General features: G+C 62.0%; 45 protein-coding genes, 1 tRNA gene and 5 pseudogenes (1 of these 51 cut by a window edge). 30 read left to right on the top strand and 21 right to left on the bottom strand.

All coding sequences use genetic code 11. From position 1 onward, the window contains the following. The 4 genes from AruCF_RS22160 to AruCF_RS22145 form a co-directional block, all read left to right on the top strand. A protein-coding gene (locus AruCF_RS22160; RefSeq protein WP_049076194.1) for an FAD-binding oxidoreductase crosses the window boundary here: on the top strand, window positions 1–1300 show its 3' portion. Its footprint begins 116 nt before the window's first position; the window shows 1300 of its 1416 coding nt (coding positions 117–1416); its start codon lies off the left edge, out of view; its stop codon occupies window positions 1298–1300. Between the two features lie 42 nt (window positions 1301–1342). Then, window positions 1343–2056: a response regulator transcription factor gene (locus AruCF_RS22155; protein WP_049076193.1), complete on the top strand. Its 714-nt coding sequence runs from the start codon at window positions 1343–1345 to the stop codon at window positions 2054–2056. Further along, complete coding sequence (locus tag AruCF_RS22150; RefSeq protein WP_083036878.1) at window positions 2053–3381, top strand: sensor histidine kinase; 1329 nt, start codon at window positions 2053–2055, stop codon at window positions 3379–3381. Before AruCF_RS22155 ends, AruCF_RS22150 begins: the two co-directional genes overlap by 4 nt. Before the next feature lie 170 nt (window positions 3382–3551). Next, window positions 3552–4346 (top strand): phosphatase PAP2 family protein, encoded by a 795-nt coding sequence (locus AruCF_RS22145; RefSeq protein WP_049076188.1) that lies wholly within the window; start codon window positions 3552–3554, stop codon window positions 4344–4346. Here the strand turns inward: AruCF_RS22145 and AruCF_RS22140 are convergent. From AruCF_RS22140 to AruCF_RS22120, 5 genes are all read right to left on the bottom strand, one after another. Continuing rightward, complete coding sequence (locus AruCF_RS22140) at window positions 4298–5581, bottom strand: TRAP transporter large permease (RefSeq protein WP_049076186.1); 1284 nt, start codon at window positions 5579–5581, stop codon at window positions 4298–4300. The two genes, AruCF_RS22145 and AruCF_RS22140, sit on opposite strands and share 49 nt — an antisense overlap. Continuing rightward, complete coding sequence (locus tag AruCF_RS22135; RefSeq protein WP_080977491.1) at window positions 5572–6135, bottom strand: TRAP transporter small permease; 564 nt, start codon at window positions 6133–6135, stop codon at window positions 5572–5574. Before AruCF_RS22135 ends, AruCF_RS22140 begins: the two co-directional genes overlap by 10 nt. 9 nt (window positions 6136–6144) lie before the next feature. Further along, the gene (locus AruCF_RS22130) at window positions 6145–7122 is read right to left on the bottom strand and encodes a TRAP transporter substrate-binding protein (RefSeq protein WP_049076185.1); all 978 of its coding nucleotides are present in this window, start codon (window positions 7120–7122) and stop codon (window positions 6145–6147) included. 120 nt (window positions 7123–7242) lie between these two features. After that, the gene (locus AruCF_RS22125) at window positions 7243–8124 is read right to left on the bottom strand and encodes an SMP-30/gluconolactonase/LRE family protein (RefSeq protein ID WP_049076184.1); all 882 of its coding nucleotides are present in this window, start codon (window positions 8122–8124) and stop codon (window positions 7243–7245) included. Between the two features lie 18 nt (window positions 8125–8142). After that, on the bottom strand, window positions 8143–8961 hold the full coding sequence (locus tag AruCF_RS22120) for an NAD-dependent epimerase/dehydratase family protein (protein WP_063582081.1): 819 nt from the start codon (window positions 8959–8961) through the stop codon (window positions 8143–8145). Between the two features lie 138 nt (window positions 8962–9099). On the opposite strand from AruCF_RS22120, the gene AruCF_RS22115 reads away from it, so the two are divergent. The 3 genes from AruCF_RS22115 (at window position 9100) to yihG (ending at window position 13098) form a co-directional block, all read left to right on the top strand. Beyond that, window positions 9100–9828, top strand: coding sequence for a FadR/GntR family transcriptional regulator (locus AruCF_RS22115; protein ID WP_049076182.1), 729 nt, complete (start codon window positions 9100–9102; stop codon window positions 9826–9828). A 280-nt stretch (window positions 9829–10108) separates the two neighbouring features. Further along, window positions 10109–12004 (top strand): LTA synthase family protein, encoded by a 1896-nt coding sequence (locus AruCF_RS22110; protein WP_049076181.1) that lies wholly within the window; start codon window positions 10109–10111, stop codon window positions 12002–12004. Between the two features lie 179 nt (window positions 12005–12183). Then, window positions 12184–13098, top strand: coding sequence for a 1-acylglycerol-3-phosphate O-acyltransferase, YihG family (gene yihG, locus AruCF_RS22105; protein ID WP_049078106.1), 915 nt, complete (start codon window positions 12184–12186; stop codon window positions 13096–13098). Window positions 13099–13108: 10 nt separating this feature from the next. Here yihG and fahA read toward each other — a convergent pair whose 3' ends face one another. Together fahA and hmgA are read right to left on the bottom strand one after the other, a co-directional pair. Continuing rightward, entirely contained in the window at window positions 13109–14428 is a 1320-nt protein-coding gene (gene fahA, locus AruCF_RS22100) for a fumarylacetoacetase (RefSeq protein WP_049076180.1), read from the bottom strand. 118 nt (window positions 14429–14546) lie between these two features. Beyond that, window positions 14547–15845, bottom strand: a complete 1299-nt coding sequence (gene hmgA, locus AruCF_RS22095) for a homogentisate 1,2-dioxygenase (RefSeq protein ID WP_049076179.1) — start codon at window positions 15843–15845, stop codon at window positions 14547–14549. 166 nt (window positions 15846–16011) lie between these two features. Between hmgA and AruCF_RS22090 the strand changes: the two genes are divergently transcribed. Beyond that, window positions 16012–16929, top strand: a complete 918-nt coding sequence (locus AruCF_RS22090) for a LysR family transcriptional regulator (protein WP_049076177.1) — start codon at window positions 16012–16014, stop codon at window positions 16927–16929. Here AruCF_RS22090 and AruCF_RS22085 read toward each other — a convergent pair. From AruCF_RS22085 to mutM, 4 genes are all read right to left on the bottom strand, one after another. After that, a complete protein-coding gene (locus AruCF_RS22085; protein ID WP_049076175.1) occupies window positions 16895–17113 on the bottom strand; it encodes a DUF2783 domain-containing protein in 219 nt (72 codons plus the stop codon). The two genes, AruCF_RS22090 and AruCF_RS22085, sit on opposite strands and share 35 nt — an antisense overlap. A gap of 17 nt (window positions 17114–17130) precedes the next feature. After that, entirely contained in the window at window positions 17131–18810 is a 1680-nt protein-coding gene (locus tag AruCF_RS22080) for an FAD-dependent oxidoreductase (protein ID WP_049076173.1), read from the bottom strand. A gap of 129 nt (window positions 18811–18939) precedes the next feature. Next, window positions 18940–19893, bottom strand: a complete 954-nt coding sequence (locus AruCF_RS22075; protein ID WP_049076171.1) for an MBL fold metallo-hydrolase — start codon at window positions 19891–19893, stop codon at window positions 18940–18942. A 222-nt stretch (window positions 19894–20115) separates the two neighbouring features. Then, window positions 20116–20943 (bottom strand): bifunctional DNA-formamidopyrimidine glycosylase/DNA-(apurinic or apyrimidinic site) lyase, encoded by an 828-nt coding sequence (mutM, locus tag AruCF_RS22070; RefSeq protein WP_049076170.1) that lies wholly within the window; start codon window positions 20941–20943, stop codon window positions 20116–20118. Between mutM and AruCF_RS22065 the strand changes: the two genes are divergently transcribed. From AruCF_RS22065 to AruCF_RS22015, 11 genes are all read left to right on the top strand, one after another. Then, a complete protein-coding gene (locus AruCF_RS22065) occupies window positions 20942–22828 on the top strand; it encodes a tetratricopeptide repeat protein (protein ID WP_049076167.1) in 1887 nt (628 codons plus the stop codon). The two genes, mutM and AruCF_RS22065, sit on opposite strands and share 2 nt — an antisense overlap. Before the next feature lie 29 nt (window positions 22829–22857). Then, window positions 22858–23418, top strand: coding sequence for a lipoprotein insertase outer membrane protein LolB (gene lolB / locus AruCF_RS22060; protein WP_144419240.1), 561 nt, complete (start codon window positions 22858–22860; stop codon window positions 23416–23418). Window positions 23419–23653: 235 nt separating this feature from the next. Next, window positions 23654–25252: a methyl-accepting chemotaxis protein gene (locus AruCF_RS22055; protein ID WP_049076164.1), complete on the top strand. Its 1599-nt coding sequence runs from the start codon at window positions 23654–23656 to the stop codon at window positions 25250–25252. Between the two features lie 193 nt (window positions 25253–25445). Further along, window positions 25446–26387 (top strand): 4-(cytidine 5'-diphospho)-2-C-methyl-D-erythritol kinase, encoded by a 942-nt coding sequence (gene ispE / locus AruCF_RS22050; protein ID WP_049076162.1) that lies wholly within the window; start codon window positions 25446–25448, stop codon window positions 26385–26387. 1 nt (window position 26388) lies between these two features. Further along, window positions 26389–26465 (top strand) — tRNA-Gln (locus AruCF_RS22045). A gap of 135 nt (window positions 26466–26600) precedes the next feature. Beyond that, window positions 26601–27551, top strand: a complete 951-nt coding sequence (locus AruCF_RS22040) for a ribose-phosphate pyrophosphokinase (RefSeq protein ID WP_006227587.1) — start codon at window positions 26601–26603, stop codon at window positions 27549–27551. 129 nt (window positions 27552–27680) lie between these two features. Next, a complete protein-coding gene (locus AruCF_RS22035) occupies window positions 27681–28295 on the top strand; it encodes a 50S ribosomal protein L25/general stress protein Ctc (RefSeq protein ID WP_006385925.1) in 615 nt (204 codons plus the stop codon). A 97-nt stretch (window positions 28296–28392) separates the two neighbouring features. Beyond that, the gene (gene pth / locus AruCF_RS22030) at window positions 28393–28989 is read left to right on the top strand and encodes an aminoacyl-tRNA hydrolase (protein WP_026384832.1); all 597 of its coding nucleotides are present in this window, start codon (window positions 28393–28395) and stop codon (window positions 28987–28989) included. Further along, window positions 28989–29768 (top strand): CPBP family glutamic-type intramembrane protease, encoded by a 780-nt coding sequence (locus tag AruCF_RS22025; protein ID WP_049076160.1) that lies wholly within the window; start codon window positions 28989–28991, stop codon window positions 29766–29768. Before pth ends, AruCF_RS22025 begins: the two co-directional genes overlap by 1 nt. Window positions 29769–29863: 95 nt before the next feature. Further along, the gene (ychF, locus tag AruCF_RS22020) at window positions 29864–30955 is read left to right on the top strand and encodes a redox-regulated ATPase YchF (RefSeq protein WP_047991865.1); all 1092 of its coding nucleotides are present in this window, start codon (window positions 29864–29866) and stop codon (window positions 30953–30955) included. A gap of 199 nt (window positions 30956–31154) precedes the next feature. Then, window positions 31155–32384 carry a tyrosine-type recombinase/integrase gene (locus AruCF_RS22015; protein ID WP_083036877.1) on the top strand — a complete coding sequence of 410 codons (1230 nt, stop codon included), beginning with the start codon at window positions 31155–31157 and terminating at the stop codon, window positions 32382–32384. Window positions 32385–32469: 85 nt separating this feature from the next. Here the strand turns inward: AruCF_RS22015 and AruCF_RS22010 are convergent. Then, window positions 32470–32750, bottom strand: a pseudogene (locus AruCF_RS22010) (transposase domain-containing protein); the annotation flags it as partial. A 45-nt stretch (window positions 32751–32795) separates the two neighbouring features. Further along, the gene (locus AruCF_RS22005; protein ID WP_083036876.1) at window positions 32796–33671 is read right to left on the bottom strand and encodes an alpha/beta hydrolase; all 876 of its coding nucleotides are present in this window, start codon (window positions 33669–33671) and stop codon (window positions 32796–32798) included. A 123-nt stretch (window positions 33672–33794) separates the two neighbouring features. On the opposite strand from AruCF_RS22005, the pseudogene AruCF_RS22000 reads away from it, so the two are divergent. From AruCF_RS22000 to clpK, 3 genes and pseudogenes are all read left to right on the top strand, one after another. Further along, window positions 33795–34058: pseudogene (locus AruCF_RS22000) on the top strand (transposase); the annotation flags it as partial. 432 nt (window positions 34059–34490) lie between these two features. Beyond that, window positions 34491–35063: an Hsp20/alpha crystallin family protein gene (locus AruCF_RS21995; protein ID WP_083036874.1), complete on the top strand. Its 573-nt coding sequence runs from the start codon at window positions 34491–34493 to the stop codon at window positions 35061–35063. 100 nt (window positions 35064–35163) lie between these two features. Beyond that, on the top strand, window positions 35164–38019 hold the full coding sequence (gene clpK / locus AruCF_RS21990) for a heat shock survival AAA family ATPase ClpK (RefSeq protein WP_083036873.1): 2856 nt from the start codon (window positions 35164–35166) through the stop codon (window positions 38017–38019). A gap of 59 nt (window positions 38020–38078) precedes the next feature. Here clpK and AruCF_RS21985 read toward each other — a convergent pair. Continuing rightward, window positions 38079–38407, bottom strand: a pseudogene (locus AruCF_RS21985) (integrase core domain-containing protein); the annotation flags it as partial. Between the two features lie 22 nt (window positions 38408–38429). Here AruCF_RS21985 and AruCF_RS21980 point away from each other — a divergent pair. The 4 genes and pseudogenes from AruCF_RS21980 to AruCF_RS21965 all read left to right on the top strand — a co-directional run bounded on the left by AruCF_RS21980 (window position 38430) and on the right by AruCF_RS21965 (window position 43664). Further along, window positions 38430–41237 carry a sensor domain-containing protein gene (locus AruCF_RS21980; protein ID WP_083036871.1) on the top strand — a complete coding sequence of 936 codons (2808 nt, stop codon included), beginning with the start codon at window positions 38430–38432 and terminating at the stop codon, window positions 41235–41237. Between the two features lie 183 nt (window positions 41238–41420). Continuing rightward, on the top strand, window positions 41421–41891 hold the full coding sequence (locus AruCF_RS21975) for a phosphate-starvation-inducible PsiE family protein (RefSeq protein WP_083036870.1): 471 nt from the start codon (window positions 41421–41423) through the stop codon (window positions 41889–41891). A 7-nt stretch (window positions 41892–41898) separates the two neighbouring features. Further along, window positions 41899–42297 (top strand): annotated as a pseudogene (locus AruCF_RS21970) (Zn-dependent protease); the annotation flags it as partial. Between the two features lie 212 nt (window positions 42298–42509). After that, window positions 42510–43664, top strand: a complete 1155-nt coding sequence (locus AruCF_RS21965; RefSeq protein ID WP_083036868.1) for a S1C family serine protease — start codon at window positions 42510–42512, stop codon at window positions 43662–43664. A gap of 626 nt (window positions 43665–44290) precedes the next feature. On the opposite strand, the gene AruCF_RS21960 is transcribed toward AruCF_RS21965, so the two are convergent. Continuing rightward, complete coding sequence (locus tag AruCF_RS21960; protein WP_061959001.1) at window positions 44291–45355, bottom strand: alkene reductase; 1065 nt, start codon at window positions 45353–45355, stop codon at window positions 44291–44293. 210 nt (window positions 45356–45565) lie between these two features. After that, window positions 45566–46579 (bottom strand): GlxA family transcriptional regulator, encoded by a 1014-nt coding sequence (locus AruCF_RS21955; protein WP_083036866.1) that lies wholly within the window; start codon window positions 46577–46579, stop codon window positions 45566–45568. A 66-nt stretch (window positions 46580–46645) separates the two neighbouring features. Between AruCF_RS21955 and AruCF_RS21950 the strand changes: the two genes are divergently transcribed. Next, on the top strand, window positions 46646–46948 hold the full coding sequence (locus tag AruCF_RS21950; protein WP_007182542.1) for a putative quinol monooxygenase: 303 nt from the start codon (window positions 46646–46648) through the stop codon (window positions 46946–46948). Between the two features lie 124 nt (window positions 46949–47072). Here the strand turns inward: AruCF_RS21950 and AruCF_RS21945 are convergent, their stop codons facing one another. From AruCF_RS21945 to AruCF_RS21925, 5 genes and pseudogenes are all read right to left on the bottom strand, one after another. Next, window positions 47073–49391 (bottom strand): type I restriction endonuclease subunit R, encoded by a 2319-nt coding sequence (locus tag AruCF_RS21945; RefSeq protein ID WP_254431145.1) that lies wholly within the window; start codon window positions 49389–49391, stop codon window positions 47073–47075. 23 nt (window positions 49392–49414) lie between these two features. Next, the gene (locus tag AruCF_RS21940) at window positions 49415–51418 is read right to left on the bottom strand and encodes an SAM-dependent methyltransferase (protein WP_083036865.1); all 2004 of its coding nucleotides are present in this window, start codon (window positions 51416–51418) and stop codon (window positions 49415–49417) included. A 399-nt stretch (window positions 51419–51817) separates the two neighbouring features. Continuing rightward, a pseudogene (locus tag AruCF_RS30005) lies at window positions 51818–52651 on the bottom strand (lambda-exonuclease family protein); the annotation flags it as partial. A gap of 151 nt (window positions 52652–52802) precedes the next feature. Further along, window positions 52803–53786, bottom strand: coding sequence for a DUF932 domain-containing protein (locus tag AruCF_RS21930; protein WP_083036862.1), 984 nt, complete (start codon window positions 53784–53786; stop codon window positions 52803–52805). Between the two features lie 30 nt (window positions 53787–53816). Then, window positions 53817–54155: a hypothetical protein gene (locus AruCF_RS21925; RefSeq protein ID WP_083036860.1), complete on the bottom strand. Its 339-nt coding sequence runs from the start codon at window positions 54153–54155 to the stop codon at window positions 53817–53819. A gap of 483 nt (window positions 54156–54638) precedes the next feature. Here AruCF_RS21925 and AruCF_RS21920 point away from each other — a divergent pair, with 483 nt between their 5' ends. The 3 genes from AruCF_RS21920 to AruCF_RS21910 all read left to right on the top strand — a co-directional run. After that, window positions 54639–54911: a helix-turn-helix transcriptional regulator gene (locus AruCF_RS21920; RefSeq protein ID WP_019042283.1), complete on the top strand. Its 273-nt coding sequence runs from the start codon at window positions 54639–54641 to the stop codon at window positions 54909–54911. Between the two features lie 153 nt (window positions 54912–55064). Beyond that, window positions 55065–56228, top strand: a complete 1164-nt coding sequence (locus tag AruCF_RS21915; protein ID WP_083036859.1) for a YagK/YfjJ domain-containing protein — start codon at window positions 55065–55067, stop codon at window positions 56226–56228. Between the two features lie 3 nt (window positions 56229–56231). Next, a partial coding sequence (locus tag AruCF_RS21910) for a DUF3987 domain-containing protein (protein ID WP_083036852.1) occupies window positions 56232–57406 on the top strand: 1175 nt, incomplete at its 3' end.

Here is a 57406-nt window from a genome sequence, read left to right as displayed (position 1 = left end):
GGTGATCCGGCCCGGCTCGACGCAGGAAGTGGCCGACGCCATCAAACTGTGCGTGCGCCATGGCGTGCCGGTGGTGCCGCAGGGCGGCAATACCGGCTTGTGCGGCGGCGCCACGCCCGACAGTTCGGGCAGCGCCGTGGTGTTGTCGACCGCGCGCCTGAACCGCGTGCGGGCGCTGGACACCGACAACGACACCATCACGGTCGAGGCCGGCTGCATCCTGCAGGCGGTGCAACAGGCCGCCGCCGATGCCGGCCGGCTGTTTCCGCTGAGCCTGGCGGCCGAGGGCAGTTGCACCATCGGCGGCAACCTCGCCACCAACGCCGGCGGTACCCAGGTGCTGCGCTACGGCAACACGCGCGACCTGGCCCTTGGGTTGGAGGTGGTCACCGCCGAGGGCGAGATCTGGAACGGCCTGCGCGGCCTGCGCAAGGACAACACCGGCTATGACCTGCGCGATCTCTACATCGGCAGCGAAGGCACGCTGGGCATCATCACCGCCGCCACGCTCAAGCTGTTTCCGCGGCCGGTGGCCTCCTGCACGGCGCTGTTGACGCTGGACAGCATCGACAACGCGGTCGAGCTGCTGTCGCGCGCCCGCGCCGGTTTCGGCGCCGCGCTGACCGGCTTCGAACTGATGAGCGGCGATTGCCTGCAGGCGGTGGTGCGGTTGTTCCCGCAGCAACGCCTGCCGTTCGAGGGGGCCTCGGCGGCGTCGCCGTGGTTCGCGCTGCTGGAGCTGTCCGACAGCGAAAGCGAGGCGCATGCGCGCGAACGGTTCGAAACCGTGCTGGGCGAGGCCATCGAGGCGGGCCTGGTGAACGATGCGGCCATCGCGGCCAGCGTGGCGCAGAGCAAGGCGCTGTGGCATCTGCGCGAGAGCATTCCGCTGGCCGAGGCCGAGCTGGGCAAGTCGGTCAAGCACGACGTCTCGATCCCGATCTCCGCCATCGCCGGTTTCGTCCACCAGACCAACGCGTTGCTGCAGGCGCGCTTTCCCGGCGTGCGCCATGTGATCTTCGGCCACCTGGGCGACGGCAACCTGCACTACAACGTGGCCAATGCGCCTGGCCAGAGCGAAGCCGAACTGCTGGCCCTGCAAAGCGATATCTACGGCGTGGTCCATGACAGCGTGCACGCGCATGCCGGTTCCATCAGCGCCGAGCACGGCGTCGGCCAGCTCAAGCGTGACGAGCTGCCGCGCTACAAGAGTCCGGTCGAGCTGGCCCTGATGCGGCGCATCAAGCGCGCACTCGACCCGCAAGGCCTGATGAACCCGGGCAAGGTGCTGCAGGCCTGAGCGGGGTCCCCCGAAACCTTTCTTTCCATGAGGAACGATGCAATGGCGGCCAGTCCCGCGGCGGGTGCGAATCACCGGATCCTGATCGTCGAGGACGATCACATCATTGCCGGCAACCTGTATACCTTCCTGGAAACGCGGGGCTTCCTGCCGGACGTGGCGTACAGCGGTCCCGCGGCGCTCCAGCGGCTCGGGGAACAGCGTTTCGATGCCATGATCCTGGATATCGGCCTGCCCGGCATGGATGGCAACGCCGTGCTGCACGCGCTGCGCAACGAGCGGCGCCTGCCGCTGCCGGTGCTGGTCCTGACCGCCCGTGACAGCCTGGACGACAAGCTGGCCGGCTTCTCGCACGGCGCCGACGACTACCTGACCAAGCCGTTCGCCCTGCTCGAGGTCGAGGCCCGCCTGCTGGCGCTGATCCAGCGCGCCAAGGGAGCGATCGTGGACACCGTGCGGGTCTTCGGCGACCTGAGCTACGACACCCGCAGCCGCGGCGTCTCGATCGGCGGCAAGCCGGTGCACTTGACGCGCAAGGCCACGCTCATCCTGGAAGCGCTGCTGCGCGATCCGGGGCGGGTGGTATCGCGCGAGGAACTGGAAGCGCTGCTGTGGGGGAGTGAACCGCCGTCGTCCGACGCCTTGCGCAGCCAGGTCCACCTGCTGCGCCGCGCCCTGGCGGACGCTGGCTTTGACGGAATCGAGACCATGCACGGAACGGGCTGGCGCCTGGTGCAGACCGGAGGCGCCGCATGAGCCGCATCGCCGGAGCCGGCACCCTGACCCAGCGAGTGGTGTGGGCGCTGACCGGCACCGTGGCGCTGTTCGTGACGGCGCTGGCGCTGCTTGCCTACCTGACGTTCGACCAGATGGAAGACGATCTGGTCAACGACATCCTCAATACCGAAATGGATCGCCTGGTGCAGCACGCGCGCACCAGCGACCAGTTCCTGCCGCGCCGCGGCGCGCGCGAACTGGGCGGCTCCATGCGCGCCTGGCTCAGCGTCGACGGCCAGGCGCCGATCGGCATGCCGGAAGAGATCCGCGGGTTGGACAACGGCCTGCACCTGGTCGAGCCGGGCGCCTATACCTGGCACGTGATGGTGGCCGACACCGGCAACGGCAAGGTCTATCTGCTCTACGACGCCACCGACAACGAAGAGCGGGTACATGACTTCGGCCTGATCGTGCTGGGCGTGGGCGCAATCTGCGTGGTGGGCGCGTACGCCCTGTCGCGGCGGGTGGCGGCGGTGGCGGTGGGGCCGCTGCTGGAACTGACCGACCGCCTGTCGACCTGGGCGCCGGGGGCGCCCGACCTGGCGGTGACCCGGGACGACGAGGCCGGCCGCCTGATCGAAGCCTTCAACCGGGTACAGAACCAGGTCGATCGCTCCATTGCGCGCGAACGCGAATTCGCCGGCAACCTCAGCCACGAGGTGCGCACGCCGCTGGCCGCGATCCGCTCCGACAGCGAATTGATGCTGCTGACGCAAGACCTTACGGCCGACCAGCGCCAACGGCTGACGCGGGTGATGGATAACGTCGACGACGTCATCGTCTGCCTCGAAAGCGCCCGCGCCATGGCCCGCGACCAGATGCGTCCGCCCGAGCCGGTCGACCTGGCCGAGTGCATGCTGGATGCCTGGCGCGGCTACGAGACGCAGGCCGGCCTGGCCGAACTGCGTTTCGACAACCACATCCCGCCCGATCACATCCGCGTTCTGGATCGCTACGCCTTGCTGACCGTACTGCGCAACCTGGTGCGCAACGCCGTCGAGCATGCCGCGCCGGCCACCCTCACGGCTTCGCTGGGGACGGATGGCGCGCTGCAGTTGAGTGACGACGGCAAGGGAATCGCGGCCGACGACCTGCCATTCCTGTTCCGCCGCTATTACAGCGGCCGCCTGCGGGACGCGGGGACGGCGGGCCGCGACGAGACCGCCCGTGGCCTGGGACTGGCCATCGCCAAGCTGGTCTGCGACATGCAGGGCTGGACGCTGACGGTCGATTCTTCCCGCGAGGGGCCGCGGCGCGGCACCCGCTTCACCCTGCGCCTGGAGTCCAGCGCAACGACGGCCTGATGGCAGGGCGCCGGGGCGGCACACCGCGCCGCGTGTGGGCTGGCCGCCACGCCAGCCTGCCGGCCATCCTGGGGGTAACCGCCCCGGCCGCCGGATTTGACGAATTTTCGACTATCGGCCACCTAAGCTTTCCGCTTCGGCCGGTCGCCATCGTCCCTTCCGCTCCCCCCATGTCGTCGCCCCTACCGTCCGCGCTCGCGCGCCCGACGCCCGTCTCGTACCTGTGTACCCATGTGCTGGGGGTGACCCTGATCCTGGCCTGCCTGGCCTGGTGGGCCAATGCGTCCGGGCTGGACCTCGCCATCGCGCGGGCCCTGTTCAACCCGGCGCTGGACGATTTCCCGCTGCACACCAACCGCTGGCTGGAGCTGGTCGGCCATCGCATGGTGCTGGCGCTGCCCATCGGCATCGGCCTGGGCGCCGTCGCCGTGGCGGCCGCCAGCTACCGCATCCCCGCCTGGCGCCCCTTGCGCGCGGCGGCGCTGGCGGTGGCGCTGACCTGTATCGTGGGACAACTGGCCATCACCCAGCTCAAGCATCACACCACGCTGCCGCGGCCCTACGACCTGGACACGCTGGGCGGATATACCCCGTATCCGCTGAGCTGGTGGACCTGGGACCGCGGCAAGGCGGGTGGCGCGCTGCCCAGCGGCCATGCCGGCGCCGGCTATTCGATGTTGACCCTGTATTTCGCCGGCTGGGCGGCCGGGCGAGCCGACTGGCGTTGGCCGGGATTGGCGCTCGGCATCGCCGCGGGCGTCGGGTTTTCCGTGGTGCGCATCCTGCAGGGCGCGCACTTCCTGAGCCAGACGCTGTGGTCCGCCGCGCTCATGTGGCTGCTGGCCGCGCTGTTCTTCTGGCCGGTGTTGGCGCGGGGGCGGACGCAACGACCGAGCGCCTCGCCCGCCGCGTCCTTTCAATTCAGCAGCACCCCCGGCAGCCACAGCGAGAACGCCGGCACATAGGTGACCAGGGCCAGCGCCGCCAGCAGCGCGCCGTAGAACGGCCAGATGGTCCGCATCACCGTGCCGACCGACACCCCGCCGATGGCGCAGCCCACGAACTGCGTGGTGCCCACCGGCGGCGTGTTCAGCCCCAGCGCGCAATTCAGCAGCATCACCATGCCGAACTGCACCGGCCCCATGCCGTACTGCATGCAGATCGGCAGGAAGATCGGGGTGCAGATCAGGATGGTCGCGGCCATGTCCAGGAACGTGCCCAGCACGAACAGGATCACGTTGACCATCAGGAAGATCGCCCACGGACTGGTGGACACCGACGCCATCAGCTCGCCGGTCTTCTCCGCCACGCCGTAGAAGCTGATCAGGTAGCCGAAGGTGGCCGAGATGCCGATCAGCAGCAGCACCACGCCGGTCGTCTTGACCGCCTTGCTGGCGGCGCGCACGAACTGGTCCCAGGTCAGCGAGCGATACACGAAGATCGTCAGCGCCAGCGCGTACAGCACGGCCACCGCGGCCGATTCCGTGGCGGTAAAGACCCCGCTCAGGATGCCCACGATGATCAGCACCACCACGAACAGCCCCGGCGTCGCGGCCACCAGCGAGCGGGCCACGATGCGCCAGCCGGGGAAGGTGCCGGCGGGATAGCCGCGGCTGCGCGCCACGAAGTAGGCCGCCGCCAGGTTGCACAGCGTCAGGATCAGCGCCGGCACCACCCCGGCCGCGATCAGCGCCGCGATCGACACCTTGCCGCCCGCCGCCAGCGTGTAGATGATGATGTTGTGGCTGGTCGGCATCAGCGCGCCCACCAGCGCCGCGTGGGTGGTGACGTTGACCGCGTAATCGGCGTGATAGCCCTCGCGCTTCATCATCGGGATCATCACCGAGCCCATCGCCGACACGTCCGCCACCGGCGAACCCGACACGCCGCCGAACAGCGTGCAGGCCACCACGTTGGACATGCCCAGGCCGCCGCGCACGTGGCCCACCAGCGACTTGGCGAAGGCCACGATGCGGTCGGCGATGCCGCCGTACAGCATCAGCTCTCCGGTGAAGATGAAGAACGGGATGGCCAGGAACGAAAACGCATTCATGCCCGAGGTCATCTGCTGGAAGGCCACCGCCAGCGGCAGGTCCTCGTACATGATCGCGGTGATGGACGACAGCCCGATGGCGAACGCCACCGGCACGCCGATCACCAGGAAGCCCATGAAGGTGAAGGAGAGTAGGGTCAGCGCCATGCCGGTACCACCTTTTGGTTGCGCATCAGGGCGATGACATGCTCGACCGAGAACAGCGCGATCAGGACGCCGGACAGGGCCGCGGGCACGTACTTCCAGCCATTGGAGATGCCCAGGTTGGGAATCTTGTAGGCCCACACGGATTCGGCCAGCAGGGCGCAGTTCCACGCCATCAGCGCGCCGAACAGCAGCACCAGCAGGTGAATGAAGACCTTCAGGCGCCGCTGGCCGGCCGGCGGCAATGCGTCGACCAGCGACTCGAAGCCGATGTGGCCGGCGTCGCGCACGCCGACGGCCGCGCCCAGCATGGTGACGTACAGCACCAGCAGCAGCGCCAGGCTTTCGGCCCAGGTGGGGGTGCTGTTCAGCACGTGGCGGCCGACGATCTGCAGGGTGACCGCGACGATCAGGCAGACCAGCCCGAACACGCTGGTCCACATGCACAGGCGCGCCAGCCGGGCGCAGCCGCGGGAAAAGGCGTCCAGCGGGGCGGCCGGGGCATGCGCCCGGCCCCCCGCCGCGACATCCGGGTCATGGGTAGAGGTAGCCAACATGCGGATTCCTTACTGGACGGCCTGGATCTTGGCGACCAGGTCTTTCATGTCGGGCGTGGTGACGAAGCGGTCGTAGACCGGCTTCATCGCCGCCTGGAACGAGGCCTTGTCGACCTCGACGATCTGCGAACCGGCCTTCTCGACCACCGCGCGCGACTTCTGCTCGCGCTCGTCCCACAGCTTGCGCATGTAGGGCACCGACTCGCGCGCGGCTTCGCGCAGGATCTTCTGGTCGTCGGCCGACAGCTTGTCCCATTGGCGCTTGGAGAAGATCAGCATTTCCGGCGTCATGGTGTGCTCGGTCAGCGCGTAGTATTTGGCGACCTCGTAGTGGTGCGCGCTTTCGTAGCTTGGGTAGTTGTTCTCGGCTGCGTCCACCAGCCCGGTCTTGAGCGAGGTATAGACCTCGCCCATCGGCATCGGCGTGGCGTTGCCGCCCATGGCTTCCACCATCGCCACCGACAGATCCGACTGCTGCACGCGGATCTTCAGGCCCTTGGCGTCGGCCAGCGTCTTGATCGGCTTGTTGCGCGTGTACATCGAGCGCGAGCCGCTGTCGTACCAGGCCAGGCCGACAAAGCCCGCCGCTTCGCAGGACTTCAGGATCTGTTCGCCGATCTCGCTGTCGAGCACCTTGTGCAGATGCTCCTTGGAACGGAACAGGAACGGCAGCGACGGCACGCGCGTGGTCTGGCAGATGTTGTGCATGGCCGCGCTGGACACGCGCGCCATGGCCAGCGCGCCCATCTTCACCTGCTCGATCGAGTCGTCTTCATTGCCGAGCGCGCCGCCGGCGTACACCTTGACGGTGATGCGGCCGTTGGTGCGCTGCTTGACCAGTTCGCCGAACTGGCGCACGGCCTGCACGGTGGGGTAATCGTCGGGATGGATGTCCGCGGAGCGCAGCTCGGCGGCATGGGTGGCGGGAACCAGCGTCAGCAAAGCGGCCGCGGCCAGGATGGCGCGGGTCAGGGTCGGGCGCAACATGTCTACCTCCGGTTGGGAGTACGGCGTTTCGTTGAGGGCCATTGCGGCCCCGAAGCTCTTCGATGTGTACGGACCTGCTCACTACTCGTGCGTGGGCGCTTGGGGCGCCGCGGTCGGGTGCTAACCGGCGCTTGCGGTTTCCTCCAGGCCCCGCGCGCCGGGGCGCAGGATGAAGACGGCGCCGGCGATGGAATCGGGCGCGGCATCGGCGGGGCGGATCGACGTGACCAGCAACTGGTCCAGCCCGGGGCCGCCGAACGCGCACATGGCGACACGGGCGGCCGGCACCTCCAGGCTGCGGTCGAGGCGGCCGTCCGGGGTGTAGCGGTAGACGCGGCCGGCCTCGTTGCCGCAGATCCAGTAGCCGCCATCGGCGTCGACCGCGGCGCCGTCGGGCCGGCCGGCCGGCAGTTTCGGGATGAAGACGCGGCGGTTGCGCGGCAGACCGTCGTCGATGTCGTAGTCGAAGGCCCAGACCACCTGCCGCGACGGGTGCGAGTCGGACAGGTACATGGTGCGGCCATCGGGGCTGAAGGCCAGGCCATTGGGCACGATCAGGTCGTCGACGATCGCTTCCAGCGGTTGGCCGGGGGCGTAGCGGTACAGTTTGCCGGCGTTGCGGGCCAGGCCCATGTCCATGACCATGGTGCCAGCCAGGAAGCGGCCCTGGCGGTCGCAGCGGCCGTCATTGAAGCGCATGCCGGGCGCGCCGTGGCGCACCGGCGCCAGCGTCCGCGGCTGGCAGGGTTGGCCAGCCACGAGCGGCCCACAGGCGTACAGGCCGTCCTCCATCGCCAGCAGCCAGCCGTCGCCGCGCGGGGCGAGGCAGCCGGCCATCCGCGGCAGCGTCCAGTGATCGAGCCGGTCGCTGGCGGGCGTCCAGCGCCACAGCGCGCGGCCGGGAATGTCAGTCCAGTGGAAGGCCTGGTCGGCGGCGCGCCACACGGGGCTCTCGCCCACGCCGCAGAGCACGGTCCCGATGCGTTCGGCAGAGGTCGCCATGGTGGGAAGGGGCTGGTGTCAGCGCGGCGGAAAGGGGAAGGGTCCGGCCTTGACGAACGCGCCGCCCTGGTAACGCGCGGCGGGGTCGTCGGCCGGCAGCGGCGGCTGCGCCTCGACCTGCGCGCGGAATATCTCGGAGGAGTCCTTGGGCGCGAAGCCGAGCGCGGCGGCGCCATGGTTGTCCCACCAGCTGTCGCGGTTGGCCGAGGCGCCGTAGGCGATCAGGTGGCCGACATCCGGCGTGAACAGCGAACGCACCACCAGGTCGGTCAGGTCGTCGTAGCTGAGCCAGGTCACCATCATGCGGCGGTCCTTCGGCTCGGGGAACGACGACCCGATGCGCAGGCAGACCGTCTCGATGCCGTAGCGATCGTAGTAGAAGCGCGACAGGTTTTCGCCATAGGCCTTGCTCAGGCCGTAGTAGCCGTCGGGCCGCAGCGGCACATCGGCGTCCAGGCGCGCGCCCTGCTCGTAGAAGCCAATGACGTGGTTGGAGCTGGCGAATACCACCCGCCGCACGCCGTGGACGCGCGCGGCTTCATACACGTGGTAGACCCCCTGGATGTTGGCCGGCAGGATCTCCTCGAAGGAACGTTCCACGGAAACGCCGCCCAGGTGCACAATGGCGTCGACGCCGCGCACCAGTTCGGAAACGGCGGCGGGGTCGGCCAGGTTGCAGGGCACGACTTCCTCGCCGTCGGCGGCGGGCGCCATGGCCGCGACGTCCGACACCCGCAGGACGTTGGCAAAGGCTTTCAGGCGCGGCCGCAGTACCTGGCCCAGGTTGCCGGCGGCGCCGGTCAATAACAAACGATGGCAGCGGGGGGAGACAGGCATGCGGTCGACAGCTGGGCTCATGGCGCAACGCTCGGTGGGGTGGACTCGCCTGGTACGTTATCGTACAACTAGTCCAAAGTATAATAAGCACGAATTTTTGCAGTCAAGCGCCACGCAACCGCTTTGGGACAATCCCTGATGAACGCTCCTGTCGATACCCCCGTCCTGCCGCAGCGTCGTCCACGGAACCTGGCCCAGGGCCTGGTGGAGAACATCTCCGAACGCATCCGTAGCGGCGAGATCCGCCCCGGCGACAAGCTGCCCACCGAATCCGAGATCATGCGGCAGTTCGGCGTCAGCCGCACCGTGGTGCGCGAAGCGCTGTCGCGGCTGCAGGCCTCGGGCCTGGTCGAAACCCATCACGGCGTCGGCACCTACGCGCTCGAACCCAGCGGCGGCGGCGATTTCCGCGTCGACCCCGCCGACATCGCCACGGTGCGCGACGTGCTGGTGCTGCTGGAACTGCGCATCTGCCTGGAAAGCGAGGCCGCCGGCCTGGCCGCCGTGCGCCGCAGCGAGACGCAATTGGCCGAGATGCGCCGGGCGCTGGATGCCTTCAAGAGCGCGCTCGACAGCGGCGGCGACACCATCACGCCCGATTTCCAGTTTCACCTGCTGGTGTCGCAGTCCACCGACAACCGGTATTTCGCCGACCTGATGTCGCACCTGGGCTCGGCCATCATTCCCCGCACCCGCATCAATTCCGCCAAGTTCGCCCACGAAGACCGCGCCGCCTACCTGGCCCGCGTCAACCTGGAGCACGAGGACATCTACAGCGCGATCATGCGCCAGGATGCCGAAGGCGCGCGCGCCGCGATGCGCACCCACCTGAGCAACAGCCGCGAACGCCTGCGCCGCGCGCAATGACGCCGATTCGCGAGCCCGCGCGGCGGTAGCCGGGCGCCTCGCGTTGCGCTTTGGCGTCGAAATCGGATGTCATACAACATGACAAGGTTGTCATCTGTCTGATAGGGGCCTCGCGCCGCGCCGCCGCCGGCGCGGCGGCGCGTCAATCCGCGTTAACCTTGGCCGTTTTCAATCACCGGACGGCAGGCATGGTTTGGCTGGGTAATCTCGGGCTGGGTAAGCGCGGGCAGGGTAAGCGCGGCGCATCAACGGATTTCATTCGTCCGGGGAGGGCTGCCGCATGCGCCGCCTGACGCTCCGTTTCATCGTGTCCGTGCTGGTTCTGCTGACGCTGAGCCGGCTGGGCCTGTCGTTGTGGATGTGGGACCGGGTCGAGGCGGCCGGCGGGCTGTGGCCGGTGCTGTTCGGCGGCCTGCGCATCGACGTCTGCCTGCTGTCCATGGTGATCGCGCTGCCGGCCGTGTTTTCGCCGTGGCTGGGACATCGGCCGTGGGCCGCGCGCGTCACCGCCTGGTGGTTCCGCGTCTGGTGGATGCTGTACGTGCTGCTGGAAGTCTCCACGCCGCAGTTCATCGCCGAATACGACACGCGCCCGAACCGCCTGTATTTCATCTACCTGCTCAACCCGAAGGAAGTCGGTTCGATGCTGTGGCAGGGCTACAAGGGCGTGCTGCTGGCCGCCCTGGTGGTGCTGCTGGTGGCCGCGTGGCTGGCGGTCAAGTTGTTCCCGACGCGGGTGCGCGATCCGTTCCTGGCGTGGTGGAAGCGGCCGCTAGCGTCGCTGGCGATTTTGGCGCTGGTGGTGCTGGGGGCGCGCGGCACGCTGGAGCATCGCCCCATCAACCCGGCCAAGGTCGCGTTCAGCTCGGATGCCATGGTCAATTCGCTGGCGCTCAATTCGCTCTACAGCGTGTTCGATGCCGCCTACCGCATGCGCGACGAACGCTCCTCGGCCGCGATGTATCCGAAGATGCCGGTGGACGAAATGAACGCCGTCGTGCGCGACAAGGCGGGCCTGACGGGCGCGCCGCTGGATCCGCGCTACCCCAGCCTGCACGAGCAGAAGGCCACGGTGCGGCGCGACAAGCCGCTCAATCTGGTGATCATCCTGCAGGAAAGCCTGGGCGCGCAGTACGTCGGCAGTCTGGGCGGCAAGGACCTCACACCGAATATCGACCGCCTTGGCAAGGAAGGCTGGATGTTCCACCGCGCCTACGCCACCGGCACGCGCTCGGTGCGCGGCATCGAGGCGGTCACCGCGGGCTTCCTGCCCAGCGTGGCCGATGCGGTGGTGAAGCTGCCGCGCTCGCAGACCGGCTTCTTCACGCTGGCGCAGGTGCTGGGCAAGCATGGCTATCACTCGCGTTTCGTCTATGGCGGCGAGTCGCATTTCGACAACATGCGTGCCTTCTTCCTGGGCAACGGTTTCAACGAGGTGGTCGATCGCCCGAAGTTCGAGAACCCGGTGTTCGAAGGCTCGTGGGGCGCGTCCGACGAAGACATGTTCACCCAGGTCGACCGCCTGCTGCGCGCCGACGGCGACAAGCCGGTGTTCACGCTGGCGTTTTCGGTCAGCAACCATTCGCCGTGGGAGTATCCGGCGGGCCGCATCCAGCCGGTGGGCGATCCGGCCAGCGTCGACAACACGGTACGCTACGCCGACTGGGCGCTGGGCCAGTTCTTCGACAAGGCGCGCAAGGCGCCGTATTGGAACAACACGGTGTTCCTGGTGATCGCCGATCATGATTCCCGCGTCTACGGCTCGATCCCGGTGCCGGTGCGGCACTTCCAGATCCCGGCCCTGATCCTGGGCGCGGGCATCGCGCCGCGCCAGGACGAACGCATCGTCAGCCAGATCGACATGGCGCCCACGCTGCTGTCGCTGATCGGGCTGGATAACGTCAACCCGATGCTGGGCGCGGACCTGACGCAGCGCGATCCCAACCGCGCGCTGATGCAGTACGCCGACAACTTCGGCTATCTGCAGGGCGACAAGCTGCTGGTGCTGGAACCGTCCAAGGCGCCACGCGAATTCCGTTATCGCGCCGCGCCGGTCGGGCAGGACGAAACCTACGAGCCGGTCGAACCGGCGGACGAGGCTTTGAGCAAGGAAGCGCTGGCGCATGCCTTGTGGGCCAGTTGGGTCTACCGCGAAGAAAAATACCGCCTGCCTTGACTTCGCCCCGTCTGGCCCGGGGGCCGGTTTGATCCCGCTCAAACCGGCTCGAGGCCAGTCCTCGCACACTCGCGCTCATGACTTTTCCCGATCCGCTCGCCGGCCCGAGCCGGCCCCCCGCCGCCAATGAAGGCGACGCGCCCGTATCCGTGCCGGCCACGCGCTGGCGCGGCTGGCCGGTGCCGCGCGGCCGACTGGCCTGGCTGACCGGCGTGTTCAGCATAGTGATGATCGGCGTCAGCACGCTGTTCTGGTGCCTGCTGCTGTTCCCCCTGGCGCTGCTGAAACTGGCGCTTCCGTTTGCCGCGGCGCGCCGCCGCATCGATCCGGTCCTCAATGGCATCGCCACGGCCTGGATCAGCGTCAATACCGCCTGGTTTTCGCGCATCCAGCGCGCGCCCTGGGATGTGCGCGGCCATGCCGGCCTGCGCTACGCCGATTGGTACCTGGTCAACTGCAATCACCAGTCCTGGGTCGATATCTTCGTGCTGCAAGGCGCGCTGAACCGCCGCATCCCGTTGCTGAAGTTCTTCCTGAAGCAGCAGCTCATCTACGTGCCGGTGATCGGGCTGGCCTGGTGGGCGCTGGATTTTCCGTTCATGAAGCGCCATGGCAAGGCCGACCTGCGCCGCAATCCCGCCCTGGGGCGCCAGGACCAGGAAACCGCGCGGCGCGCCTGCCAGAAGTTCTCGCTGGTGCCGACCAGCGTGATGGTGTTCGCCGAGGGCACGCGCTTCACCCCGGCCAAGCGCGATGCGCAGGGCTCGCCGTACCGCCACTTGCTCAAGCCCAAGGCGGGCGGACTGGCGGTGTCGTTGAACGCGATGGGCACGCGCTTTCGCTCGATGATCGATGTCACCATCGCCTATCCGGCGGGCGTGCCCAGCTTCTGGGACATGGCCTGCGGCCGCATGGGCACGGTGCGGGTGCGCATGCACCAGGTGCCGGTGCCGCCGGCCTTCTGCGAAGCCGACTACAGCCGCGACAAGGCCTTCCGCACCGAATTCCACCACTGGCTGGGCCAGCAGTGGCAGGCCAAGGACGCCGAGATCGAGGCGTTGATGGCCGATGCGGCCGCCACGCCCCGATCGTGACAGGAGGCGCTCAGACCCGCGCCGGCAGCACCGTGCCCGAGCATTCGCCAAAGCCGATGCGCGGGTAGCCGGCCTTGACGCACTCGGCGCGCATGATGACCTGGTCGCCATCCTGCAGGAAGGTGCGCTTTTCGCCCCAGGGCAGTTCGATCGGCTGCTTGCCGCCGTGGTTCAGTTCCAGCATCGAACCGGCCTCCGAGGGCTGCGGGCCCGACAGCGTGCCGGTGCCGAGCATGTCGCCCGGCTGCAGGTTGCAGCCGTTCACCGTGTGGTGCGTGATCAGCTGCGCCACGTTCCAGTACGCATCGCGGAAGTTGCTGCGCGACAGCCGCGCCGGCGCCTGCTTGGCGGCGCGCGACTGTTCGGTCGTGAGCAACACTTCCATTTGCACGTCGTAGGCGCCCTTGGCGCGGTTGGCATCGGAGGCCAGGTACGGCAGCGGTTGCGGCTCGGACGGGCCGCGGTTCCATTGCGTGCGGAACGGCTCCAGCGCTTCCAGCGTGACGATCCACGGCGAGATGGTCGAGGCGAAGTTCTTCGACAGGAACGGGCCCAGCGGCTGGTATTCCCAGCCCTGGATGTCGCGCGCCGACCAGTCGTTCAGGATGCACAGGCCAAAGACGTGCGCATCGGCGTCCGCCAGCTTGATGCGGTCGCCCTGGGCGTTGCCGGTGCCGACGAAGATGCCCAGTTCCAGTTCGTAGTCCAGCCGTGCGCACGGGCCGAATTGCGGCGCCTCGCCTTCGTTGGCGGGGCGGGTCTGGCCGACCGGGCGGGGGAACTTCTGGTCCACGCCGATGCTGGAGGCGCGGCCGTGGTAGCCGATCGGCACCCACTTGTAGTTCGGCAGCAGCGGATTGTCGGGGCGGAACTGCTTGCCGATGGCGGTGGCGTGGTGCACCGAGATGTAGAAGTCGGTGTAGTCGCCGATGCGGGCGGGCGTGGTGTATTCGGCGTCGGCCTGGGCCACCAGCAGCGGCTCGACCGCGCCGCGCAGCGCGGCGCCTTCGCGCAGCGCGCGCGACAGCGCCAGGCGCAGCGCGCTCCAGTGGGCCTGGCCCAGGGCCATCAGCGCGTTCAGGCTGTCGCCCTGGCAGGCGGCCAGCGCCTCGGCGGCGGCGCCCTCGAACGGCTTGGCGGCGGCCAGCGCCGCCAGGTCGACGATCTGGTCGCCGATGGCCACGCCGGGGCGGAACGACTCCTGCGAGCCCTTGCGGCGGAACGCGGCGTAGGGCAGGTTCTGCACCGGGAAGTCCGACGCGCCGGTGTTGGCGCTGGCGACCCAGCTCTTGAGCGACGGGTCGTGGGTTTCGTTGATGGTGGTGGTCATGAGGAATGTCTCGTTCAATGTGTTTATAAGGGCGCGGCGGGCGCCGGAAAAATCCAAAGCCAAACGGCGATGCGCTTGCGCGCATCGCCGTGGGCGGGCGTGACGGGAGAGAAAACGGTCACGCCTTGGCGGGATCGAAATGCTTCTGCAGGCCCTGCCAGCACCGGTAATAGTCGCCCTGCAATTCTACCGAGGCCAAGGCTTGCGCCGTCGGGCGGATCACGCGCCGCGTCTCGAACATGAAAGCCATGGTGTCGCGGATGTAGTGCGCGGTGCTGGTGTCGGCGCGCGAGGCCTTCTCGAAGGTCTCGGCGTCGGGGCCGTGGCCGCTCATGCAGTTGTGCAGGCTCGCGCCGCCCGGGGCGAAGCCGTCGGCCTTGGCGTCGTACACGCCTTGGATCAGGCCCATGAATTCGCTGGCGACGTTGCGGTGGAACCAGGGCGGACGGAAGGTGTTTTCCATCGCCAGGATGCGCGGCGGGAAGATGGCGAAGTCCATGTTGGCCGTGCCCGGGGTGTCGGACGGCGCGGTCAGTACCGTGAAGATCGACGGGTCCGGATGGTCGTAGCTGATCGAGCCGATGGTGTTGAAGTGGCGCAGGTCGTATTTGTACGGCGCGTGCGTGCCGTGCCAGGCCACCACGTCCAGCGGCGAATGGCCGATCGCGGCGCGCCAGAAGCCGCCGGTGAACTTGGCGATCAGTTCGAAGTCGCCTTCCAGGTCTTCGTACCAGGCCACCGGCGTCTTGAAGTCGCGGGCGTTGGCCAGGCAGTTCGAGCCGATCGGGCCCAGTTCCGGCAGGCGCAGCGCGGCGCCGAAGTTCTCCAGCATATAGCCGCGCGCGCTGTCGTCCAGCAGTTGCACGCTAAAGCGCACGCCGCGCGGGATCACGGCGATCTCCAGCGGCTCCAGGTCGATCAGGCCCAGCTCGGTGGCCAGGCGCAGGCGGCCCTGCTGCGGCACCAGCAGCAGCTCGCCGTCGGCGTTGTAGAAATAGCGGCCCTGCATCGAGCGGTTGGCGGCATACAGGTGGATGCCGACGCCGCTTTGCTCATCGGGGCCGCCGTTGCCGCCCCAGGTCTTCACGCCTTCGATGAAATCGGTGGGCGCGGTGGGAATGGGCAAGGGGCTCCAGCGCAGTTGGTTGGGCGTGACCGGGCCGTGACCGAACGCGCTTTCCCAGCCCTTGACGCCGCCAAACGGCTCGAACGGCTTGTGCTGCGCGCCCGGGCGGATGCGGTAGAGCCAGGAGCGGCGGTTCTCGCTGCGCGGCGCGGTGAAGGCGGTGCCGGACAACTGCTCGGCGTACAGGCCATAGGGACATTGCTGGGGCGAATTGCGGCCCAGCGGCAGCGCGCCGGGCAGGGCTTCGGTGGCACAGTCGTTGCCGAAGCCGGTCTGGTAGTGCAGTTCCATGGAATCCTCCTGGGGTGGCGCGCGATGCGTGGCCGCGCGGTCTTGGTCGTGGCGCGCCGGATGAAATGGTCCGGCGCCGATACGCCATTGTCGGAAAAATCCCCCACCATGGCTACGGGAATGCAAAAATACCAACTATAAATTTCGTGAATAGTAGGGGTGCCTGATGGCGGACTTGCGCGACGTCGACCTGAACCTGCTGATCCTGTTCCAGCACTTGCTGGAGGACCGCAACCTGTCCGCCGTGGCGCGGCGGCTGGACCTGTCGCAGCCAGCGGTGAGCAACGCCCTGCGCCGGCTGCGGCTGGCGTTCGGCGACGAGCTGTTCGTGCGCACCGCGCAGGGTATGTTGCCGACGCCGCGCGCGCAGCGGCTGGCCGGCCCGGTCAGCGAGGCGTTGGCCCTGCTGTCGCAGGCCTTGCAGGACCAGGCGGCGTTCGATGCCGCCACCAGCACGCGGCGTTTCCGCGTGGCCATGACCGATGTTGGCGAGATCCATTTCATGCCGCGCCTGATGGAAGTCTGCGTACAGGTCGCGCCGCAGGTGCGCATCGATTCGGTGCGGGTGCAGGGGCCGGACCTGCCGCGCGAGATGGAGGCGGGCCGGGTCGACCTGGCCATCGGCGCCTTCGACGAAATGGGGGCGGGCACCTTGCAACGCATGTTGTTCCGGCAGGGGTACGCCACGCTCTTTCGCCAGGCGCATCCCACGGCCCACCCCGGCATGGGGCTGAAGGCGTTTCGCGCCGAGCGTCATCTCATCGTGTCGCGGGCGGCGCCCTATGGGCAGGTCAACCAGTCGATGGAGCGGGCCGGCGTCGCGCTGGCCGAGCACTTCAGCGTGCCGCATTTCTCGGCCGTGCCGTACATCGTCAGCGCCACCGACCTGTTGGCGACCGTGCCCGAAAAACTGGCGGCGAGCGCCGCGCAGCCATTCGGCCTGCGCTACATGACGCCGCCGGTGAAGGTGCCGGCGCTGCAGACCAATATGTATTGGCAGCGCCGCTACGATCGCGATGGCGGCAACCAGTGGTTGCGCGCCCTGATCGTCAATGCGTTTGCGGTGGGTTCGCCGCCGGCGTGACCGACGCGCGGGCCTGCGCCAGCGCCTCGCGCAGCACCGCCATGTCGCCCAGGTGGTTGGCCAGCAGCAGGATCAGCGCCGCGTTCATTTCCTGACTCTGCTCGTTGCTCAGGTCGCGATGGGCGTCGATCAGCGCTTCGTAGAAGTCGTCCGGCGCGGCCAGGTTGGTTTCGGTAATCAGCATGGAAAGGGCCTCCGTATTCAGGCGCGGCCAATGGCGCGGTTGACGGCTGACGCGACCGCGTCGGGCTGGAAGGCGCGCCAGCGCGCGGCGATGTGCTGGTCGGGGCGGATCAGGTAGGCGGTGCCGGACAGCGCGTCATAGCGCTGGGCCAGCAGCCCTTCGACGTCGATGACCCGCGCCAGGTCATCCGGCCAGCCGGCGGCCTCGCAACCCGGGCTGGCCACCAGCACGGGTGAGACCGGCACGGCCGCCAGGCGCAGCGCGCGCAGGGCCTGCAGGGTCTGCGCGTCGGGCGGGGCGTCGCCGCAGAACAGCGCCAGCGTGAAGCCCGTTCCCAGCTGCGACAGCCACCAGGGCGAGTCGCCGGACCCGCGCACCGGCGCGTCCAGCGCCACCGCGCCGGGCCGCATGCGGCCGGCGAAGGTGTCGCTGTCGGGGCTGTTCAGCGGCGAATCGATGTACGTGGCGGGCAGCGACAGCCGGCCGCTGTTGACCAGCGAACGCGCGAATGCATGGGTGCGGGCCAGGTTCAGCACCGCATTGCGGAAACTGCGGCTGATGTCGCTCTTGGGCGTGATGAAGTCGGTGGCGCGCGACGAATTCAGGATGTTCTCGTCGGCGGCATGCTCGCGTTCGGCGGCGTAGCTGTCGATCAGCGATTCGGGTGCGTGGCCGGCCAGCACCAGGCGCAGTTTCCAGGCCAGGTTCTCGGCGTCCTGCACGCCGCTGTTGGCGCCGCGCGCGCCGAACGGCGAGACGCGGTGCGCCGAGTCGCCGGCGAACACCACGCGGCCGTGGCGGAACTTGTCCATGCGCTCGCAGGCGAAGGTGTAGACGCTGACCCATTCCAGGTCGAACTGCGCGTCCGGGCCGAGCAGGGCGCGGATGCGCGGCAGCACGTTCTCGGGCTTGACGGCCTCGACCGGGTCGGCGTTCCAGCCCAGCTGGAAGTCGATGCGCCAGACGTTGTCGGGCTGCATGTGCAGCAGCACCGATTGATTGGGGTGGAAGGGCGGGTCGAACCAGAACCAGCGCTCGGCCGGGAAGTCGGCCTTCATCTTGACGTCGGCGATCAGGAAGCGGTCGCGGAAGATGCGGCCATGGCTTTCCTGGCCGATCAGCTTGCGCACCGGCGAGCGGGCGCCGTCACAGGCCACCAGCCAATCGGCGCGCAGCGCGTAGCCGCCCTCGGGGGTGTCGATCGACAGCACCACGCCGTCGCCGGCCTGCTCCAGCCCCACCACCTTGTTTTTCCAGCGCAGGTCGATGTTCGGTTCCTGGCGCGCCTGCTCGTACAGATAGCCTTCGGCGTAGTACTGCTGCAGGTTGATGAAGGCGGGGCGGCGGTGGCCGGGCTCGGGCAGCAGGTCGAAGCGCCACACTTCCTGGTCGCGGAAGAACACCTTGCCCACGTTCCACGACACGCCCTTGTCGACCATGCGCTGGCCGACGCCGAGGCGGTCCCAGATTTCCAGGGTGCGCTTGGAAAAGCAGATGGCGCGCGAGCCGGTGGACAGGCGGTAGTCGTCATCCAGCACCACCACCCGCACGCCCTGGCGCGCCAGGTCCAGCGCCGTGGTCAGGCCGACCGGGCCGGCGCCCACCACCACCACTGGATGGCGCGCCTGCGTCGCGGCGGCCTGGTCGGCATGTTTTTCATAGGCGAACTCCATCGCCTGAAAGTCGATGTCTCCCACGGTTGTCTCCTGTGTGGGTCATTTTGTTTTTATGCGCGGCGCCGCGCGCTGCCCGCGGCCGCTGGCCGGCGGGTCGCGCGGCGCCGTTTCAATCGGTGGAACCGCGGCCGGCGAACCGGCCGCGCGGGATCAGCCCTCCAGCTGGGCCCACATTTCCAGGTCGCGCTTGTCGGTCCAGATGCGCGGATGGACGTGGCCGGTGGCCTCGTCGTAGGCGCGCGATACGTCGAACGGCATGCAGTGGTCGAAGATGACCCAGTCGCTGTAGCGCGGCTTCATGAAGTCGTAGACCTCACGGTAGATCGTCTTCAGGTCCTTGCCCTCGGCCACGCCGCGGTTGACCGCGCCGTACAGGTCGGTCAGGAAGGCGCGCGTGCCGGCCAGGCCCTGGCGCACTTCGGTGGCGTTCTTGAGCGCGGGGCCGCGGCCGGGCACCATCTTTTCGGCCTCGAAGCCCGACAGCGCATCCAGCGTGCTGGGCCAGTCGCGGAAGTAGGCGTCGCCGCAGTAGGGGGTGGACTGGTATTCGACCAGGTCGCCGGCGAACAGGATCTTCTGCTCGGGCAGCCAGGCGATGGTGTCGCCCTTGGTGTGGCCGCGGCCGACCTGCAGCAGCTTGACTTCCAGGTTGCCCAGGTTGACGGTCATCTCGCCCTTGAAGGTCATGGTGGGCCAGACCAGGCCGGGGGGAATCGATTCGGCGTTGCGGAACAGGCGCGGGAAGCGGCCAATCTCGCTGGCCTTGTCCTGCTCGCCGCGCTCGGCGATCAGGTCGTAGGTGTCGCGGCTGGCCAGGATCTCCTGGGCGTTGTAGGCCGAGGCGCCGAACACGCGCACCGCGTGGTAGTGCGACAGCAGGATGTACTTGATCGGCTTGTCGGTGACTTCGCGGATGCGGCGGATGACGTCCTGCGCCATCACCGGCGTGGCCTGGGTATCGACCACCATGACGGCCTCGTCGCCGATGATCACGCCCGTGTTGGGGTCGCCTTCGGCGGTATAGGCATAGGCGTTGTCGGACAGCTTTTCGAACGACACGACCTTGTCGGCCAGGTCGGCGTGCGAAGCGAATTGCTTGCTCATGGAGGCTCCTTCCACTTTTATAGGAATAGGGTGTGTGGAGGGACTATAGCGTGGCGTTAGTGGTTGTGCAATACGTTTGCTATAAACGAATAGACCCTTTTTGGCAGGGATTTCCCTTGGGTTTCCGGGGTGTCCAAATGCCTCCGGGCCGCGCAGGGCGGCCCGGAGGGGAACCTTTCAGGCCGCGGGCGGCCCCAGGGGGGGGTGTGCTGGCGCGCGCGCTCAGGTCTTCTGGCACTTCGGGCAGTAGTAGGTGGCCCGCTGGCCCTGGACGATGCGCTTGATGGGCGTGCCGCAGACCCGGCAGGGCTGGCCGGCGCGCTCGTAGACCGCCGCGTGGATCTCGAAATACGCGCCCGGTTCGCCGGTGGCGCCGACGTAGTCGCGCAGGGTGCTGCCGCCGGAGGTCAGGGCGTCGGCCAGGGTGGCGCGCACCATGTCCGCCAGGCGGTCGCAGCGGGCGCGCGACAGTTTGTTGGCCGGGGTCTTGGGATTGATGCGGGCGCGGAACAGGCTTTCGGAGGCGTAGATATTGCCCACGCCGACCACCGCCATGCCGGCCAGCAGCACCTGCTTGATCGCGGCGCCGTGGTTCTTGAAGTGGTGGTGCAGCCAGGCGCCGTCAAAGCGCGGGTCGAACGGCTCGATGCCGAGCTTGGCCAGCAGGGGGTGGTTTTCGACCGGTCCGTCCGCATCGGGGTGCCACAGCACGGCGCCGAAGCGGCGCGGGTCATGCAGCCGCAGCACGGCCTGGTCGAAGATCCATTCGACGTGGTCGTGCTTGCGCAGGAATTCGCCCGGGGCCACGCTGCGCAGCGACCCGGACATGCCCAGGTGCACGATCTGGGTGCCGTGGTCAAAGCGCAGCAGCAGGTATTTGCCGCGCCGGCCGCATTCCAGCACGGTCCGCCCGCCCACCAGGTCGGGCAGGTCGGCCGGGATGGGCCAGCGCATCCGGGACTCGTGGACGACCAGCCGCGCGAGGGGGCGGCCGGTGATGACGGCGTCGATTCCCCGACGCGTGGTTTCAACTTCAGGCAGTTCCGGCATGAGCCAGTGTAAGATCATCAATTGCGTGTACGAAGATTGTGCCACCAACCGGACGGGCCGCGTGAAGTCGTCTTTCAAACAAATGAATATCGGGATTGCCGCGCTGGCGCTTGCGTTGGCCTCCGCCCTGGCTCCCCAAGCCCAGGCCGCCGACAGCCGGACGCGCGATGCGACCGGCCCCCGCATGGCGCCGCAGAGCCGCCAGCCTGAAACCGAGGTGATCCGTCTGCGTCCGGGCCAATTGCCCTACGTGACCCTGACCGCCGACATCTTCTACCGCGTCCTCGCGTCGGAAATCGCCGCCCAGCGCGGCATGTACGGCACCGCCGCCAACACCATGGTCGGCCTGGCCCGCGACACCGGCGATCCCCGCCTGGCGCGCCGCGGCCTGGAATTCCAGCTGGCCGGCGGCAACCTGCCGGGCGCCCTGGACGCGGCCCGGGTCTGGGCCCGCCTGTCGCCCAACGACCTGGAAGCCAGCTCCACCGAACTGGCGCTGGCCGCCGCCAACGGCCAGACCAAGGGCCTGTCGCAGGCGCTGCGCAACCGCATCGACGCCTCGCGCGACAAGCCGGCCGCCATCGGCCAGGCCCTGGCCGTGCTGAGCCGCCTGAACGATCGCCGCCTGGCGCTGCGCATCCTCGACGAAGCGCTGAGCGACAGCGTGCGCAAGCTGCCTGCCGCCCACCTGGCGCTGGCGGACGTGGCCTCGGCCGCCGGCGACTACCCGCGCGCTTCGCAGGAGGCCCGCGCCGCCCTGGCCGCCGATCCCAAGTCCGAGCCGGCCGCCCAGCGCGTCCTGGAATATGGCGCCAAGGTCGACCCGCAGCGCGCGCAGGCCGATGCCCGCGCGTACATCAATCGCAATCCCAACGCCCGCAAGGTGCGCCTGATGCTGGCCGGCCAGATGGCCGACGCAGGCGACTACAACGGCGCCCTGGCCGAACTGCAGGCCATGTCGCGGCGCTCGCCGGAAGACTTCGATCTGCTCTTCATGCAGGCCCAGTTGGCCTACAAGGCCGGCCAGCTGCCGCAGGCCAAGGCGCTGCTGCAGCAGTACCTGGACGTGCAGAACCAGCGCCAGCGCGCCATCGTGCCGGGCGCCACCGACGCCGGCGCCGCCGCGGCCGACGCCCACGTGCTGCTGTCGCGCATCGCCGAAGACCAGGGCCAGTACGACGAAGCCATCGCGGAACTGGGCCGTATCGACGATCCGTCGCTGCGTTTCTCGGCGCGCATGCGCCAGGCCGCCCTGCGCGCCAAGTCCGGCCGCATCGACGACGCCATCAAGATGGTCGACGCCGCCGCGCCCCAGGACGAGGAAGAACGCACCCTGGGCGTGCTGACCAAGGCCCAGATCCTGCGCGACGCCGACCGCGTCGGCCAGGCCGTGTCGGTGCTGGAAGCGGCCGACCAGGCGCTGCCCGACACCGTCGAAATCAAGTACGAGCTGGCCATGCTGTACGAGCGCCAGGACCGCCTGGCCGACCTCGAACGCATGTTGCGCCAGGTCATCGCGCTGGATCCCGAGCACGCCCACGCCTACAACGCGCTCGGCTACACGCTGGCCGACCACAACCAGCGCCTGCCCGAAGCGCTGGACCTGATCACCCAGGCGCTGGAACTGTCGCCCAACGACCCGTTCATCCTGGACAGCATGGGCTGGGTCAAATTCCGCATGGGCGACCAGGTCGCCGCGGTCGATTACCTGCGCCGCGCCTATGGCGTGCGGCCCGAGGCCGACATCGCCGCCCATCTGGCCGAGGTGCTCTGGACCCAGGGCAAGCGCGACCAGGCGGTCGAGCTGCTGCGCGCCGCGGTGCAGAAGGATCCCAAGAACAAGACCGTGCTCGACGTCATCAAGCGCCTGGGGGTTAGCCTGTGACGGCAGCGTTGCGCGGCAGCCTGGGTTGGATGCGCTGGGCGCTGCTGGCCGTGCTGGCGTTCGTGCTGGCGGCCTGCACCACCACGCCCAAGCCGATTGAAGGCACGTCGCCGGACGCCTTCTCGCGCATCGGGCGCTTCGCCATCACGGTCAACGAGGAAAACGGCAAGCAGAGCGCCGTGCAAGGCGGATTCTCCTGGTCGGACGACGGCCGCCGCTACGTGCTCGACCTGACCAATCCGCTCGGTTCGACCGAGGCGCGGGTCGAAGGCCAGCCCGGCGCGGCCAGCCTGACCAAGGCTGACGGCACCCGCCTGGTGGCCGACAACCCCGATGCCCTGGCCGAAGACGCCCTGGGCAGCAGCATGCCGGTATCCGGCATGCGCGACTGGCTGCGCGGCAAGCTGCCGGGCCAGCCGGAGGCCACCGACGTGTCCAACGACGACCTGGGCCGCCCCGTGGCCTTCGAGCAGGGCGGCTGGCGCGCGCGGCTGTCGCGCTACGACACGCTCGGCCCGCAGATGCTGGTGCTGGAGCGCCAGGAGCCGGGCCGCCGCATCATGGTGCGCCTGGTCGTCAACCAGCCCTGATTGCTACCGCTTTGTGACTTCCACGACGGCCCCGCGGGGCCGTTGTGTCGTCTGGCGGTAGCACGTCCCTTCCGCTTCAATCAGCAAATCAGCGTTGCAAAATCGACGTTGTTACTGATTGATAGATTTTGTTTAACCTGAATAATCCTCCGATCCCCGTGCGCACGACCCCTGCGCGCGGCATGCAAGGCCGGTGGCCGCGGATCGCGCCGCCGCTTTTTTACGGAGAATGCCAATGTTCAGAAATACACGAATCGCGACGATGCTCTTGGGAATCATCGCGGTGTTTTTCACTTTCCAGCTGCTGGTGGGCGGCATGGGTTTCGTCGCCCTGCGGCAGACCAACCAGGACGTCGGCCAGCTCTACCGCCTTTCCTCGCAACAGGTCAACGCCGTGAACACGGCCGCGTTGTCGCTGGTGGCGGCGCGCACCGACCTGAGCCGCTACGCCACCCGGGTGGCGCAGGGCAATGCCAGCGACACCACCGCGCTGCGCCTGGCGCGCCAGCGCATCGCCGCGGGCGACCGCGCCTTCCAGGGCTTCGCCGGCGGCCTGTCGGCCGACGAGAAGGTCGTGTCCAAGGACCTGATCGAGGCCTACACCAACCTCAGCAACAACCTGCAGAACGTCGGCAAGGTGCTGGAGGCCGGCGACATGGACGCCTACTTCAAGCAGGGCACGCAACAGGTGCAGGAGCTGCTGGTGTCCGAGCGTGACGCCTTCATGAAGCGCGCCGAGACCACCGGCCAGGAGGTGATGGACGAGATCTCGCTGTTCCACATGATCTTCTCGTACCTGCTGGCCGGCATCCTGGTGCTGGGCCTGTTGATGGCGGTGGGCGCGCATGTGCTGATCCGCCGCATGATCGTGCGGCCGCTGCTGGAAGCCGGCGAGATCTTCCGCCGCATCGCCGAGGGCGACCTGACGCGCCGCGTGGCCGATCGCGGCCGCAACGAGATCGGCGCGTTGCTCAACGCCCTGCGCGCGATGCAGGACAGCTTGGTGCGCACGGTGTCCACGGTGCGCCGCGGCGTCGATGAGATCAACGTCGGCGCGCGCGAAATCTCGTCCGGCAATGCCGACCTGTCCAGCCGCACCGAAGAGCAGGCCGCCTCGCTGGAGGAAACCGCCGCCAGCATGGAAGAACTGGCCACCACCGTGAAGCAGAACGCCGACACCGCGCGCGAAGCCAACCGCATGGTCGCCGCCTCGGCCGCCGTGGCGCAGCGCGGCGGCGAGGCCGTCTCCAGCGTGGTCGAGACCATGCGCGCCATCCAGGGCAGCTCGTCGCGCATTTCCGACATCGTCGGCGTGATCGATGGCATCGCTTTCCAGACCAACATCCTGGCGCTGAACGCCGCGGTGGAAGCCGCGCGCGCCGGCGAGCAGGGCAAGGGCTTTGCCGTGGTCGCCAGCGAAGTGCGCACATTGGCCCAGCGCAGCGCCGCCGCCGCCAAGGAAATCAAGCAGCTCATCGAGGACTCGGCGCAGAAGGTCGGCGTCGGTTCCGAGCAGGTCGAAACCGCCGGCGCCACCATGCGCGAGATCGTCGATTCGGTGCAGCGCGTGACCAGCCTGATGGGCGAGATATCCGCCGCGTCGGAAGAGCAGGCCACCGGCATCGACCAGGTCAACCGCGCCGTCACGCAGATGGACGGCGTGACCCAGCAGAACGCCGCGCTGGTGGAGCAGGCCGCCGCCGCGGCCGGCGCGCTCGAAGAGCAGGCGCGCCAGCTGGCGGGCGCGGTGGCTGTGTTCAAGCTGCCGGAAGGGCAGGTGATCGAGGCTCCGGCCGAACGGCTGGCTGGCCGCGTCGCGCCGCAGATCGCCTGACCCGGAGCCGGGGGCGGCGTCGGCGGGCCGGGGCCCGTCTGCGAGACGCGTGATGTCGTTCCCGGTTGGCGACAGGGCGATTCTCCGCCCTGTCGCCAGTCCCCCGGGGGGGCGGAGCCCCGCATGGCATCCGGCGCTCGCGGGGCCGGGTGATCGCTAAAATCGACCCGTCTGTCTTTTTTCCCGACCCGCCGTGACCCTCTACGACGTACCCGCACCCGCCAAGGTCAACCTGTTCCTGCACGTGGTGGGCCGCCGTGCCGACGGCTACCACCTGCTGCAGACCGCCTTCCGCTTCATCGATCTGTGCGACACGCTGCATTTCGAGGCGCGCGCCGATGGCGTCATCAGCCGCGCCGCGGAATTGCCTGGCGTGTCCGAAGCGGACGATCTCACCCTGCGCGCCGCCCGCGCGCTGCAACAGGCCACCGGCACGCGCCAGGGCGCGCAGATCGCGCTGGAAAAGCGCATTCCGCAGGGCGGCGGTTTGGGTGGCGGTTCGAGCGACGCGGCCACCGTGCTGATCGCCTTGAACCGCCTGTGGGGCACCGGGCTGTCGCGGCGCGAGCTGATGGAACTGGCGTTGCCGCTGGGCGCGGATGTGCCGGTGTTCGTGTTCGGCCAGTCCGCCTTTGCCGAGGGCGTGGGCGAAAAACTGACGGCGCTGGACCTGCCGGCGCGCGCCTATCTGGTGGCGCAACCGGACGCGAGCGTGCCGACCGTTGGAATTTTTTCCGCACCCGATTTGACAAGAGATTCTTCTTACATCACAATAGCGGACTTTCTTGCTTCGCCTACATTTTCCTTCGGGAAAAATGATTTGGAGCCGGTGGTCTACCGACTTTATCCTGAGGTTCTCAGGGCATCGCGGTGGCTTGCAGAGCAGGGTGTGTTGAAAAACACGGGAACCCAAGTTCGCATGTCGGGATCTGGCGCGTGTTTGTACGCCGAGTTTTCCGAGCTGTCGGAAGCCGTTTTGGCGAAAACGGAAATTACCGCTACAATGCGCGGCGCTGTTGAAGCAAACTGCAAAAACGCAGATGACACAGACAGCACAACGCATCCACGGTTCCGGTTAGTGCAGGCATGTCCTGGGTTGACTGAACATCCGTTGCGGAATTGGATTGCAAGATAGTTGGGGAGTCGCCAAGCTGGTTAAGGCACCGGATTTTGATTCCGGCATGCGAAGGTTCGAATCCTTCCTCCCCAGCCAACCGAATACATAACAAAGCTGTTGAACACGCCTGTAAGACACTGGCCCGGGTTCAGCAGCTTTTTTATTTTCCGGTTCCAGCAGGTTCTCGCATCACCTCGTTAGTGTCTCGAAACGACCATCGCATCATCCATCATGGCAAACGATAGCTTCATGATCTTCACGGGCACGGCCAACACTCGGCTGGCCGTGGACGTAGTCAACCACCTCGATATGTCCCTGGGCAAGATGACCGTCGGTCGCTTCTCGGACGGCGAGGTGATGGTCGAGATCAACGAGAACGTGCGCGGCAAGGACGTCTTCGTCCTGCAGCCCACCTGTGCGCCTACCAATGACAACCTGATGGAAATCATGGTGATGGTCGATGCCCTGCGCCGCGCCTCGGCCGGCCGCATCACCGCCGCCATTCCGTATTTCGGCTACGCCCGCCAGGACCGCCGCCCGCGCTCGGCGCGCGTCGCGATCTCGGCCAAGGTCGTGGCCAACATGCTGCAAGTGGCTGGCGTCGACCGCGTCCTGACGATGGACCTGCACGCCGACCAGATCCAGGGCTTCTTCGACATTCCCGTGGACAACATCTACGCCGGTCCGATTTTGCTGGGCGACATCTGGCGCCGCAATTTCTCGAACCTGGTCGTCGTGTCCCCGGACATCGGCGGCGTGGTGCGCGCCCGCGCGCTGGCCAAGCAGCTCGAAGCCGACCTGGCCATCATCGACAAGCGTCGTCCGCGTGCCAATGTGTCGGAAGTGATGAACATCATCGGTGAAGTCGACGGCCGCACCTGCATCATCATGGACGACATGGTCGACACCGCCGGCACGCTGTGCAAGGCGGCCCAGGCCCTGAAGGACCGCGGCGCCGGCGCCGTCTACGCCTATTGCACGCACCCCGTGCTGTCGGGCGGCGCCATCGACCGCATCGAGGCGTCGGAACTGGACGAACTGGTCGTCACCGACACCATTCCGCTCTCCGAGCAAGGCCAGGCCAGCGGCAAGATCCGCCAGCTGTCGTGCGCCGCGCTGCTGGGCGAGACCATCCTGCGTATCTCGAACGCGGAATCGGTCAGCTCGCTGTTCGTCGACTGACGCCAGCCCCCCACCGTTTTTTGTGTCCTGCTGGTCGCGGCAGGACACAAGCAACACGGCGCACCTGTTGTGCGCCGTGTCTTTAACCGGTGAAGTCCGCTTCGCCATTTTTTGTTTTTGGAGTTTTCCATGAAATTCACTGCCACTGCGCGTAGCGTCCAGGGTTCGAGTGCGAGCCGCCGCCTGCGCCGCGCGGGCCGCGTTCCCGCCATCGTCTATGGTGGTTCGGCTGCCCCGCTGAACATCGAACTCGACCACAACGAGATCTACCACGCCCTGCGCAAGGAAGAGTTCCACGCTTCGATCCTGCAAATGCAGCTCGAAGGCGCCAAGGACGAACAGGTCCTGCTGCGTTCGGTTCAATGGCACGCCTACAAGCCGCAAGTCCTGCACGTGGACTTCCAGCGCGTCGACGCCAACCAGGCGCTGCGCACCAAGGTGCCGCTGCACTTCGTGAACGCTGAAGTCTCGCCGGCCGTCAAGCTGAGCGGCGCGATCATCAGCCACGTCGCCACCGAACTGGAAATCACGTGCCTGCCGTCGGCGCTGCCCCAGTTCATCGAAGTCAACCTGGCCGACATCCTGGCCGGCGCTTCGATCCACCTGGCCGACATCAAGCTGCCGATGGGCGTGACCTACGTCCCGCACGGTGGTGAAGAGAACCCGCTGCTGGCCGCCGCTGTCGTCAAGGGTGGCGCTGCCGCCGACGACGCCGACGCCGCTCCGGCCGCTCCCGCCGCCTAAGTCCTGTCGGAAAGCCTCGGCTTTCCGGCGGCTTGCGCCCGAAACCCTGCGTGTGCATTTGCATGCGCAGGGTTTTTTGGTTTAAACACCCCCCATCATGTCTATTCCCATACGCCTCATCGTGGGATTGGGTAACCCCGGTCCCGACTACGAAACCACCCGCCACAACGCGGGCTTCTGGCTGGCCGACCACCTGGCGGACGACCTGCGCGCCTCGTTCGCGCTGGAGAAGTCGTTCTTCGGCATGGTGGCCAAATCCCGCCTGGGGGCCGACAACGTGCTGCTGCTCAAGCCCAACACCTACATGAACCGTTCCGGCCAGGCGGTCGGGGCGCTGGCGCGCTTCTACAAGCTGACGCCGGAGCAGGTGCTGGTGCTGCACGACGAACTCGACCTGATGCCGGGCCAGGTGAAACTCAAGCAGGGCGGCGGCCACGCCGGCCACAACGGCCTGAAGGACATCCAGGCCGCGCTGGGCAGCCCGAACTTCTGGCGCCTGCGCATCGGCATCGGCCATCCGCGCACGCTCGGCCTGGCGCAGCAGGTGGCGGACTTCGTGCTGCACCCGCCGCGTCGCGAGGAGCAGAAGGAGATCGAGGCGGTCATCGACCGCTGCCGCGCCGTGGTGCCCGCCATGCTGGCTGGCGACTTCGCGCTGGCCACCCGCCAGCTGCACAGCGGCAACGACGCCTGATGGACGGCGCTCCGGCTTCCGCCGAACCGCGCAAGCTGCGTTTCCGCAGCGAGCTGGCGGACTTCTGGCGCTTCGTGCGCCGGCCGCGTCCGCTGCGGCGTCTGCCCGGCCGCACGCCGGCGATCGGCTGGGTGTCGGACTGGTGGCCGGGCGTGGGCCCCGGGCGCCTGCTGGCGTGGGCCGCGGTGCTGTGGCTGATCAACCTGTTCGCCCTGGGCCCGGTGGCGGTCGCCGCGGCCGGCGTCGGCGGCGTCACGCATCGGCTGGACCCGGCCAACATCCCCTGGCTGACGGCGGTGATCTGGGCCCCGCTGGTCGAGGAAATGCTGTTCCGCTACGGCCTGCGACGTCCCAGGCAGGCGCTGTGGCTGTGCCCGGCGTTGCTGCCGGTGGTGCTGTACGGCCCACGCATCTGGACCGGCCTGCTGCTGGCCTCCTTCGTGCTGCTGGCCTGCTGGTCGCTGCGGCCGCGCCCCGAGCCGCTCAAGGGCTGGAACACCGCCTGGCGGCGCCATTACCTGAAGCACTTCGGCTGGGTGTTCCACCTGGTGGCGCTGACCTTCGCCGCCGTGCACCTGACCAACTTCGTCTTCAACCACACGCCGTACTGGCTGCTGCCGCTGCTGGTGCTGCCGCAGTGGCTGACCGGCCTGGTGCTGGGCTGGATCCGCATCCGCCGTGGCATCGGCGCGGCGATCGCGCTGCACGCCATGTTCAACGCCGGCCCCATTTTGCTGATCTGGGCCGTGATGCGCTGGGCCCCCACGGCGGCCAGTTGAGCCGTCCGTCCCCCTGGGCGCGGTCATCATGGCGCGCCGCCCGGCGGGGTAAACTAGAACGTTAACGATCAATACCGTACTTACACAGGATTCCCATGGCTCTGCAATGCGGCATCGTCGGCCTGCCCAACGTTGGCAAATCGACACTCTTCAACGCTCTGACCCGCGCCGGCATCGCCGCCGAGAACTATCCGTTCTGCACCATCGAGCCGAACGTCGGCGTGGTCGAGGTGCCGGATCCGCGTCTGCAGAAGCTGGCCGAGATCGTCAAGCCCGAGCGCATCCTGTCGGCCACGGTTGAATTCGTCGACATCGCCGGCCTGGTGGCGGGCGCCAGCAAGGGTGAAGGCCTGGGCAACCAGTTCCTCTCGCACATCCGCGAAACCGACGCCATCGTCAACGTGGTGCGCTGCTTCGAGGATCCCAACGTGATCCACGTGGCCGGCAAGGTCGACCCGATCGCCGACATCGAGGTCATCGAAACCGAACTGGCGCTGGCCGACCTGCAGACCGCCGAAAAGGCCCTGCAACGCCACCAGAAGACCGCCCGTTCCGGCGACAAGGAATCGCAGCGCATCGTCGCCGTGCTGGAAAAGTGCGTGGCGCAACTGAACGAAGCCAAGCCGATCCGCGCGCTCGACCTGTCCACCGAGGAAAAGGCCGACATCGCCCAGCTCTGCTTCATCACCGCCAAGCGCGCGATGTACGTGGGCAACGTGGCCGACGACGGCTTCACCAACAACCCGCTGCTGGACCGCCTGACCGAATTCGCCGCCGCCCGCAACGCGCCGGTGGTCGCCATCTGCGCCGCCATCGAATCGGAAATCGTCGACCTGGACGACGCCGACCGCCAGGCCTTCCTGTCGGACATGGGCATGGAAGAACCGGGCCTGAACCGCCTGATCCGCGCCGCCTTCAAACTGCTGGGCCTGCAGACCTACTTCACCGCCGGCGTCAAGGAAGTGCGCGCCTGGACCGTGCCGATCGGCGCCACCGCGCCCCAGGCCGCGGGCGTGATCCACACCGACTTCGAACGCGGCTTCATCCGCGCGCAGACTATCGCTTACGAAGACTACATCGCCTATAAGGGTGAGCAGGGGGCGAAGGAAGCGGGCAAGATGCGGGCGGAAGGCAAGGAATACATCGTGCAGGATGGCGATGTGATGAATTTCCTGTTCAACGTCTGACCATTGTTTGTTTTGGGTTGAATTGGTTTGGATTGAAATAATTCTTTGAAATCAATAAGTTGCATTAGTTTTCCATCCAAATCGATTCAAATTAGTCTCACTGAATCAGAAGCTTTACCGGGTACGGCTCCGGGTATAGCATTGCAGAACTTTTGCTCAATACCGGGTATAGGTTTGGGCGACTTTTGCAAGAGGATTCATGCTGACAGATACCAAGTGCAAAGCTAGTGCACCCCGTGAGAAGCTCTACCGCCTAGCCGATGGCGGTGGGCTTTACCTCGAGGTAAAGCCAAACGGGGTTAAGGCTTGGCGCTATCGTTTTGAGATCAAAGGTAAAGAGAGCCTCTTTGCCATTGGCGAATACGCACCTGCCTCGAATAAGGAAACTGCTGCGCAAGCCGAAGAGAGGCGGGCAGCTAAGCGCTTCACACTGCAGGAAGCGCGTGCTGAACGTACACGGTGTAGAGATCTGGTAAGGCAGGGCATCAATCCTGCGGATCACCGTAAACAGGAGCAGATCAAGGCTGAGCATGCTGCTCGAATCACTTTCGAGGTGATTGCCAAAGAGTGGTTGTCAATGCGAGATTGGCACGAGCTGACTAAGCAGCGGCGCTTGGATGTCTTTGAGCGAGTTATCTTTCCTAAGATAGGCCAACTGCCGATTGCCCAGATCACGTCTTTGCAAGTGCTAGATGTCTTGAACGATGCAGACAAGAAAAATGGCCCATCTGTTCGTGATGTCGCCAAGCGTTCGATGTCGTCGGTATTTGAGTTGGCGATTGCAACCTTGAGGGCTGAGACTGATCCGGTATACCCGGTACGAAAGGCGCATCCTCGTAACAAGACCCAGCATAAGAGGGCGCTAGAAGAGGGAGAAATCGCTCAGTTGCTGCGTGACTTCAAAGGTCTTGGTGGACGATATGAAACGGTGGCATCGTTTCAGCTTATGTGGTGGACTTTGTGTCGCCCGAATGAAGTTGTCGAAGCGCGGTGGCAGGAGTTTGACCTTGACGGAGCGTCTTGGCTGATTCCTGCTGAGCGTATGAAGATGGGTAAGGCACACAAGGTGCCCTTACCCAGTCAGGCTGTCGAGATGCTGAAGGTTGTGCGTGGGCTGACAGGTAGGTTTCAGTATGTCTTTCCTGGCCGTGACAAACGCACTGTCTCTATGAGCCAAGCATCTTGGCGGCAGGCATTGATGAAGCTTGGGTGGAGTGGTCGTTTTAGTCCACATGCTACACGCGTGACTGGTAGCACTCGTTTGCATGAGATGGGCTATCGATCAGAATGGATCGAGCGGCAGTTGGCGCACGCAGATACGAATGCTGTCCGTGCTACTTATAACCATGCGCTCTACTACGAAGACAGAGCTCAGATGATGCAGAACTGGGCTGATCATTTGGAGAAACTTTCAGCTCTTGAGGGTTGAGACCGATGAAACATCAATGCTGGCAGAAAAAGCGTAAGCGCGCGGCAAACCCATGTTGACCGCCGCTGGCGGCCATGGCTGATGCTCAGATGTCGATGGGCTGCCAGCGATGCGGTAGCAGTTCTTCAATCCGGCTGGCCTTGTGCGTGGGCAGCCGGGTCAGCACATCCTTGAGATAGGCATAGGGGTCGTGCCCGTTCATGCGCGCTGACTGGATCAGGCTCATCACGGCGGCCGCCCGCTGGCCCGCGCGCAAGCTGCCGGCGAACAACCAGTTCGAGCGCCCCAGGGCCACAGGCCTGATCTAGTTTTCGATCCAATTGTTGTCCGGCGGCAACTGCGGTCATCAACGAAGCGCGTGAGCGCAGCCAGGAGCATCGAAGTGCTCCTTTCCATGACTGATATCCAGACTTACTTACCCGCCTGCACTTGTGGGCGCTGCACGGTACTAAACACATACTTCAGGCTATCACCCAAGGTTGTCTCCCACACCATCCACTCGTGCTTGCCATTCACAATGCGCAACTCCGCAGGTTGCTTGGCCTTACGCAACTGTGAATACAGCAAAGTGGCATCTGCCTCGATGGCAAATTCATCATCGTCGCCAGAGTTGATGTACATCGGCACCTTGATACCCTTGGCCAAGAAAGCATCCATTAGCGCAGGATAGTTGTATTGCTGCCAGACATTCTTGCTGTATGCACCATCCGTATTCGGATCAGCGAACACTTTTACATGTCGGGCAGAAGAATCTGCCGGAGGCTCTGGGTTGTAGATGGCTGGTGAGAGTAAAGCTGCAGCCTGAAATTTCTCGGGGTACTTCAACACAAAGCGAATCGCACCATAGCCACCCATTGATAAGCCACCAATGACACGGCCTTCGCGTGCATTGATGGTGCGGTAGGTCTTCTCAACGTGCGGCATCAAATCCTCGATGAATGCCGTCTCCATCTTCTCCTTCAGATCCACATACCAGTTGGTATTGGCATCAGGCATGATGAAGATTGCTGGCGGAATCTGGCCCTTCGCAACCAATTCATCGACCGTGCTTTGCATCTTCCCCTTAACGTGCCAGTCATTGCGGTTGCCGCCATTGCCGTGCAACAGATACATGACGGGGTAACGTACATTGGTGTTTTCTGTATACCCTGTGGGCAAATAGACGTTGTAAGTCAACGCTCTGCCCAGCGCTGGACTCTTGACCTCTGCAGACAGAACTTCACTGGCAACCGCACTAAAGCTAAAGCTTGCTGCCAAGATGGCTGTAGCGGGGAAAATTACTTTCATAAGCACTTGGTGTCTCCTTGTCTTGAGTGCCCATAAATTATTTCCATCCACCTCAGCTTTCGTTGTCACCAAGGTTAAGCAGCCTCAGTGCTCCACGCATTGGCTACACCCAGCTCTCCCCCAACCATCGTGGATGCCACACTGATTGCGGCACCCAGCTCGACCAAAAACAGCACCAAATCTCGTGATCCTGAGATGCACCAGAGCAAGAAAGGCAACCAGTGGTACTTCGGCATGAAGGCCCATATCGGCGTGGATGCGGATTCAGGCTTGGTACACACCGTGCGGGGCACATCGGCCAACGTCAGTGATGTCGTTGAAGCCAACAGTCTGCTGCATGGCCAAGAGATAGATGGCTATGGTGATGCCGGCTACCAAGGTGCTGACATTCAAGCACTATCACGCTTGAATTCTGGTTATGCAGAGGTTTCCTAGTGCGCCTTGACAACGTTTCTGTCTAGCACATACTTTGCAAAGATCTGCAAGAACTCCCAATCGTTTGTATAGATGAAGGAGCATGGGGAAGGTGCGATTAAAGCCTGGAGTGCTCACCGTATTTGATGCTCGCGAATCGAACACTGTACGGACTCGCCGCGAAAGGGTAGATCCGCGCGTTCAAAGAGGGTGGTGTATGGCGATTTCGGAGAGGTGAGATTGATCAGTGAATTGCCGATCAGATGCAAGCCAGCACAAAGCAGAAGGAGGTGATGCGCAAATGTGAAAAGCAGAAATCAGCCGATCAGGACTTGTCGCAACTGCGCGATGTTCGTCGCAGCAGGCTAACGAAATGACCGAATCTTCTCTATGTGGAGGTGTGACATGGATATTGACTTCAAGAAGTTGGCACCCTGGAACTGGTTCAAGAAGGAGCAGGAGGAGCAGCAAACAGCCTCTTCCGCTCTGCCCGTGCAGCGCAATGATCGGCTGGTGACAGCTGGTGCGGTCAGTCCTATTTTGCAGTTGCATCGCGAAATTGACCGTCTGTTCGACAATGCATTTCGGGGCGGCGGATTTCCTGCACTAGCAGTGCAGCGCTTACCAGCCGACTGGTCGGGCATGCTAATGCCGGCTCTGGACATCCAGGAAGCCGATAAACAGTACAAGATCGCTTTGGAACTTCCCGGTGTTGAGGAGAAGGATATCCAGATCACCCTCGACAACGACGTGCTGGTAGTGCGTGGTGAGAAGCGTCAGGAGCAGGAAAAGAAAGAGAGTGGCTTTCACCGCATCGAACGCTCCTATGGCAGTTTCCAGCGCGCCCTGAATCTGCCAGATGATGCCAACCAGGATTCGATCAAAGCCAATTTCAAGAACGGAGTGCTGACGATCACCATGGACAAGCGTGAGGTCAGTGCACCAAAACAGGGGCGTTCAATCCCGGTCAATAGCTGACGCCCTCAACCAACTCTTTCACATCGAAAGTGATAAAACGATAGGCGCGGCACCGTGACATACGGTCCCTGGCTGCCTCTCTAAGTTAAGGAGTGTCATCATGGCCAGAAAACAATGCCAAGTCTGCGGCCAGCCCGCCACGGTGCGGGTGGAAGCCAATCTCAATGGTCGCCACAGCACCATGCTGCTCTGTGACGATCATTACCGTCAACTCGTGCGCCAGCAGAAGCGCACCGTTTCTCCGCTGGAAGCCTTGTTTGGCGCGCGCAGCGGTCTGTTTGAGGACTTTCTGGGCAGCGACTTTTTCCGTATTGGTGACGAGTCGACGACTGTTACTGCCGATACCGATGATGTGGTCGATGCCTCCTTTGGCGAACCGGCTTCGGCGGGATCAGGTGCACCGCGCCGTCGAGGCAGCGGACTCGCTAGCCGCATCAGCGAGCAATCAGAGGCGTTGCTTCAGGAAGCCGCCAAGTATGCGGCCGAGTTCGGTCGTCCGGAAGTGGATACCGAGCACCTGCTTTTGGCACTGAACCACAGCGACGTAATCAAGACCATCCTCGGTCAGTTCAAGATCAAGGTCGACGATCTCACACGACAGATCGAATCCGAAGCCAAACGCGGTGACAAGCCGTTCGAGGGCGAAATTGGCGTGTCGCCGCGCGTCAAGGATGCACTGAGTCGTGCTTTCGTGGCGTCCAACGAACTGGGCCACTCGTATGTCGGCCCGGAACACTTCCTGATCGGCTTGGCAGAGGAAGGCGAAGGTTTGGCCGCCAACCTGCTGCGCCGATATGGCCTCACGCCGCAGGCGCTGCGTCAACAGGTGAGCAAGGTGGTCGGCAAGGGGGCCGAGGACGGTCGCGCTGAGACGCCTACCAACACTCCTGAGCTCGAAAAGTACTCGCGTGACCTCACCAAAATGGCGCGTGACGGCAAGCTCGATCCGGTCATCGGCCGCGCACAGGAGATTGAGACCACCATCGAGGTGCTGGCCCGGCGCAAGAAGAACAATCCGGTACTGATCGGCGAGCCGGGGGTGGGCAAGACAGCCATCGTCGAGGGACTGGCGCAGCGCATGGTAGCTGGCGAAGTACCCGAGACATTACGCGACAAGCGCTTGGTGGAGCTGAATATTAACGCGATGGTCGCGGGGGCCAAGTACCGGGGTGAGTTCGAGGAGCGTGTACAGAAGGTGCTCAAGGAAGTGACCGAGCACCAGGGCGAGCTCATCTTGTTTATCGACGAGGTGCACACCATCGTTGGTGCTGGCCAGGGTGGTGGCGAAGGCGGGCTCGACGTGGCCAACGTCTTCAAGCCGATGATGGCGCGCGGCGAACTCAACCTGATCGGTGCCACCACGCTCAACGAGTACCAGAAGTACATTGAAAAGGATGCCGCGCTGGAGCGTCGCTTCCAGCCGGTGATGGTGCCCGAGCCGACGGTAGCACAGACCATGATGATCCTTCGTGGTCTGCGCGACACCTTCGAAGCGCACCACAAGGTCAGCATTACGGAGGACGCGATCATTGCGGCCGCTGAGCTCTCTGACCGGTATATCACGGCACGCTTTCTCCCCGACAAAGCCATCGACTTGTTGGATCAGGCCGCCGCGCGCGTGAAGCTGTCGGCTACGGCGCGCCCGGTGGCCGTGCAGGAGCTTGAATCCGAACTGCACCAATTGCGCCGCGAGCAAGACTATGTGGCGTCGCGCAAGCAGTACGACAAGGCTGCTGAACTTGGCAAGCGCATCGAGGCCAAGGAAGCCGAACTCAAGAAACTCGTCGAAGACTGGGAGCGTGAGCGTGCTTCGGGCAGCGCCGAGGTCAAGGCCCAGCACGTGGCGCAGATCGTGTCGCGGCTAACCGGCATCCCGGTCAACGAACTGACGGTGGAGGAACGCGAAAAGCTGCTCCACCTGGAGCAAAGGCTACACGAGCGGTTGGTGGGTCAAGACGAGGCCGTGCGGGCGGTGGCCGACGCGGTACGACTATCGCGGGCGGGGCTGCGCGAGGGCAGCAAGCCGGTGGCCACGTTCTTGTTCCTCGGCCCGACCGGCGTGGGTAAGACCGAACTCGCCAAGGCTTTGGCTGAAACCATCTACGGCGATGAGGGGGCGCTCTTGCGCATCGACATGTCTGAGTACGGCGAACGCCATACCGTCGCACGTTTGGTAGGCGCACCTCCGGGCTATGTCGGTTATGACGAAGGCGGACAACTCACGGAAAAAGTACGTCGCAAACCGTACAGTGTGTTGCTGCTTGATGAGATCGAGAAAGCACATCCCGATGTCTACAACATTCTGTTGCAGGTCTTCGACGACGGGCGCCTTACCGATGGCAAGGGACGGGTGGTGGACTTCACCAACACCATCATCATCGCCACGTCCAACCTCGGCTCGGACATCATCCAGCGGCGCTTGAAGGCTCGCGGTGCCGCAGATGAGGAGTACGAAAAGACCAAGGCCGAAGTAATGGACGTGTTGCGCGGGCACTTCCGCCCCGAGTTTCTCAATCGCATCGATGAGATCATCGTATTCCACTCCCTGGGCAAGGAGGAGATTCGCCATATCGTCAGCCTGCAGCTCGAGCGCGTGGCGCGTAACGCGGCCAGCCAAGGGGTAACACTGACTTACGACCAGACGCTCATCGACCACTTTGCCCAAGAAGGTTACAAACCCGAGTTTGGGGCGCGTGAGCTCAAGCGATTGATTCGCAGCGAGTTGGAAACCGCGCTGGCGAGGGAAATGCTCGGTGGCGGCATCGGCAAGGACGATCATGCCAATGCACGCTGGGACGAGAAAGCTGAGCGCCTGAGCTTCGAGCGCAAGGAGCAGCCGGAGGCCGAGGCCGAGGTCGGAACGGAGAAACCTAACGAAGCCAAGACCGCCGAGGAGCCGCAAAGCGATACGGGCAAGACGGGGCGCAAGAAGAAACCGTCGAGCGGGCAAATATGATGTAGAAGTTGCGATCTGATCTGACAGTTGTTCCCGTTTCGATCGGGTCAGTTGTCAGATTAGTTCAGTGCTTGTACCTTCTCGTCGCACGCCTCTTTTGCTTCGATCAGCGTTTGCATCGGGGGCCTGCCGCAGCACATTTTGCCCTGATGTGTGCGCTGGCCGCTGTAGTAGTCGATCCAGTCATCTAGATCCACCTGCAATTCGTCGATGGATCGGTAGATCTTGCGCCGCAATGCCACTTGGTAGAACTCCTGCAAGATGGTCTTGTGGAATCGTTTGCAGATGCTATTGGTCTGGGGGCTTTGGTCTTGGTGTGTTTAATGTCATTGACGGCCAGGTACAGCTGGTAGTCATGCGTCTCGGCCTTGCCGCAATACTCCGTACCGCACTCATAAGGAGTGTCACCTTTGAATGAGAATCCTCAAATCTCAGCCCGATACTGTGGCCAGATTAACCAGAATGCCCATTTGGGCAGTTGGTGTCTCGATCTTGGCTCGCAACTCTTCACCTGCTCCGATGAAGCCTGCCGCGTGCTCGGCCTGGATGTTGGTGCGCCAATAGCCTTCGAGCGATTCCTGCAGTGCATTCACCCTCAAGACCGCCCCCTCTTCGAGAGGGCATGGGATGCTGCCATGTGCGGAGAGTCCCTTGATCTGCGGTATCGGATCGTCAGCGGAGGGCAGGTTCGCTGGATACACCTGCGGGCAACATTCAAGGGCGACGCCTCTGGTCAGCCCAGAGCGGCAGACGGGACGGTAGAGGACATCACCGATCTCAAGAGGGTCGAGCAGGCGCTGAACTCTATGCGCCGACAGCGAGAAGAGTTGGCCAGCCACGTTCCCGGTATGCTTTACCAATACCGTCTTCGTCCGGACGGCAGCTCGCACTTCCCTTACGCCAGCGCGAAGATGCGGGAAATATACGGGGTTGCACCGGAGGATGTTGTTGAAGATGCCACTCCTGCGTTCGCGGCGCTCCATCCTGAAGACCGTGACCGTGTGCATGAAACCATACAGGCGTCGGGGCAGTCACTCGCGCTTTGGCATGACGAGTACCGAGTGCAGTTTCCAGACGGTCGGGTGATCTGGGTCGAAGGCGAGGCGTCGCCTGAAGCCATGCCTGATGGGAGCATCCTCTGGCACGGCTATATCCATGATGTCACCTCACGCAGAAGATCCGCGGAAGAGCTTCGCCTTGCGGCTAAAGTTTTTGAGCACGCAGGAGAGGGCATCCTCGTTACGGACGCTCAAGGTCACATTGTCAACGTCAATCGGGCGTTTTCCGTGATCACTGGTTATGCGCGGGAGGAAGTAATGGGTCAGACACCTCGTCTGCTCGAGTCCGATCGCTATGACGATGAGTTCTATCAGACCGTTTGGCAGGCTCTGCGTGAGCACGACTACTGGAGCGGAGAGCTCTGGTGCCGACGCAAGAACGGCAGTCAGTTTGCCGCGCTGCTGACGATCAGTGCAGTCCCGGATATGCGGGGCCATATCGAGCATTACGCAGCCATGTTCTCCGACATCACAGCGCTGAAGGAGAACCAGCAACAGCTTGAACGCGTTGCTCATTACGACCTGCTCACCGGCTTGCCCAATCGACTATTGCTTGGAGACCGCCTTAAGCAGGCCATTGGTCAGACGCGTCGGCGTGGCATGCACCTGGCGGTTGTCTTCATCGATCTGGATGGATTCAAGGAGGTCAACGACCAGCACGGTCACGCAGTCGGCGACAAATTGCTGTCCGTCCTGTCCAGGCGTATGACGCAGGTGTTGCGCGAAGGCGATACCTTGGCCCGCCTTGGTGGTGATGAGTTTGTCGCTGTTCTGGTCGACCTGCCGGATGTTTCCATCAGCGTACCAATTCTCGGTCGCCTGATCGAGGTAGCGGCACAGCCCGTACCGATTGGTGACGCACTGTGCGAGGTGAGCGCGAGTATCGGTGTGAGCTACTACCCGCAAGGCGAAGATATCGACGCCGACCAACTGCTGCGGCAGGCAGATCAGGCTATGTATCGCGCCAAGCAAGCCGGCAAGAATCGATATCACGTTTTCGATACGGAGAAGGATCGTGCCCTGCGCACCCGTCACGAAGGATTTGACAGCATAGCGAATGCCCTTGCCAATGGGCAGTTTCTGCTTTACTTCCAACCTAAGGTCAACATGCGCACCGGCGAGGTGCTGGGCGCCGAAGCCTTGATCCGCTGGCAACATCCGGCGCGTGGCTTGTTATCTCCTGCCTCCTTCATACCCATCATTGAGAACCATCCGCTCGGGATTGACGTGGGGAAATGGACCATCGAGGCTGCGCTAACCCAGATCGAAGTTTGGCGCAAGGCCGGCCTTCATGTCCCGATCAGCGTGAATATCGGTGCGCGGCACTTGCTGCAACCGGACTTCATCATGCATCTACGGGGTATGTTGTCACGACATCCCGGCGCCCAGCCGCAAGACCTTGAACTGGAAATCCTCGAAACCAGCGCCGTGGAGGACTTCGTTCAAGTGTCTCAGTTGATGACGCTGTGCGAGCGGATGGGATTGCGTTTTGCCCTCGACGATTTCGGCAGCGGCTATTCATCGCTGACCTATCTGAAGCGCCTGCCCGCGCACCTGCTCAAGATCGACCAAGGTTTTATACGCGACATGCTCGAGGATCCGGACGATATCGCCATCCTCGATGCGCTACTGGGACTGGCAAGCTCGTTTGGCAGGAACTGCATCGCGGAGGGAGTCGAATCCATTGAGCATGGTGAAATGCTGCTGCGTATGGGATGCGAGTGGGGCCAGGGCTATGCCATCGGGCATCCGATGCCAGCGCATGAATTCGAGCAATGGCTACACACCTGGCAGGTACCCTTATCCTGGAAGGGATTCAAACCTGACAGTCGCTCCGCGCTGCCCGTGCCGTTCACATACGCCAACCACCGGGTCTGGATTTCCCAGATGATCGACTATCTGTCAGGCAAGGCCCAAGTGCCCCCTCAATCCGAAACACTCCAATACTGGCGGGATCAAAGTGGCCGCCCTACGTTCTTCGGCAAGGATCCTGATGATCAGGTCGATGTCCTGCATCAGAGCATCCAGCAGTTAGCGCACACCCTGAGTGAAATGAAAAATGCCGGCCGTGTCGAGGCATTGAGGGCTGGCATCGACAAGTTGCAACGTTTGCAGGCGGATCTGCTGGGATTGCTGCCGCCAGACCAGAAGCCGAATTGATGCCATGCATGGAACAAAGGTTTGACGTGCAAGAGGCTGATCCACCCATCGGCGGCGCCACGGACGTGCAGGACGTTATGCGCTGGGTGGCTTCGCAATTGCCCCGGCAATCCAGGTGTAATCGAGTCGTCTTCTCGGACTCCCCGTTACATTAACGTTTCATTGAAAGAGAGAGCAACGCTTATGCATAAAGAATCTGGCCACACGGCCCTTGACAAGATGCGCTCCCAGTGGCGGTTGATGACGGTTTACGAGCGCTTCGAGCAGGTCGTTGCCATCGCGCTTTGGGGCGTCATGTCGATGGTGATTGTGATTTCGCTGATTCAGTTGATTCGGCTCGTCTTCACGCTGCTTGTCATGGATGCACTGAATCCATTGGACCATAAGGTTTTTCAGCTGGTATTCGGTGCCACCATGACGCTGCTGATCGCGATGGAGTTCAAGCATTCGATCGTCAAAGTGGCGCTGCGCAAGGAAAGCATCATCCAGGTCAAGACCGTCATTCTGATCGCGATCCTGGCGCTGGCCCGCAAGTTCATCATCCTTGACCCCGACGTTGATCCTGCCAAAGTGGCCGCCCTGGCGGGGACGGTACTGGCCTTGGGTCTGACCTATTGGCTCATGCGTGAACGCGACGACCGGAAGAGCGAGTAATTGGACCATGGCCCTTTATGGTCTAGACGGTCGACACGATGCCAGGTCGAGGCACCGCTGGCTCAATCGCTTTCAAACCGTGTTGCTGGTTTTGAACCTGGTGGGGATCGCGGCTGCCGTTGGCAGTCTGCTGTTGGGCGAGCATGGCCTTTGGCTGGCACTGGCAACATGCGCATTGACCCTGCTGATCGAACCTGTCGTCGCCTCCGCGATGACCTTACGCCTGTATGGCACCCGTCCCTTGCGCAGCAATGAAGCCTCCGTAATCTGGTCGTTGCTGCGAGCGCTTACAACGCGCGCCGGGTTGCCGAACACGCCGGTTCCGTACTATGTGTCCAGCGGCATCGTCAATGCCTTTGCCACCGGCTCCAGGCGCCTTGCCTCCATTGCCCTCACGGATGGCCTGCCCGGCTGGGGAAATCCCGAGCCGTCTTGGTTGCGCACGCATACGGCGGCAGAGGATCGTATCGCGCGCCCGATGGAGTTGGCGCCTCAGCCATCGCAGACCCAGCCGTTCTAAACAGATTATCTCGTGCCAAGGTCGTTCGCCCCGATCTGGCCACCACGCCGGGGCCTGCGCGGCCTTTGGCGCTAAATCACTCGAAAGGAGCCTCCGTCATGTCTTCCCCCGGTCCTTACCCACAACGCCCAGCTCCGGATCATTTCGTCCGGCGGTGGCTCGTCATCACTGCGTGCGTTGCAGCACTCATGCTGTTCTGGCAGTTCCTGCCCGCCATCGAAGCCTGGTTCAGCCCGCGCCAAGCCGCTGAGCGCACCGTCACGCCGCGTGGCGATCTGGCCGCTGACGAACAGGCCACCATCGAGCTGTTCGAGAAATCCCGGGCATCGGTGGTTTACATCACGACGTCCCAACTGGTGCGCGATGCCTGGACGCGCAACGTCTTTTCTGTGCCGCGCGGCACGGGTTCGGGTTTCATCTGGGATGACGCCGGTCACGTCGTTACCAACTTTCATGTGATCCAGGGGGCGTCGGATGCCACGGTCAAACTGGCCGACGGCCGCGATTACCAAGCCGCGCTGGTCGGCGTGAGTCCGGCCCACGATATCGCGGTGCTCAAAATCGGCGTCGGTTTTCAGCGCCCGCCCGCCGTTCCGGTCGGCACCAGCGCAGACCTCAAAGTGGGACAAAAGGTGTTCGCCATCGGCAACCCCTTCGGCCTGGATTGGACACTCACCAACGGCATCGTGTCCGCGCTCGATCGATCGCTGCCCGGGGAATCTGGCGGAGTGACCATCGAACACCTGATTCAAACAGATGCCGCTATCAACCCCGGCAACTCGGGTGGGCCGTTGCTCGATTCCGCCGGCCGCCTGATCGGCATCAACACAGCGATCTACAGCCCTTCCGGTGCGTCGGCTGGGATCGGCTTCGCCGTACCGGTGGACACGGTCATGCGTGTGGTGCCACAACTCATCAAGACCGGCAAATACATCCGCCCGGCGCTTGGGATCGAGGTTGACGAGCAGCTCAACCGCCGATTGCAGGCGCTGACCGGCACCCAAGGCGTGTTTGTGCTCCGTGTCGCCCCTGGCTCAGCGGCGCAAAAGGCGGGGCTGAACGGTGTCACCGTGGGCCCCGAAGGCATCGTGCCGGGAGACCGCATCACCGGCATAGACGGCGCTCCCGTCGACGATGTCGCCAAGCTGCTGGCACGGCTTGACGACCGAAAGGTAGGAGATGTGGTTGTCTTGTCGGTTGAGCGGGCCGGCAAGCCAAGGGAAGTGCGTGTGGAGTTGCAACCTGGCGCCTGATCTGAAGTTGAGAACTTCTGGGGATCGGCAAAAAATAACGATGGATGCATCAAGTATTCGAGCCGCAGAAACTTGATGCCCTACACTTTGGTTACCAAGGCTTTTTGCTTTTGGGCTCGGACCTCTTCTTGCGCTAGTCCTTATATCGGCAGCAGCCAGCAGCTCTCGACGCACAGCAGAAGATCACGCTTGCATCTTGCCCCCCGGTAAGTAACGGCGGGCTGCCGTTCGCGGCCTAACCGTTACCTCAGGGCGTCTTACAGATAACCGTTATCCGAGTGCCCGCAGTTTTACCAAGCCAAGGGCAAGTATCAGGTGAACAGCTGACACTGGAGGTGCGCAGAATTACAGCGGTGTCTCGAGGGTCTGCTGCCGTAGATTGCGACCAGGAATTTCCGAACCTGACTGAACTCGATATGGGAGGATAGCGTGGCCTCGGCACTACCTGAGCCGGAGACGATGTACGAGTTCGGTGGGCGGCGAAGCAAACCGAGGCAACTTATCAATTAAAGATCGTGATGGCGCACAACACTCGGTAGACGCCATCGATTCACAGCTTCGCAAGATCGAAGAGCAGAGCCTTGGGTATAAAGTGGCTCGTTTCTTCGATCTTCTGGGGCGGTGATTTACGCGACCTGCAGTGTCGGATAGTCTGTATAGCCCTTGGCGCCACCTGCGTAGAACGTGTTGGAGTCAGGCGCGTTCAGCGGTGCCTTGGCCCTGATGCGTGCGGGCAGGTCCGGGTTAGCCAGGAAGGCGGTGCCAAAGGCCACAGCGTCAAGCTTACCTTCGGCAATAGCTGCCTCTGCCTCATCAGCGCTGTAACCCATATTGCCCACCAACACACCCTTGTACTTTTCACGCGCTACGGGCATGACATCGGCCTTCTGCACGCCGAAGAAATCGGCGCGCATCACGTGCAGGTAGGCTAGCTTGAAGGCATTGAGCCTATCGGCCAGGAAGCCGATGAGAGCCAGCGGGTCGCTGTCTTTCATGCTGTTGAAGCTGTTGAGGGGCGAGAGGCGCAGGCCCACACGTTCGGAACCGATCGCCTGGGTCACGGCAGTGAGTACCTCGAACAGCAAACGTGCACGGTTTTCCAGCGATCCGCCGTAGGCATCGGTGCGCTGGTTGGGCGTGTCGCGCAGAAACTGGTCAATCAGGTAGCCGTTGGCGCCGTGTACTTCCACACCATCAAAGCCGGCGGCAATGGCGTTGCGTGCGCCTTGAGCAAACGCAGCCACGATGCCGGGAATCTCTTCGATGGTCAGGGCGCGGGGCACCGCGTGCGGCACCTTGCCTTGGGGCGTGTGGATCTCACCCTCAATGGCGGTTGCGCTGCTGGAGACAATGGGGGCGCCATCGGCAGCGCCAGGGTAGGCTGCGCGGCCAGCGTGCCAGATCTGCATGAAGATGCGTCCGCCCTTGGCGTGCACCGCGTCGGTCACCTGTCTCCAGGCTGCAATCTGCGCGTCGTTGTAGATGCCAGGCTCATTGACGAAGGCTGATGTACCGGGCGCCACCATGGTGCATTCGGAAATCAGCAGGCCGCCGGTGGCACGCTGGCTGTAGTACTCGGCCATCAGCGCGTTGGGCATGTGGCCAGCGTCGGCACGGGCGCGTGTCAGTGGTGCCAGAAGGATGCGGTTGGGCAGGGTGAGAGAACCTACTTGAAGTGGATTGAATAGCATGTGAATGAAAACCCAGATTAGTGAACAGAAAACAGTGGTAAAGCTAACAGTATTCCCAATACTCAGACCTTTGAAAGGTCACTGAAGACTGCTTTGGCACGGCTGGTGCTTTTGCTCCCAACGCACGATGTAGTAGACGCAAGTGGGTAAGCCTTTGCTACCGCCAGTTTCGCGGCGGTCTCACGCCGTACATGCACCACACGCCTTTGGTCATCCACCGCGTCGCAACTCCCTGATACCCCGGCCCAGCTTGCGGCGCAACAGGGCCCGCAGGGTCACCCCATCCGAGTACCCGACCTGTGCGGCGACCTGGTCGACGCTGGCGTTCCCGGTGCGCAAGAGATGGACGGCATGCTCCACGCGCAGGTCCTGGAAATACGACAGCGGTGTCTTTCCCAAAACGCTTTGCAGCCGCCGCGCCAAGGTGCGCTCGCTTGTGCCCACGGCGCTGGCCGCCTCGGCCAGCGAGAACCCCTGCGCGAGCCGACGTCTGGCCCAGCACTCGAAGCGCTCTACCATCGGGTCGGCATGCGCAAGGTGGTCGGGAATCACGAACTCGGCTTGCGAACTGCGTGTCTCGACCAGCAGATAGCGTGCCACCAGGGCCGCCAGCGCCGGACTGCGCCCTCGGATGATGCGCAAGGCCAAGTCGACGTGGGCCAAAGCGGCACCCGCGGTGGTGAAGCGTGTCGAGTTCACGATCATGCGTGACTCGTCCAGCGCGACGTTCGGATAGCGCTGCCGAAACATCGGCCCCAGCCACCATGATGTCGTCGCACGATGCCCATCAAGCAGGCCACTCTCTGCAAGCAAGAAACTACCGGAGCAAGCGGCACCAAGGTGCGCGCCAGCGGTCGACCACTGCTGTAGCGCCGCGACCGCGTCGGACACATCGGGTCGTGTGAGTCGAGCCGAGAGCATGTCAGGCATCTTGTCGCCAAACGCTGGCACGAGCACTACGTCTGGTTCGGGCACACCATGCGCAGTGACCACGGGGACCGTCAAGCCTTGCGCAGTTCGGATGCGACGCCGCACGCCCACCAGCGTGAGCTCTATGTGCGCGGGAGCCTGTGGCAGCGAGCCCGCCATCGCATTGGCTAAGCCCACTGTGTCAGTGAGCGCCGCAAGCCCCAGATCAAACACGCCATCACAAACAAGGAGGTGGAGTTTCATGGCAAAAATGATATCAATGTTGTCATTATTGCCTATAGAGATGTCTGTCATGAAGACTTAGACTGCAGTCTCTTCGATCCCTTCACCCACTTTTCCATTTACCCAAAGGAATACAGCATGACCAAGCTCGCCCTGTTTGTTCGCCTCGAAGCTAAACCCGGCCAGGAGGCTGCGCTTGCCGACTTCCTGGCCAGCGCACTGCCGCTCGCCAATGCCGAGTCCGGCACCACGGCCTGGTTCGCATTGAAGTTTGGCCCTTCGACATTTGGTGTGTTCGATGCCTTTGCCGATGAGGCAGGTCGCCAGGCACATCTGAACGGCCAGATCGCCGCGGCCTTGATGGCCAACGCAGCGACCTTGCTCAGTTCTCCGCCCAATATCGAGAAGGTCGAACTGCTTGCAGCCAAACTGCCTGCATGACAACTCGGCCTTGACCCAATCAGGTCACGCTACAGGATGGGGGTCACACAGCCCTACGTGCAACCCCGACCTCCTTGCTGTCATTCTTGCAGTCTATGGATTCGCCGGCGAGAAAAGGGCAGATTCAAACCTGCCCACCCACACCCTTGAACTTCTCCACAAACGCAGCGATCTTCTGGAACACGGTTTGCTTCTTGGTGAGGTACTGCGGGTTCAGAGGGCTCATCTTGGGTAGCACGGCATTCAGTTCAGTGCCGCTGTCTGAGGCGAATTCACGTTTCAAGGAATTGGTGATGTAGCGTTTGGCAGCTTCCGCATTCAGCTTCTCCTCATCAATCAACGCCTGCGCTTCACGCTGCTGCTCAGCCTGGGCATATTGGAAGAAGGCATCAATCACCGTGGCCTTGTCGCCCAGCTCATCCAAGTTGGTGTGGTTGATAAATTCCACTACCAAGTCTTCCTTGGCACGGTTGCCAATGCTGGCACGAATGACGCGGCGTACATCTTCCACCAAGGTGGATTTGTCTTTGAGCTTTTTGTTGTTCTCAAAGATCAGCTCAAGGATGTAGTCTAGGTTGATCTCTTGGGACTTGAGCAAGTCCACTTCAAACACCACATCGTTCCAGTCGATGGCCGATGGGGTTACATCACCACCACCTTCACGCTCCTTGCGTATCCAGTCGCGCACATCGTTGTAGGTGGAGCGGTAGTCCTGCACCTTGCGCTCTGCAGGCATGGTGATGGCCTGTAGCGCCTGCAAATCCTCATCACTCAGGTAGTGCTTGGCCTTGAAGTCCTCTACGGCTGCAGCATCGTTCAGATCCACCTCCTGCAAAGCCTTTAAGCTGGCAAACTCATCGTAGTTTTGCAGCACGTTCTCCAGGCGCAGGTATTCACCAAACAGCTTCACGAAGGCTTTCTTGTCAGATTCCTTCTCAATGGCTGCAGGGTCAGGGTAGCGTTCTTGCAGCTCTTTGACCACCTCGATAAAGCCCCGCTTTGCAGCACCCGAGGCAATATCGGTAAAGCCTTCCATGTACTCCTTGTAGCTCTTCTCCAGCACCACGTTCTTGGTGTTCTTGTCACCAAACAACGTGATGGCATCGACCGTGGCCTGCTCCAGATCGCGGAAGGTGACGATGTTGCCAAAGGTCTTGGTGGCGTCATAAATGCGGTTGGTGCGGGAGTACGCCTGCATCAAGCCATGAAAGCGCAGATTCTTGTCCACGAACAAGGTGTTCAGCGTAGGCGCATCAAAGCCTGTGAGGAACATGCCCACCACAATCAGCAAGTCAATCTCTTTGGCTTTGACCTGCTTGGCCAGATCCCGGTAGTAGTTCAGAAAGCCCTCGCCATCTACGCTAAAGCTGGTGCCAAACAGCGCGTTGTAGTCTTTGATGGCAGCAGTCAAAAACTCCTTGGCACTGCTATTCATGGCTGATGTATCCAGGCTTTCGTCCTGAATATCGCCAATCGCATCCTGCTCCTCGTTGGCAGCAAACGAGAAGATGGTGGCCACCTTCAGCGGCTTGTCACGCCCTTTTTGCTGCTCCTTGAAGCACTCGTAGTACGCCTTGGCTGCATCCACGCTGCTAACCGCAAACATGGCGTTAAAGCCCTTGGCACCAGGGTGCAAGCGGTGGGTTTTTTGATGAAAGTTGTTCAGGATGTACTGCGTAATCTCGCGAATGCGATCCGGGTGCAGCAGGGCTTGCTTGTTCTCGGCAGCGCTGAGCTTTTTCTCGTCCTGCTCGCTCTCAATGGCCTTGAATTTGGGGCGCACATCGTTGTAGTCCACCTTGAACTTGAGCACCTTCTCATCACGGATCGCATCGGTGATCACGTAAGAGTGCAGCTCGCGCCCAAACACGCTGGCCGTGGTTTCAGCCCCTAGTGCGTTCTGGGGGAAGATGGGGGTGCCGGTAAAGCCAAACTGGCAGAACTTCTTGAACTTCTTCTTGAGGTTCTTTTGCGCCTCACCAAACTGGCTGCGGTGGCACTCGTCAAAGATAAACACCACCTGCTTGTTGTAGATGGGCAGGTCGGCCTCGCTCTTCATCAGGTTGTTGAGCTTTTGGATGGTGGTGACAATGATCTTGTTGTCGTCCTTGTCCAAGTTGCGCTTCAGTCCTGCCGTGCTGTCTGAGCCATTGACGCTGTCTGGCGAAAACCGCTGGTACTCCTTCATGGTCTGGAAGTCCAGATCCTTGCGGTCCACCACAAAAAACACCTTGTCGATGAACTCCAGCTCTGTGGCCAGCCGCGCTGCCTTGAAGCTGGTCAAGGTCTTGCCAGAGCCCGTGGTGTGCCAGATAAAGCCACCGCTTTCCACCGTGCTCCAGTTCTTAGCCTCGTAGCTGCTCTTGATCTTCCACAGAATGCGCTCTGTCGCAGCAATCTGGTATGGGCGCATCACCAGCAGGGTGCCATCCAGATCAAACATGACGAGGTCGTAGCGGCGCACCATCAGCGGGCCTTGATAGCACTGAGGTAGCGGAAGCCGCCACCGGCGATCTGCAGCCCATCACGACGTCGTGCAAGGTAGCGGTGATTGAGTTCTGCAGGGCCTAGATCCTCTTCGACATCGAATCCAGCTATCGCCAGCAAAGCCTTCATCTGTTCGGGCGTGCCCGATGACTGCCAGGGCTCCCCCCCGGCCGCCATGACATGCGCAGTGAACTGCATCATCGTTCGCTCGATGGGAGGCAGGCACTGCTCGTCCAGACGGTAATCCATGATGAGTGTCGAGCCGATGGGCAACGTGCGCAGCGCATGGATCGTGCGCTCGACAGCCGCTGGGTGGAGGTACACCAGCACGCCAAGTATCGACACGACCGTGGGGGCAGACATGTCGACGCCCCCCTGGGTGAGCGCATCATCTACCGTGACTTCGCGCAAGTCGGCCGACACCCAGTGGAGTCGAGCAGGCGTTGCCCAACCGTTTTCGGCGTACACGCCCTGCTTCCACGCCTGCATGGCTGGCTGGTCAAGCTCAAACACGTCGATGGCAGGCAGTGCCAGCGCGGCTCGCAGGGCCCAGGTGTCCAGCCCCGCACCGATGACGGCGTACTGGCGGCTCCCCAAGGCGATGGCTTTGAGCAGGCGATCTTCAGCAAACCTTGAGCGCACCACAATCCCGGCGCGCAGTGATCGGGCCGTCACGTCGTTGTGGGCAATCGCCCGCTCCAAGTACGTGAGCATTGCCGGATCCAGCCCGGCATGGGCAGCCGTCTCCGGGGCTTGGCGGTGCATCTGTGCCCATTGCAAGACGGTGCGCAGTTGACCGCCGAAGACGGCCATGGCCACGTTCATCCACTGCTGCGCCAGGCGTTGCACTTCTGGCATGTCAACGGGCGCATCAGAGCTTTGACAGCGGCTGAGGGCTGCGGCGAGAGGCTCCCAGCGTGGCCGCTCTTGGCGCCATTTACCCAGTAGTTTGCGTATGCCATGCCCCGGAAGAAAGCGTTGGTAGCTCGTCAGCAAGTGCACGCCTGCCAGCAATGCCTCAGTGTTGTCCTCCCCGCCGTTGTTGGTGAGCAAGGTATCGTGCAGCAGCTGCAAGTTTTCTTTCAGCGCCCGTGCCTGCTCGATCGCGCGCTCCGTTTCCATGATCTGACGGCCATCCACCTGCGCCAATTCGGCTTGTTCAAGGAGTTCCCGAACAGCGGGGAGCAGGCTGTCGGCATCACGGCACAGCCAGTAGATGCCTTTGGGATAGCGAACGGGCGATCGAAGGACCGCGTTCAAGGCCTGCATGACGGAATCGTCGCGCCCGCTGTAGCCGACGATGACAAGTCCAAACCGCTGCAGCGCTTGGGTCAACACCAAGCGCAACTGTGCGTCCTGCTGCGCCAGTTCTTGATCGGTATTCTTGAGTTCGACCGACTGGTAGTCGCCGTGCAGCTTCACGATCAGCGGCCACTCGCTCTCGCGTAGACACGTTTCGGCGCGGGCAGCGTTGTCGATCGCGGCGAGGGTGGGCGTGCCGCGTTCGCTGGCGGGTAGCAGTTGCGACGCAATGGTGGCAGCGCTCTCGATGAGCGAATCGAAATTCGTGGTGAATACGCAAGGAGTCTTCTGTGCTCCCAGGAGGGAGCCCAACACCTTGTGGCCGAGCGAAGGGCTCCCCTTGCTGACTTGGTTCCTGATGAAAAGCCGCCGGTCGTCAGGCGTGGGGTACAGGGCCTCGAACGCCCGGCTGTACTCCGAGGGATCTCCCTTGGGCGGCAGGATCCCCATTCGCTCATGGTGCAGGTCGATGCGCGATTGCCAAACGGGGTCCGCCGGGTCAATTTCGCGCAGGCTGATGCCAGTTTCCGAGGCGAAAAGGCGTGTTCTGAATTCCTGGATCATTTGATAGCCCGTCGGTATGCCCGCCGTGGCGGAGGCTCCGGCACCGAGCAACCACGCAAAGCCCAAGGGGTTCAGAGCAAACCGCTCTGCGAAAGCCCGGCCACTGATTTCCTTCATCCAGAACTCCTTTTGATCGCTTCTTCTTGCTTATTTGTAACGTATCACAAGCGAAGTCCGACGTCAGTCCCGGCGCGTCTGTGAGCGCCACGGATTCAGGGCGACCGGTGACATGGATGTCGTCGAGGAAGACGATCTGGAGCTTGTTGCGATAGAGCGCCAAATCTGAATAGACGGCACCGTTCAAGGAGATTGCTTCGTCAGGGGTTCAACGGCTGTTTCTGCCCCTACAGTTGCCGCCGAAGCCTCATCCGCGAATGATGGCAATCGCTGCAAAGGCGTCAGTGGAAAGGCTAAATGAGACTTTCGGGGAAAAAAGACATATAAACCAAGCCCCACTAATGTGGGGCTTGGTTTATGACTTTCATGCAGCTATTCGCTAGATGCAGTTCTTGGAATTTCGGGATAAAACTCTTCCATGATCTCAGATGTCTCATCGGGCGCATCTTCAAAACTGCCATTAGCAAACCCAAGCTGCGCTGCCGAGTCCAAAGCCGACTGATCAAATCCAGCAGCCAAGCGCTCATTTGCGATCATGCGTGCTTGAGCGATAGCTTCATTCAAAGAAATCCCCGAACGCACCACCAAGTCCGCGTAATAGATGGCCGATCGATGCGACTGCGTGGTGGACTTGCCGCGCAGCTTGAGCTCCAGCGGCATGCAGGCCAGGTTGCCACCAGAGACTGCAGCGAAGTACTGCAACCGCGCTGCCAGAGTGCGAATGCTGTTGAAGCCCGTGGTGCGAAATACAAAGCTACCTGCAGTTTTGCATTCCAGAAGCTGCACCGCCGAAGAGCCGACCACTTCACGATCCACGTTAGCCAGCATCCAAGGATGCTCAGGATGCTGCAAAACCGCATTCACTCTGCGCACCTTGTTGCCTGTGCGCTTGGTGTAGTGAGCCGCCACAATGGGCTCCAGCATCGTTCCCCAGAACATGGGGCTGGTGTCACCATTCGGATCGAAGACTGGCAGCAGATCAACCTTGCCCGTCTTTTGCATCCACAACTCCAGTTGGGACTGGTAGGGGTTCAGGCCAATCGCTGCAGCGGCATCGGAGCTGCCAATGCCGGTGCGGCGCACCTCCAGCCAATCATCTCGCTCCAGGTCTTTGGTTGAGACCAGGCGCAAAGCAGCGCCCTTGCGGGGCGTGCGTGGAGCGTTGTTGAAGGCAGCGTGAGGAGCTGTAGAGCCAGCATCCAGATTTCCATTCTTGAGAACATGCACAGACATCGAAATCTCCTGGCCCGCCAATTGCGGGCATAAAAAAGCCACCTCAAAAGGTGGCTTGGTTGGGTGGAAAACAGAAAGCGTAAAAACGGTGTGATGCGTCCAAACACGGACAACTAGATCTGCAGTCAGTCATTGCTATGGCGTCAACCCATCAGGCTACCAGCTGCAGCGCATGATCCAGAGCGCGTTGCTTGATGACGGCTCCTTGGCCAAACCAGGCGCTGTCCAAGCGGTTGTCCTGGCTGCGGGCTTGCTTCTCATGGTCAATGAACTCGGTCACAGAGCACAGCAGGCCCCAGGCCGTGTCCTTGGACGCATGCATCTCAGCACCACGGCCATGGCCCTCATAGAGCATCTGCACCTTCTTGAGAGCACGCTCATTAGTCAATCCCACAGACATATCGGAATGCTGATCGGTGTTGCAGATCACCTTGAGGAAATAGTTCATAGCCTCATGGGTCTTGACCTTACGCTCGGCCAGCGTCTTCATGCGGTACATAAAGCTGTCCCACTGACCGACTGCTACACCCAACTGGCGTTTGACCGCCTGGGCATCGAAAGCCGTGCTGTGAGGCACCTTGACGGCTCCCACACCATCACGCAAAGCAATCGTCAGCGTGTTATTGCAGACCACCCGCACCGTCGTGGGCATGGCCACCGTAGCCAGCGTTCCATCACAGGACGTAGCCAGCAGCAAATAACCATTGACCACATCATTGCCTTTGAGCGCCGCCGACTTGCCAGTACGGGCCAAAGCCCAGAACTTGCGTCCAGCCTTAAGCACGCCAGCGGTCTCCAATTCATAGCCAGCGACTTCGGTCAGGTCCCGGTAGAACTCCAGCACCTCACGAGGTTGCACCACCTGGTAGCGGCTCCCCACAACAGATAAAGGAGCTTGCGTATCACTGCGATACAGCACCTTCTGCTCGGGAAAATCCTTGGGTTCGGCATAAAGACCTGAAAGGCCAGACTGACCATCAGAGGCGAGGTAACGTACTGGCGTTTCCTGAATACGCCAATCCATGCCGGCAGCCTGCGCCCAGACATCGATGCTTTGCTTAGCAGGCAGGGCGTGACCCAGTTCATGCCAAGGGGTTTGGCCGGTATAGGCCATTGTTTCTACGAGATGTGCCATGTTGATTACTTTCGATAAATAGGGGATGAATTAGGCGGATTTTTCAGGAAATGAATTTCCGCAGGATGTGCAAACCAAGTTGTCAAGCATGTGCTGGTCGATTTTCTTGCCGACGCTGGAGCCCAACTCGCAGCCAATTGCACTACCTGCTATTCCGCCTAAAACAGCATCGGCCAGACCACCAGCAGTAGCTCCTGCAGGGCCCGCTGCGGCTCCTGCGGTCATACCAATTTGGGCGCCTCTGATCGTTCCGGCAAAGCCTCCGGTGGCACCCGCCGCAGTGCCCAAGACACCAAAAAGCTTCTTAGCCCAATTGCGTTGAGCGACCTTGCGACTTCCGCAGGCAGGGCAGCTTGCATCGTGATTCATAGATTTCCTCTGAGACTGTATTTAAGTAGATAAGTCAATGATTTCATTGCCTTAGTCCGGTAGAGCTCACTATGGATGTGCTCGCCTTAGTCATATGTGATTGAGGAATTTTTGAGTTCAGTTTTGCTATGTCTCAGAACGTTTTTTGAAGCAAATTCCAGCTAGACGAAGGAAGGGATATTTTTTATAAAAACCCTACAGCTCTGCTGACAATAAAAAAACCTGGCTGGGCGAATGATGTCCTTCGCCCGGCACTCTCAGAGGAAGGGAACTAAATATTTGCCCTATTCGCCCGATCTCGATTGATACGAGAAATTACGTTCAATTTGTGAAAAAAATAAATAAAAACAATGACTTATATGTATTTCATGTTTTTTTCTGGAAAGTCAAGAGACGTGAAGCTGTAAAAAATTACTGCGTCACGCGTTAGGCTGATTCTGAGATTGCCGGTGAAATTCACCTCATTGAAAACAGAGGTGAAAAATGAGCGAACTCACAACGCATGACAACCAAGCCAGCACACCTGCAGCAGACACTTTCAACCTGAACATGAGCGTGATCCGCTTGCCCAAGTTGCTCCAAATTTTGGGCATCTCGCGCTCGACGGTGTACTTGAAGATCAACAAGTCCTCGAAGTACTACGACAAGGACTTTCCCCTGCCCATCAAGCTCGGAGAGAAGGCTGTGGGCTGGGTGCTTCAGGATGTCTTCAACTACATCGAGTTGATAAAACGGGGTACTAAATCGTTGAATTAATTTTTCACAAGAATTTAATCTTATTGTGAGAAATATTGGATAAATACCAAGGTTTTATAGCGGATTCCCTCAGGATAAGAAATAAATTTAATTAGGTATTCTAGATACATATATGTATCTATCATTAATTTTCAATGAAATAAGAGAGTGCTTATGTCCGTAAGAGATAAGTTCATTGATCTGCAAAGATTTGTAATTAAGAATAAACAAGATTCTTGTTTTACTATTAGCTATGACGATAGAAGAAGCTATCATGAGAAATTAATGTATTACAGCATTGGAGCTAATATAGCTTCATTAGATATACAAAGAATGCCATTCTTTAAGAAGAAGAGCGGTATAACTTATAGGGCTCGTGCTTCAGGTTTAGGACATCAGATATTAAATATTCTCAATCATGCCAGTCAGTCTAGAGTGCTGGGGTGGGATGAGGAGTACGCGTCTATCATTAACTACAGTCCTTTAATGAAATTGACCTACAGCGCTTTCGTTGCCGCAACCTCTCCTAATGGTGGGAGTGTTGAAAGTATCGGATTCATAGAGCCTGTAATTTATGGAGAGCGTGGCTTCAAAATGGCTTGTGGTAAGCGTACAGATGAAATTATTGATGGATTAAATAATTTTGTTGTACAGCTAAAAGATGCTTTGAATAAAGATGAGTTGCGTGAAGAAGTAAAAAGCTTTTATAGAAATGCAAATGAGCGTTATCACCAGTTGATGAAGGTGGCACTTCAGTCTTGGGAGATCAACTGTAAAAACGTTTTGCTTCGAATAGATTGGGGCTTCTATATAGAGCAACCACGTATGCCATTTCGGCTAAAAACCGAGCAAGAGATTAATGAAGAATTTGTAGTTGTTGATATTAAAAGAAATCTCATGCTGAAAAGACTGAAAAAGATGTTCGGTAAGGATTTATCTTTTTACGCCTGGAAGATTGAGTGTGGATACCATAAAGGGCTGCATATCCATTGGCTCATCGCGCTCAATGGCTCAAAGTATCAAAATCCTTATTATCACTCAAGAGCAATTACTGAAGATTGGACGCAGCACGTCTGTGGTGAGGAGAGCTACATATGGAATGTTTTGGGCATGTGCAAACCTGGTAGTGAATATTTGCGAAACATTGATTACAGAGATGAAGAGCTGATCACAATTTTAAGTACATACGCTAGCTATCTTACAAAAATTGATGTCACGATGAAATTGAGAGCTCCTGAGAGTTTTAGAACCTTCGGCTGCTCAAAAATGAAAAATCTCAACAAAAACAAACCAGGTCCAAAGAGATCATCGTCCATCAGTTTTAATAATGGATATTAAAAAATGAACTATCTTATTCAGAATTCACCTTACCCAGTCCATGTGCTGCCAGCAATGTTGCGAGATTTTGCAGACCGTGTAGTTGCAGCTACTCAGTCGTCCTATGAAATGGTTGTGCCGGTAATGCTTGCAGGTATGTCTGCAGCTGTTCAAGGCGTAGCTGATGTAAAAACACCTTATGGTGAAATTATGCCAACTAGCCTATTTTCTTTTGTGATTGCAAAGTCTGGAGATAGAAAATCCAGCATCCTTAAAAAGGTGATGAAAGGATTTGAAGACTTTGAGCGAGGAAAAATAAGCGAGCATGTTTTTCCCGGCTGGGAGAATCAGGAATTGATACACCATCAATTTTTGATAGAGGATGCAACAAGTAAGGGTGTCATTGATATATTTAAAGAGGGTGCATCTTCTTTGTTTTATGCATTGGATGAAGCTGCTCTGATTTTTAATAAATTAGACATGCCATACTTTTGTAAACGCTTTGATGGATCTGCCATTAATGAAGTGAGCAGAACTCAAGGAACTACAAGATTACTCGATAGGCGAGTTGCTTTATGCATGCTGACTCAGGATGTTACTTTTGAGCGTTTTTTTAGCAAGAAAGGTGATGTACTTGTCGAGTCTGGACTGATGCCCCGGATGCTGATTTCTCAAGCCTCTGCACACACTGGAATTTATAGATGGAATCCACTGCCTGCGAATGAGGAAAATTTGGAAAGGCATGGTTTTCATCAACGTGTAAGAGAATTAATGAAAAAGTATGCTAAAGAGTTAGAAAATACTGAAATCAGTAGAGAGGTTGTTTGTTTTGATAAAAGTGCGTGTGAATTGTGGGAGCAATATATTAAAAACGTTGATTTTGTTTTAAATCATCATGGGGAGTGGGAAGAAATTAGAGCATTTATGCGTAGAAGCGGTGAATTGGTGATGCGCATCGCAGCTGTTCTTCAATATTTCACTGAGCCCGGAGATAAAATTCAGCCATGGGCTGTTCAATCCTCTATTGAAATGGTTAGATGGCATCTCCATGAGGCTAAAAGAATATTTGGAGAAGAATCATTAGAGTTGAGAATCAAAAAAGATGTGGATTTGCTATTTAAATATACTATTGGGCGTTATCAAAGAACTGGAAGTAAATACATTGAAAAAATGGTGAGCAGTCGTCGGAGACAAGGCAC

The organism is Achromobacter ruhlandii, from assembly GCF_002082135.1.
In the GTDB taxonomy this organism is placed as follows: domain Bacteria; phylum Pseudomonadota; class Gammaproteobacteria; order Burkholderiales; family Burkholderiaceae_B; genus Achromobacter; species Achromobacter ruhlandii.
The sequence above is the reverse complement of the archived record's forward strand: the minus strand, read 5'-3'. Positions and strand labels throughout refer to the sequence as shown.

What these genes read in the sequence shown, in the direction of transcription:
- ychF (WP_047991865.1), top strand. Translation starts at nt 29,864, where the DNA reads ATGGCTCTGCAATGCGGCATCGTCGGCCTGCCCAACGTTGGCAAATCG.
- fahA (WP_049076180.1), bottom strand. Translation starts at nt 14,428, where the DNA reads ATGACCACCACCATCAACGAAACCCACGACCCGTCGCTCAAGAGCTGG.
- AruCF_RS22005 (WP_083036876.1), bottom strand. Translation starts at nt 33,671, where the DNA reads ATGAAAGTAATTTTCCCCGCTACAGCCATCTTGGCAGCAAGCTTTAGC.
- hmgA (WP_049076179.1), bottom strand. Translation starts at nt 15,845, where the DNA reads ATGGAACTGCACTACCAGACCGGCTTCGGCAACGACTGTGCCACCGAA.
- AruCF_RS22110 (WP_049076181.1), top strand. Translation starts at nt 10,109, where the DNA reads ATGCGCCGCCTGACGCTCCGTTTCATCGTGTCCGTGCTGGTTCTGCTG.
- AruCF_RS22135 (WP_080977491.1), bottom strand. Translation starts at nt 6,135, where the DNA reads ATGTTGGCTACCTCTACCCATGACCCGGATGTCGCGGCGGGGGGCCGG.
- AruCF_RS22120 (WP_063582081.1), bottom strand. Translation starts at nt 8,961, where the DNA reads ATGCCTGTCTCCCCCCGCTGCCATCGTTTGTTATTGACCGGCGCCGCC.
- AruCF_RS21960 (WP_061959001.1), bottom strand. Translation starts at nt 45,355, where the DNA reads ATGCTATTCAATCCACTTCAAGTAGGTTCTCTCACCCTGCCCAACCGC.
- AruCF_RS22145 (WP_049076188.1), top strand. Translation starts at nt 3,552, where the DNA reads ATGTCGTCGCCCCTACCGTCCGCGCTCGCGCGCCCGACGCCCGTCTCG.
- AruCF_RS21955 (WP_083036866.1), bottom strand. Translation starts at nt 46,579, where the DNA reads ATGACAGACATCTCTATAGGCAATAATGACAACATTGATATCATTTTT.
- AruCF_RS21965 (WP_083036868.1), top strand. Translation starts at nt 42,510, where the DNA reads ATGTCTTCCCCCGGTCCTTACCCACAACGCCCAGCTCCGGATCATTTC.
- AruCF_RS22085 (WP_049076175.1), bottom strand. Translation starts at nt 17,113, where the DNA reads ATGCTGATTACCGAAACCAACCTGGCCGCGCCGGACGACTTCTACGAA.
- pth (WP_026384832.1), top strand. Translation starts at nt 28,393, where the DNA reads ATGTCTATTCCCATACGCCTCATCGTGGGATTGGGTAACCCCGGTCCC.
- AruCF_RS22065 (WP_049076167.1), top strand. Translation starts at nt 20,942, where the DNA reads ATGAGCCAGTGTAAGATCATCAATTGCGTGTACGAAGATTGTGCCACC.
- AruCF_RS21945 (WP_254431145.1), bottom strand. Translation starts at nt 49,391, where the DNA reads ATGTTTGATCTGGATGGCACCCTGCTGGTGATGCGCCCATACCAGATT.
- AruCF_RS21995 (WP_083036874.1), top strand. Translation starts at nt 34,491, where the DNA reads ATGGATATTGACTTCAAGAAGTTGGCACCCTGGAACTGGTTCAAGAAG.
- AruCF_RS22150 (WP_083036878.1), top strand. Translation starts at nt 2,053, where the DNA reads ATGAGCCGCATCGCCGGAGCCGGCACCCTGACCCAGCGAGTGGTGTGG.
- AruCF_RS21925 (WP_083036860.1), bottom strand. Translation starts at nt 54,155, where the DNA reads ATGAATCACGATGCAAGCTGCCCTGCCTGCGGAAGTCGCAAGGTCGCT.
- lolB (WP_144419240.1), top strand. Translation starts at nt 22,858, where the DNA reads ATGCGCTGGGCGCTGCTGGCCGTGCTGGCGTTCGTGCTGGCGGCCTGC.
- AruCF_RS21920 (WP_019042283.1), top strand. Translation starts at nt 54,639, where the DNA reads ATGAGCGAACTCACAACGCATGACAACCAAGCCAGCACACCTGCAGCA.
- clpK (WP_083036873.1), top strand. Translation starts at nt 35,164, where the DNA reads ATGGCCAGAAAACAATGCCAAGTCTGCGGCCAGCCCGCCACGGTGCGG.
- AruCF_RS22075 (WP_049076171.1), bottom strand. Translation starts at nt 19,893, where the DNA reads ATGAGCAAGCAATTCGCTTCGCACGCCGACCTGGCCGACAAGGTCGTG.
- AruCF_RS22115 (WP_049076182.1), top strand. Translation starts at nt 9,100, where the DNA reads ATGAACGCTCCTGTCGATACCCCCGTCCTGCCGCAGCGTCGTCCACGG.
- AruCF_RS22090 (WP_049076177.1), top strand. Translation starts at nt 16,012, where the DNA reads ATGGCGGACTTGCGCGACGTCGACCTGAACCTGCTGATCCTGTTCCAG.
- AruCF_RS21975 (WP_083036870.1), top strand. Translation starts at nt 41,421, where the DNA reads ATGCATAAAGAATCTGGCCACACGGCCCTTGACAAGATGCGCTCCCAG.
- mutM (WP_049076170.1), bottom strand. Translation starts at nt 20,943, where the DNA reads ATGCCGGAACTGCCTGAAGTTGAAACCACGCGTCGGGGAATCGACGCC.
- AruCF_RS22035 (WP_006385925.1), top strand. Translation starts at nt 27,681, where the DNA reads ATGAAATTCACTGCCACTGCGCGTAGCGTCCAGGGTTCGAGTGCGAGC.
- AruCF_RS21930 (WP_083036862.1), bottom strand. Translation starts at nt 53,786, where the DNA reads ATGGCACATCTCGTAGAAACAATGGCCTATACCGGCCAAACCCCTTGG.
- AruCF_RS22055 (WP_049076164.1), top strand. Translation starts at nt 23,654, where the DNA reads ATGTTCAGAAATACACGAATCGCGACGATGCTCTTGGGAATCATCGCG.
- AruCF_RS21950 (WP_007182542.1), top strand. Translation starts at nt 46,646, where the DNA reads ATGACCAAGCTCGCCCTGTTTGTTCGCCTCGAAGCTAAACCCGGCCAG.
- AruCF_RS22015 (WP_083036877.1), top strand. Translation starts at nt 31,155, where the DNA reads ATGCTGACAGATACCAAGTGCAAAGCTAGTGCACCCCGTGAGAAGCTC.
- AruCF_RS21915 (WP_083036859.1), top strand. Translation starts at nt 55,065, where the DNA reads ATGTCCGTAAGAGATAAGTTCATTGATCTGCAAAGATTTGTAATTAAG.
- AruCF_RS22140 (WP_049076186.1), bottom strand. Translation starts at nt 5,581, where the DNA reads ATGGCGCTGACCCTACTCTCCTTCACCTTCATGGGCTTCCTGGTGATC.
- AruCF_RS22125 (WP_049076184.1), bottom strand. Translation starts at nt 8,124, where the DNA reads ATGGCGACCTCTGCCGAACGCATCGGGACCGTGCTCTGCGGCGTGGGC.
- AruCF_RS21940 (WP_083036865.1), bottom strand. Translation starts at nt 51,418, where the DNA reads ATGAAGGAAATCAGTGGCCGGGCTTTCGCAGAGCGGTTTGCTCTGAAC.
- AruCF_RS22040 (WP_006227587.1), top strand. Translation starts at nt 26,601, where the DNA reads ATGGCAAACGATAGCTTCATGATCTTCACGGGCACGGCCAACACTCGG.
- AruCF_RS22025 (WP_049076160.1), top strand. Translation starts at nt 28,989, where the DNA reads ATGGACGGCGCTCCGGCTTCCGCCGAACCGCGCAAGCTGCGTTTCCGC.
- AruCF_RS22130 (WP_049076185.1), bottom strand. Translation starts at nt 7,122, where the DNA reads ATGTTGCGCCCGACCCTGACCCGCGCCATCCTGGCCGCGGCCGCTTTG.
- AruCF_RS22155 (WP_049076193.1), top strand. Translation starts at nt 1,343, where the DNA reads ATGGCGGCCAGTCCCGCGGCGGGTGCGAATCACCGGATCCTGATCGTC.